The organism is Streptomyces sp. NPDC003032 (genome assembly GCF_053591415.1).
In genome coordinates this window covers 56,121-112,297 of record NZ_JBSFTT010000016.1, presented here as the reverse complement: position 1 = coordinate 112,297, position 56,177 = coordinate 56,121, and the positions used below count along the sequence as shown (strand labels likewise).

52 protein-coding genes and 1 pseudogene (2 of these 53 cut by a window edge) are annotated in these 56,177 nt (G+C 70.9%); 23 read left to right on the top strand and 30 right to left on the bottom strand.

Annotated elements, in window-relative coordinates; all coding sequences use genetic code 11:
• Positions 1–1,389, bottom strand: the 5' portion of a protein-coding gene (locus ACWDZ7_RS23125; protein ID WP_451799387.1) for a class I adenylate-forming enzyme family protein. It extends 252 nt beyond the left edge of the window; only the first 1,389 of its 1,641 coding nucleotides appear in the window; the start codon lies at positions 1,387–1,389; its stop codon lies off the left edge, out of view.
• Positions 1,390–1,425: 36 nt separating this feature from the next.
• Complete coding sequence (locus ACWDZ7_RS23120; RefSeq protein WP_451799386.1) at positions 1,426–2,400, bottom strand: LysR family transcriptional regulator; 975 nt, start codon at positions 2,398–2,400, stop codon at positions 1,426–1,428.
• A gap of 150 nt (positions 2,401–2,550) precedes the next feature.
• Between ACWDZ7_RS23120 and ACWDZ7_RS23115 the strand changes: the two genes are divergently transcribed.
• The 6 genes from ACWDZ7_RS23115 to ACWDZ7_RS23090 are packed head-to-tail and all read left to right on the top strand — an operon-like array spanning position 2,551 to position 8,600.
• Positions 2,551–3,546, top strand: a complete 996-nt coding sequence (locus ACWDZ7_RS23115) for a fumarylacetoacetate hydrolase family protein (protein ID WP_451799384.1) — start codon at positions 2,551–2,553, stop codon at positions 3,544–3,546.
• Positions 3,543–4,505 carry a cyclase family protein gene (locus ACWDZ7_RS23110; RefSeq protein ID WP_451799383.1) on the top strand — a complete coding sequence of 321 codons (963 nt, stop codon included), beginning with the start codon at positions 3,543–3,545 and terminating at the stop codon, positions 4,503–4,505. Before ACWDZ7_RS23115 ends, ACWDZ7_RS23110 begins: the two co-directional genes overlap by 4 nt.
• Positions 4,506–4,535: 30 nt before the next feature.
• Positions 4,536–5,666 carry an FAD-dependent oxidoreductase gene (locus tag ACWDZ7_RS23105; protein ID WP_451799381.1) on the top strand — a complete coding sequence of 377 codons (1,131 nt, stop codon included), beginning with the start codon at positions 4,536–4,538 and terminating at the stop codon, positions 5,664–5,666.
• Entirely contained in the window at positions 5,663–6,658 is a 996-nt protein-coding gene (locus ACWDZ7_RS23100; protein ID WP_451799380.1) for an amidohydrolase family protein, read from the top strand. Before ACWDZ7_RS23105 ends, ACWDZ7_RS23100 begins: the two co-directional genes overlap by 4 nt.
• A gap of 4 nt (positions 6,659–6,662) precedes the next feature.
• A complete protein-coding gene (locus tag ACWDZ7_RS23095; protein WP_451799379.1) occupies positions 6,663–7,598 on the top strand; it encodes a VOC family protein in 936 nt (311 codons plus the stop codon).
• A gap of 30 nt (positions 7,599–7,628) precedes the next feature.
• On the top strand, positions 7,629–8,600 hold the full coding sequence (locus tag ACWDZ7_RS23090) for a fumarylacetoacetate hydrolase family protein (protein WP_451799377.1): 972 nt from the start codon (positions 7,629–7,631) through the stop codon (positions 8,598–8,600).
• A gap of 74 nt (positions 8,601–8,674) precedes the next feature.
• Here ACWDZ7_RS23090 and ACWDZ7_RS23085 read toward each other — a convergent pair whose 3' ends face one another.
• Positions 8,675–9,271 (bottom strand): hemerythrin domain-containing protein, encoded by a 597-nt coding sequence (locus ACWDZ7_RS23085; protein ID WP_451799375.1) that lies wholly within the window; start codon positions 9,269–9,271, stop codon positions 8,675–8,677.
• Positions 9,272–9,282: 11 nt separating this feature from the next.
• The gene (locus ACWDZ7_RS23080; RefSeq protein ID WP_451519560.1) at positions 9,283–10,482 is read right to left on the bottom strand and encodes a hypothetical protein; all 1,200 of its coding nucleotides are present in this window, start codon (positions 10,480–10,482) and stop codon (positions 9,283–9,285) included.
• A gap of 361 nt (positions 10,483–10,843) precedes the next feature.
• Between ACWDZ7_RS23080 and ACWDZ7_RS23075 the strand changes: the two genes are divergently transcribed.
• From ACWDZ7_RS23075 to ACWDZ7_RS23065, 3 genes are all read left to right on the top strand, one after another.
• Positions 10,844–11,986: a baeRF2 domain-containing protein gene (locus ACWDZ7_RS23075; RefSeq protein ID WP_451799374.1), complete on the top strand. Its 1,143-nt coding sequence runs from the start codon at positions 10,844–10,846 to the stop codon at positions 11,984–11,986.
• 45 nt (positions 11,987–12,031) lie between these two features.
• Positions 12,032–12,448 carry a DUF2795 domain-containing protein gene (locus tag ACWDZ7_RS23070; protein ID WP_451799372.1) on the top strand — a complete coding sequence of 139 codons (417 nt, stop codon included), beginning with the start codon at positions 12,032–12,034 and terminating at the stop codon, positions 12,446–12,448.
• Positions 12,449–12,544: 96 nt separating this feature from the next.
• Complete coding sequence (locus ACWDZ7_RS23065) at positions 12,545–13,039, top strand: SPW repeat protein (RefSeq protein ID WP_451799370.1); 495 nt, start codon at positions 12,545–12,547, stop codon at positions 13,037–13,039.
• 94 nt (positions 13,040–13,133) lie between these two features.
• On the opposite strand, the gene ACWDZ7_RS23060 is transcribed toward ACWDZ7_RS23065, so the two are convergent.
• Both ACWDZ7_RS23060 and ACWDZ7_RS23055 read right to left on the bottom strand, forming a co-directional pair.
• Entirely contained in the window at positions 13,134–13,595 is a 462-nt protein-coding gene (locus tag ACWDZ7_RS23060) for a DUF6098 family protein (RefSeq protein WP_451799368.1), read from the bottom strand.
• Between the two features lie 48 nt (positions 13,596–13,643).
• Positions 13,644–14,660, bottom strand: a complete 1,017-nt coding sequence (locus ACWDZ7_RS23055; RefSeq protein ID WP_451799494.1) for a DNA topoisomerase IB — start codon at positions 14,658–14,660, stop codon at positions 13,644–13,646.
• A 151-nt stretch (positions 14,661–14,811) separates the two neighbouring features.
• Between ACWDZ7_RS23055 and ACWDZ7_RS23050 the strand changes: the two genes are divergently transcribed.
• Positions 14,812–15,321 (top strand): DUF5709 domain-containing protein, encoded by a 510-nt coding sequence (locus ACWDZ7_RS23050; protein ID WP_451799366.1) that lies wholly within the window; start codon positions 14,812–14,814, stop codon positions 15,319–15,321.
• Positions 15,322–15,377: 56 nt separating this feature from the next.
• Here ACWDZ7_RS23050 and ACWDZ7_RS23045 read toward each other — a convergent pair whose 3' ends face one another.
• Positions 15,378–15,755 carry a DUF3140 domain-containing protein gene (locus tag ACWDZ7_RS23045; RefSeq protein ID WP_451799364.1) on the bottom strand — a complete coding sequence of 126 codons (378 nt, stop codon included), beginning with the start codon at positions 15,753–15,755 and terminating at the stop codon, positions 15,378–15,380.
• A gap of 95 nt (positions 15,756–15,850) precedes the next feature.
• Here ACWDZ7_RS23045 and ACWDZ7_RS23040 point away from each other — a divergent pair, with 95 nt between their 5' ends.
• The gene (locus ACWDZ7_RS23040; RefSeq protein WP_451799363.1) at positions 15,851–16,378 is read left to right on the top strand and encodes a DUF1360 domain-containing protein; all 528 of its coding nucleotides are present in this window, start codon (positions 15,851–15,853) and stop codon (positions 16,376–16,378) included.
• A gap of 90 nt (positions 16,379–16,468) precedes the next feature.
• Here ACWDZ7_RS23040 and ACWDZ7_RS23035 read toward each other — a convergent pair whose 3' ends face one another.
• The 3 genes from ACWDZ7_RS23035 to ACWDZ7_RS23025 all read right to left on the bottom strand — a co-directional run bounded on the left by ACWDZ7_RS23035 (position 16,469) and on the right by ACWDZ7_RS23025 (position 18,714).
• Positions 16,469–18,127, bottom strand: coding sequence for a catalase (locus ACWDZ7_RS23035; protein ID WP_451799362.1), 1,659 nt, complete (start codon positions 18,125–18,127; stop codon positions 16,469–16,471).
• Positions 18,128–18,243: 116 nt separating this feature from the next.
• Positions 18,244–18,393 carry a hypothetical protein gene (locus ACWDZ7_RS23030; protein WP_451799360.1) on the bottom strand — a complete coding sequence of 50 codons (150 nt, stop codon included), beginning with the start codon at positions 18,391–18,393 and terminating at the stop codon, positions 18,244–18,246.
• Between the two features lie 66 nt (positions 18,394–18,459).
• Positions 18,460–18,714, bottom strand: a complete 255-nt coding sequence (locus tag ACWDZ7_RS23025) for a DUF6480 family protein (RefSeq protein WP_451799358.1) — start codon at positions 18,712–18,714, stop codon at positions 18,460–18,462.
• Positions 18,715–18,872: 158 nt separating this feature from the next.
• Between ACWDZ7_RS23025 and ACWDZ7_RS23020 the strand changes: the two genes are divergently transcribed.
• From ACWDZ7_RS23020 to ACWDZ7_RS23005, 4 genes are all read left to right on the top strand, one after another.
• Positions 18,873–19,682, top strand: coding sequence for an SDR family oxidoreductase (locus ACWDZ7_RS23020; RefSeq protein ID WP_451799356.1), 810 nt, complete (start codon positions 18,873–18,875; stop codon positions 19,680–19,682).
• A 183-nt stretch (positions 19,683–19,865) separates the two neighbouring features.
• Complete coding sequence (locus tag ACWDZ7_RS23015) at positions 19,866–20,579, top strand: hypothetical protein (protein WP_451799354.1); 714 nt, start codon at positions 19,866–19,868, stop codon at positions 20,577–20,579.
• Complete coding sequence (locus tag ACWDZ7_RS23010; RefSeq protein ID WP_451799352.1) at positions 20,576–20,830, top strand: hypothetical protein; 255 nt, start codon at positions 20,576–20,578, stop codon at positions 20,828–20,830. The genes ACWDZ7_RS23015 and ACWDZ7_RS23010 overlap by 4 nt, the downstream gene beginning before the upstream one ends.
• The gene (locus tag ACWDZ7_RS23005; protein ID WP_451799350.1) at positions 20,827–21,588 is read left to right on the top strand and encodes a metallophosphoesterase family protein; all 762 of its coding nucleotides are present in this window, start codon (positions 20,827–20,829) and stop codon (positions 21,586–21,588) included. Before ACWDZ7_RS23010 ends, ACWDZ7_RS23005 begins: the two co-directional genes overlap by 4 nt.
• A gap of 47 nt (positions 21,589–21,635) precedes the next feature.
• Here ACWDZ7_RS23005 and ACWDZ7_RS23000 read toward each other — a convergent pair whose 3' ends face one another.
• Genes ACWDZ7_RS23000 through ACWDZ7_RS22990 form a run of 3 tightly spaced genes read right to left on the bottom strand, consistent with a single transcriptional unit; the run spans position 21,636 to position 24,439 of the window.
• Positions 21,636–22,643, bottom strand: coding sequence for a glycosyltransferase family 9 protein (locus ACWDZ7_RS23000; RefSeq protein WP_451799348.1), 1,008 nt, complete (start codon positions 22,641–22,643; stop codon positions 21,636–21,638).
• 55 nt (positions 22,644–22,698) lie between these two features.
• Positions 22,699–23,655, bottom strand: a complete 957-nt coding sequence (locus ACWDZ7_RS22995) for an NAD-dependent epimerase/dehydratase family protein (RefSeq protein ID WP_451799346.1) — start codon at positions 23,653–23,655, stop codon at positions 22,699–22,701.
• Between the two features lie 37 nt (positions 23,656–23,692).
• Positions 23,693–24,439, bottom strand: a complete 747-nt coding sequence (locus tag ACWDZ7_RS22990; protein WP_451799344.1) for an SDR family oxidoreductase — start codon at positions 24,437–24,439, stop codon at positions 23,693–23,695.
• Positions 24,440–25,037: 598 nt separating this feature from the next.
• Between ACWDZ7_RS22990 and ACWDZ7_RS22985 the strand changes: the two genes are divergently transcribed.
• Positions 25,038–26,324 (top strand): MFS transporter, encoded by a 1,287-nt coding sequence (locus ACWDZ7_RS22985; protein WP_451799342.1) that lies wholly within the window; start codon positions 25,038–25,040, stop codon positions 26,322–26,324.
• Positions 26,325–26,523: 199 nt separating this feature from the next.
• Here the strand turns inward: ACWDZ7_RS22985 and rfaE2 are convergent, their stop codons facing one another.
• The 13 genes from rfaE2 to ACWDZ7_RS22920 form a co-directional block, all read right to left on the bottom strand.
• Entirely contained in the window at positions 26,524–27,912 is a 1,389-nt protein-coding gene (rfaE2, locus tag ACWDZ7_RS22980; protein WP_451799340.1) for a D-glycero-beta-D-manno-heptose 1-phosphate adenylyltransferase, read from the bottom strand.
• Positions 27,909–28,562, bottom strand: a complete 654-nt coding sequence (locus tag ACWDZ7_RS22975; RefSeq protein ID WP_451799338.1) for a D-sedoheptulose-7-phosphate isomerase — start codon at positions 28,560–28,562, stop codon at positions 27,909–27,911. Before ACWDZ7_RS22975 ends, rfaE2 begins: the two co-directional genes overlap by 4 nt.
• A 210-nt stretch (positions 28,563–28,772) precedes the next feature.
• Positions 28,773–30,059, bottom strand: coding sequence for a glycosyltransferase (locus ACWDZ7_RS22970; protein WP_451799336.1), 1,287 nt, complete (start codon positions 30,057–30,059; stop codon positions 28,773–28,775).
• On the bottom strand, positions 30,056–31,021 hold the full coding sequence (locus tag ACWDZ7_RS22965) for a glycosyltransferase (protein WP_451799334.1): 966 nt from the start codon (positions 31,019–31,021) through the stop codon (positions 30,056–30,058). Before ACWDZ7_RS22965 ends, ACWDZ7_RS22970 begins: the two co-directional genes overlap by 4 nt.
• Positions 31,018–32,160, bottom strand: coding sequence for a glycosyltransferase family 9 protein (locus ACWDZ7_RS22960; protein WP_451799332.1), 1,143 nt, complete (start codon positions 32,158–32,160; stop codon positions 31,018–31,020). Before ACWDZ7_RS22960 ends, ACWDZ7_RS22965 begins: the two co-directional genes overlap by 4 nt.
• On the bottom strand, positions 32,157–33,260 hold the full coding sequence (locus tag ACWDZ7_RS22955) for a glycosyltransferase family 2 protein (RefSeq protein WP_451799330.1): 1,104 nt from the start codon (positions 33,258–33,260) through the stop codon (positions 32,157–32,159). Before ACWDZ7_RS22955 ends, ACWDZ7_RS22960 begins: the two co-directional genes overlap by 4 nt.
• Positions 33,257–34,921 (bottom strand): carbamoyltransferase family protein, encoded by a 1,665-nt coding sequence (locus ACWDZ7_RS22950; RefSeq protein WP_451799328.1) that lies wholly within the window; start codon positions 34,919–34,921, stop codon positions 33,257–33,259. The genes ACWDZ7_RS22955 and ACWDZ7_RS22950 overlap by 4 nt, the downstream gene beginning before the upstream one ends.
• A gap of 101 nt (positions 34,922–35,022) precedes the next feature.
• Positions 35,023–35,985 carry an NAD-dependent epimerase/dehydratase family protein gene (locus ACWDZ7_RS22945; protein ID WP_451799326.1) on the bottom strand — a complete coding sequence of 321 codons (963 nt, stop codon included), beginning with the start codon at positions 35,983–35,985 and terminating at the stop codon, positions 35,023–35,025.
• Positions 35,986–36,253: 268 nt separating this feature from the next.
• Entirely contained in the window at positions 36,254–36,670 is a 417-nt protein-coding gene (locus ACWDZ7_RS22940) for a CBS domain-containing protein (RefSeq protein WP_451799324.1), read from the bottom strand.
• 90 nt (positions 36,671–36,760) lie between these two features.
• A complete protein-coding gene (locus ACWDZ7_RS22935; protein WP_451513250.1) occupies positions 36,761–37,123 on the bottom strand; it encodes a DUF6479 family protein in 363 nt (120 codons plus the stop codon).
• A 130-nt stretch (positions 37,124–37,253) separates the two neighbouring features.
• Entirely contained in the window at positions 37,254–37,451 is a 198-nt protein-coding gene (locus tag ACWDZ7_RS22930; protein ID WP_451799322.1) for a hypothetical protein, read from the bottom strand.
• A 13-nt stretch (positions 37,452–37,464) separates the two neighbouring features.
• Positions 37,465–38,214 carry a UdgX family uracil-DNA binding protein gene (locus ACWDZ7_RS22925; protein ID WP_451799321.1) on the bottom strand — a complete coding sequence of 250 codons (750 nt, stop codon included), beginning with the start codon at positions 38,212–38,214 and terminating at the stop codon, positions 37,465–37,467.
• Between the two features lie 31 nt (positions 38,215–38,245).
• Positions 38,246–38,518, bottom strand: coding sequence for a hypothetical protein (locus tag ACWDZ7_RS22920; protein ID WP_451799319.1), 273 nt, complete (start codon positions 38,516–38,518; stop codon positions 38,246–38,248).
• Between the two features lie 357 nt (positions 38,519–38,875).
• Between ACWDZ7_RS22920 and ACWDZ7_RS22915 the strand changes: the two genes are divergently transcribed.
• The 4 genes from ACWDZ7_RS22915 to ACWDZ7_RS22900 all read left to right on the top strand — a co-directional run bounded on the left by ACWDZ7_RS22915 (position 38,876) and on the right by ACWDZ7_RS22900 (position 51,450).
• A complete protein-coding gene (locus ACWDZ7_RS22915) occupies positions 38,876–39,406 on the top strand; it encodes a TetR family transcriptional regulator C-terminal domain-containing protein (protein ID WP_451799493.1) in 531 nt (176 codons plus the stop codon).
• 187 nt (positions 39,407–39,593) lie between these two features.
• Entirely contained in the window at positions 39,594–43,874 is a 4,281-nt protein-coding gene (locus ACWDZ7_RS22910) for a LamG-like jellyroll fold domain-containing protein (RefSeq protein ID WP_451799492.1), read from the top strand.
• Between the two features lie 200 nt (positions 43,875–44,074).
• The gene (locus tag ACWDZ7_RS22905) at positions 44,075–50,818 is read left to right on the top strand and encodes a polymorphic toxin-type HINT domain-containing protein (RefSeq protein ID WP_451799317.1); all 6,744 of its coding nucleotides are present in this window, start codon (positions 44,075–44,077) and stop codon (positions 50,816–50,818) included.
• 23 nt (positions 50,819–50,841) lie between these two features.
• Positions 50,842–51,450, top strand: a complete 609-nt coding sequence (locus tag ACWDZ7_RS22900; RefSeq protein ID WP_451799491.1) for a hypothetical protein — start codon at positions 50,842–50,844, stop codon at positions 51,448–51,450.
• Between the two features lie 95 nt (positions 51,451–51,545).
• On the opposite strand, the pseudogene ACWDZ7_RS22895 reads toward ACWDZ7_RS22900, so the two are convergent.
• Both ACWDZ7_RS22895 and ACWDZ7_RS22890 read right to left on the bottom strand, forming a co-directional pair.
• Positions 51,546–52,216, bottom strand: a pseudogene (locus tag ACWDZ7_RS22895) (transposase family protein).
• Between the two features lie 271 nt (positions 52,217–52,487).
• Positions 52,488–52,619, bottom strand: coding sequence for a hypothetical protein (locus tag ACWDZ7_RS22890; protein WP_451799316.1), 132 nt, complete (start codon positions 52,617–52,619; stop codon positions 52,488–52,490).
• Between the two features lie 3 nt (positions 52,620–52,622).
• Between ACWDZ7_RS22890 and ACWDZ7_RS22885 the strand changes: the two genes are divergently transcribed.
• From ACWDZ7_RS22885 to ACWDZ7_RS22875, 3 genes are read left to right on the top strand one after another with little or no spacing between them, the layout of a single operon-like run.
• Entirely contained in the window at positions 52,623–52,991 is a 369-nt protein-coding gene (locus ACWDZ7_RS22885) for a hypothetical protein (RefSeq protein WP_451799315.1), read from the top strand.
• A 22-nt stretch (positions 52,992–53,013) separates the two neighbouring features.
• Positions 53,014–53,814: a polysaccharide deacetylase family protein gene (locus ACWDZ7_RS22880; RefSeq protein WP_451799489.1), complete on the top strand. Its 801-nt coding sequence runs from the start codon at positions 53,014–53,016 to the stop codon at positions 53,812–53,814.
• Between the two features lie 34 nt (positions 53,815–53,848).
• Positions 53,849–54,307 (top strand): SRPBCC family protein, encoded by a 459-nt coding sequence (locus ACWDZ7_RS22875; RefSeq protein ID WP_451799314.1) that lies wholly within the window; start codon positions 53,849–53,851, stop codon positions 54,305–54,307.
• Positions 54,308–54,463: 156 nt separating this feature from the next.
• On the opposite strand, the gene ACWDZ7_RS22870 is transcribed toward ACWDZ7_RS22875, so the two are convergent.
• Positions 54,464–55,615 (bottom strand): XdhC family protein, encoded by a 1,152-nt coding sequence (locus ACWDZ7_RS22870; RefSeq protein ID WP_451799312.1) that lies wholly within the window; start codon positions 55,613–55,615, stop codon positions 54,464–54,466.
• Positions 55,616–55,659: 44 nt separating this feature from the next.
• Positions 55,660–56,177: the end of an NCS2 family permease gene (locus ACWDZ7_RS22865; RefSeq protein ID WP_451799310.1), read on the bottom strand. Its footprint extends 940 nt past the window's final position; 518 of the gene's 1,458 nt are visible here — the last part of the coding sequence; its start codon lies beyond the right edge, outside the window — the gene reads right to left on this strand; it ends in the stop codon at positions 55,660–55,662.

The following is a 56,177-nucleotide window of genomic DNA, read 5'->3' as shown; positions in this document are numbered from 1 at the left end:
GCCGGGCAGCGTGAGCAGGAAGTCCTCCAGGACCCTGGAGTAGACGTTGTCGCTGGTGCTGCCGGTGACGATGATGTCCTTGGCCCGGTCGACGAGATAGAGGTACCCCTCGGCGTCGAGATACCCCATGTCCCCGGTCCGCAGCCAGCCGTCGCGCAGCGCCTCCGCGGTGCGCTCCGGGTCCTCGTAGTAGCCGAGCATCACCGTCTCGCCCCGGACGCACACCTCGCCGACCTGCCGGGCGGGCAGTGCCGCCGCGCCGCCTTCGCCGCGGATCTCGATCTCGGTGTCGGATATCGCGCGGCCGCAGCTGCGCCACAGCTCGGGCCGCCTGGCTCCCTCCGAGGCGAGGTCCTCCGCGCCGAACGCGGTGATGCCGAGCGCCTCCGACTGCCCGTAGCCCTGGCTGAGCACCGGCCCGAAGACCTCGACCGCCTGCCGCAGCCGGCTGGGCGAGGAGGCCGCGCCGCCGACGACGATCCGCCGCAGCGCGGGGAGGGCGCCCGGCACGCACTCCGGGTGGTCGAGAAGCGCGTACAGCATGGGCGGTACGAACATGGTGGCGGTGATCCGCTCCTCGCGCAGCACCTCCAGCGCCGCGCCCGCTTCGAACTCGGGCAGCACGACGAGGACGGACCCTGTCACCAGGGCCTGGACCGAGGTGAGGTGGCCGCTGCCGTGGGTGAGCAGCGTGGCGGCGAGCACCCTGTCCGTGCCCGGGTCCATGGTCGGGAAGACCGTGGGGCGGGAGTCCTGCGGGGCGTCCTCCACCAGGTCCACCAGCGCGTCGTAGAGCCGGTGGCTGTGCGCGGCGAGCTTGGGGCGGCCCAGGGTGCCGCCGGTGTAGAGGACGGTGACGGCCTCGTCCGCTCCCGGGGCGGGCACGCCGTCGGGGCGTACATCCGGGCATTCGGCCGCCAGCGCCAGCAGGTCCGTGCACTCCTGTTCGCACGGCCCGAGGCTGAGCAGCTCAGGGGCGTGGACGCTGCGGGCGGCGGCGTCGGCGGCGCGCTCCGCGAAGAGCGGGTCGGTGACCACGGCGCGCGCCCGGGACTGCTCGACCAGCGCGGCCAGCTCGCCGGGCCCCGGCTCGGGCGGCAGGAACACGACCCGGCAGCCGATGAGATGGACCGCGAGCTGCACCAGGACGGAGTCCACGCGGTTGGCCAGGAACAGCCCCACTCCGTCGCCGGGCGCGAGCCCCCGCCCGCGCAGCGCGTGCCCCAACCTGAACAGCCGCCGCCGAGCCTCTCCCCGGGTCAGCCGCCGGTCACCCTGGACGAGCGCCTCGGCGTCCTCGTCCTTGTGCCAGTGCTCCAGGATGCGGTCCACGTACGTCCGCGGCTCGGATGTTTGCTGCGCGTTTGTTTGCTGCGCGTTAACGATCATGGGCATATGCAAACATGCCTCGCGGAGACCGTGACCTCACAGGGGGTGACTTCGGCCATCAGCCGACGGAGTACCATGCCCCGGCCCGGGAGCGATGTGATCCCCACCGGACGCCATCCGCCCGCCCACCCCGGCCGCCGTCTCCCGTAGCCAGATGTGGGCCGCGTCGTGCGTATGCACCGGGTGCCACCACAGGGCCTCGCGGAGGGGGACCGCCTCGTACGGCGGGTCCAGGAGGCGGACCGGAGCCAGCGGGGCGAGGAGGTGTGCCAGGCGGGACTGGATGAGGGCGATGCGGCCGGTGCCCGTCACCAGCAGCGGCAGCAGGTGGAAGCTGTCGACGGAGACCTCCACGCGCGGCTCGACGCCGAGCATGCCCAACTGCCGTACGGCGGGGGCGTCGTAGGTCCGCTGGTAGGTGACCCACGGCAGCCGCGCCAGGTCCTGCCGGGTGAGCCGTTCCCCGACGCTCGGGTGGTCCCGCGCCACGAGGAACACCCAGCGGTCCTCGTAGAGGTCGGTGGCCGGAAAGTCGCTGATCACACCGTGCGGCATGAGCAGCCCGTCGACGGCGCTCAGCAGCGCGCCCGTGTCGTCGACCACCGTGGTCGGCGTCTGCGCGAAACGCAGCCGGATGCCGGGTGCCTCCTCGTGCACGACGCGGGCGAGCTCCGCGCCGAAGACGGACACGGCGTAGTCGGACGCGAGCAGCTTGAACTCACGGGTCTCCTTGGCCGGGTCGAACTCCGCCTGGCTGGCGAAGAGACGCTCCAGCAGGTCGTACGCGGTGGAGGTGCGGTCCAGGAGCACCTGGCCGAGCGCGGTGAGTTCGTAGTGGCCGCCGACCCGGGCGAGCAGGTCGTCGTCGAAGTGGCGGCGCAGCCGGGCCAGGGCCGCGCTCATGGCGGGCTGGCTCAGCCCCACGCGCTGCCCGGCATGGGTGACGTTGCGCTCCTCCAGCAGGGCGCGCAGGGCTACGACGAGGTTGAGGTCCAGTCGGGCCAGGTTCACGGGCTTCCCTCTGCTTGCCTGCCGGTCCGCCTTCTGCGGCGCTGAACAGGAGTTATCCACGCCATCGATGGCTGTCATCCACGCAATCTATTTCCCTGATCATGGGTCGCGGGTCCAGATTAGTGCCACCGCAACCGGGAGGACCCGTCCGTGAAATCTCAGCCCGTGTCCGCGCTCTTCGCCGGACCCTTCGCCCTCGCGACCCTCTCCGTCCCGGACGGCTGCCCGTTCCCCGCCCTCGTGACCGCCGACGCCCAGGTGCTCGATCTACGACTCGCCCTGAACGACGAGCAGTTGAGCGTCCGGGGCCTCCTGGAGAACTGGCAGGCCGTCCTGCCGCGCCTGCGGGACCTCGGCGCCGACGGGACCGCCGGGCGCGAGCCACTGGTGGACTTCCGCGTGCACGCGCCCGTCGAGCCGCGCCAGGTGTTCCAGTCCGGCGCCAACTACCGGCAGCACGTCATCGACCTGCACGTGGCCCACCGGGCGCCCGGTGACGAGCGGCCCGAGGAGGAGCGGCGCGCCGAGGCCGCGGAGATCATGGACCGGCGGGCCGCCGAGGGCCTGCCGTACGTGTTCATCGGGCTGCCGAGCGCGATCACCGGTCCGTACGACGATGTCGTCCTGCCCTCGTGGGCCGAGAAGCCGGACTGGGAGCTGGAGTTGGCCGCCGTGATCGGCCGGCCGGCCCACCGGCTCTCCGTGGACGAGGCCCTTGAGTACGTCGCCGGGTACACCGTCGCCAACGACCTCACCGACCGCGCCACCGTCTTCCGCCGCGACATGCCGCGGATCGGCACCGACTGGCTGCGCGGCAAGAACGCCCCCGGGTTCACCCCGCTCGGCCCGTGGATCGTGCCCGCCGAGTCGGTCGCGGACCCCGGCGACCTGCGCCTCGTACTCAAGCTGAACGGTGAGACCATGCAGGACGAGTCCACCGAGGACATGATCTTCAATGTGGCCCGCGTGGTGGCGTACGCCTCGCAGACGGCCCAACTGCTCCCCGGCGACCTGGTGTTGACGGGCTCCCCGGCGGGCAACGGCATGCACTGGGGGCGGCTGCTGCGCGACGGCGACGTCATGGACGGCTCCATCACCGGGCTCGGCGCGCAGCGCACCCGCTGCGTCGCCGAGGTCGCGCCGTGACCCCCGACCGCGACGACCCGGAGCGCGCCATCGCCGAGGCCGCGAAGGCGTACTCGAACTGGGGACGCTGGGGCGAGGACGACCGGCTCGGCACGCTGAACTTCCTCGACGCGGCCAAGCGGCGCGAGGGCGCCGCGCTCGTCAGGACCGGCGTCAGCTTCTCGCTCGCCCAGCGCTTCGACATGGACGGCCCGCAGAAGGGCTGGCGCCGCCGCACCAACCCCGTGCACACCATGCTCGACACCGGCACCGACGCCGCGCTCGGCAACCAGGGGTTCCCGCACGGCCTCGGCGGCGCCGACGACGTGATCGCCATGCCGTTGCAGTGCTCGACCCAGTGGGACGGGCTCGGCCACATATTCGACCACGGCAAGGCGTGGAACGGCCGGGACGCGGCGACGACCGTGACGTCCGACGGCGACCTCGTCACCGGCATCGAGCACATGGCCCCGTACGTCGCCGGGCGCGGCGTCCTGCTCGACGTCGGTCAAGTCCTGGGTGATGGAGGCGAGTTGGATGACGGGTTCGCCGTCACCGAGGCGCATCTGGCCGCGACCGCCGCCGCGCACGGCGTGACCGTGGGGCGCGGCGACATGGTGCTGGTGCGGACGGGGCGGCTCGCGCGGGCGCGGCGGGAGGGCTGGGGCGAGTACGCCGGAGGTCCCTCCCCGGGGCTGTCGTTCACGACGGCGGGCTGGCTGCACCGTACCGAGATCGCGGCGATCGCCACCGACACCTGGGGCTTCGAGGTCCGGCCGAACGAGTTCGAGCACGCCTTCCAGCCGCTGCACCAGGTCGTCATCCCCCACATCGGCCTGCTCATCGGCGAGATGTGGGACCTGGACGCGCTGGCCGCCGACTGCGCGGCCGACGGCGTGTACGCGTTCTGGCTCACCGCCGCTCCCCTGCCCATCACCGGCGCCGTCGGCTCACCCGTCAACCCCGTCGCCGTCAAGTAGGCGGAGATTCAAGGAAATTGAAGGTAACCTATGAGGCAATCCCGCACTGTCCTCGTCGTCGGTGGTGGCGCGGCCGGCAACGCCGTCACGATCCTGCTGCGCCGCGCCGGGATCGCGGTCGACCTGATCGAGGCGAAGGACGACTGGAACGCCACCGCCGGCTCCGGCATCACCCTCCAGGGCAACGCCCTGCGCGTCCTGCGCGAGCTGGGCGTGTGGGAGCGGGTGCGGGCGTCCGGCTTCGGCTTCGATGCCGTCGGTATCACCGCCCCCGACGGCACCGTGCTGCATGTCGCCGAGGACCTGCGCACCGGCGGCGACGACCTGCCCGCCACCGTCGGCATGCGGCGCCCCCAGTTGCAGCGCGTCCTCATCGACGCCGTCCGCGCGAGCGGAGCCCGGGTACGGCTCGGCACCCGGGCCACCTCCCTGGACCAGGACAGCGGGGGCGTCACCGTACGGTTCACCGACGGCACCGAAGGCCGCTACGACCTCGTCATCGCCGCCGACGGCCTGGGCTCCGCCACCCGCGCCGCCATCGGCATCACCGCCGTGCCCGAACCCACCGGCATGGCCATCTGGCGCGTCGCCGCCCCTCGCCCGGCCGGCGTCACCCGCGCCGGCCTGACCTACGGCGGCCCCGCCTACATCGCCGGCTACTGCCCCACCGGCGAGAGCACCCTGTACGCCTTCGTCGTCGAGGCCAACCGCGACCGCGCCTGCCTGCCGTCCGAGTCGTACGCGGACGAGATGCGCCGGCTGGCCTCGGCCTACGGCGGCTTCTGGCCCGAGATCAGCGAGCACATCACCGACCCGGCGCAGGTGAACTACACGTGGTTCGACCGGATGCTCGTCGAGGGCTCCTGGCACCGCGGCCGGGTCGTCCTCGCCGGTGATGCCGCGCACTGCTGCCCGCCCACCCTCGCGCAGGGCGCCGCCCTGTCCCTGGAGGACGCCTGGGTGCTCGCGCAGCTGCTGACCTCCGCCGCGACCTGGGACGACGCGCTGCTCCAGACCTATTACGGGCGGCGGATGCAGCGCGTACGGCCGGTCGTCGAGGCGTCCGTGCGGATCGGGCAGTGGCAGCTCGACGGCGTGCGCGACGCCGACGTGCCCGGCCTGATGGGCCGCACCATGACCATGCTCCGGGAGCTGCCGTGAGCGGGCCCACCGTGGACGTGCACGCCCACGTCCTGCTGCCCGGGATCGAGGCGCTGGTCGAGGGGCAGCCGGGGCTCGCCGAGGCGCGCGACCTGGACGCCCGCCGCAACGGCCCGGCCGCGCTCGCGGTCAACGGCCCCATGGTCCGCGAGCGCTTCACGCGACTGACCGACCCGGCCGTGCGCCTGGCCGCGATGGACGCCCAGGGCGTGGACGTACAGCTGGTCAGCCCCTCGCCCTCCCACTATCACTACTGGGCGGACCAGGACACGGCCGAGAAGGTGTACCGGCTGGCCAACGAGGCGACCGCCGCGCACTGTTCGGCCGCGCCCGACCGGCTGCGCGGCCTCGGACTCGTACCGCTCCAGCACCCCGGGCACGCCCCGCGCGCGCTCGACCACGCCCTGCGGCAAGGGCTGGCCGGAGTGGAGATATCCAGTCACGCCCCGGGGCGTGAGCTGTCCGATCCCGCCTACGAGCCCTTCTGGTCCCGTGCGGAGGAGACCGGCGCCATCGTCTTCCTGCACCCCTTCGGGTGCACGCTCGACGAACGCCTCGACCAGTGGTACCTGTCGAACTCCGTCGGCCAGCCCGCCGAGAACGCCGTCGCGCTCTCGCACCTCATCTTCTCCGGCGTACTCGACCGCCACCCCGGCCTGAAGCTGATCGCGGCGCACGGCGGTGGCTATCTGCCCACCCACATCGGCCGCGCCGACCACGCCTGGCGCGCACGCCCCGACGCGCGGGGCTGCCGCGAGACACCGAGCAGCTACGTCAAGCGCCTCTACTTCGACTCGCTGGTCCACGACCCGTGCGCGCTCCGAGAGTTGGTGCGGGTGGCGGGAGCGGACCGGGTGCTGCTCGGGTCCGACTTCCCGTTCGACATGGGCACCGAGGACCCGGTCGGCGCGCTGCGTTCCGCGCACCTGGCCGACGCCGACTTCCACTCCGTGCGCGGCGCCAACGCCGTCGCCCTCCTCCGGAAGGACTGACCTCATGCACCGCCTTCTCACCCATCTGCGGCACGTCGACCTCGCCGTGCCCGACTACGACAAGCAGCTCGACTTCTACGCGGGCGTCTGGGGCCTGACCAAGGTCGCCGAGGACTCCGGCATCTCCTTCCTGGCGGCCGAGGGCTCCCCCGAGCAGTACGTCGTGCGGCTGCGGAAGGCCGACGAGAAGCGCCTCGACCTCGTCTCGTACGGAGCCGCGAGCCCGGCCGGCGTCGACGCGCTCGCCGAGGAACTCCTCGCCGGAGGCGTGGAGTTGATCAGCCGGCCGGGCCGGGTCGACACCCCGGGCGGCGGGTACGGCTTCCGTTTCTTCGACGTCGACGGCCGCACCATCGAGGTCTCCGCCGACGTCGAGGCGAGGCGGCACCGCAAGATCGAGGAGAAGGAGTCGATCCCGGTCAAGCTCTCCCACGTCGTCCTCAACTCCCCCGATCTCGACCGGACTCGGCGGTGGTACGAGCGTCATCTCGGGTTCCGGCTCTCCGACACCCTCAGCTCGCCGCACATGGGCGAGGTCATGCACTTCATGCGCATCAGCGACCAGCACCACTCCATGGCGATCGCGCGAGGGCCGCACACCGCGCTGCACCACATCTCCTTCGAGATGCGCGGCATCGACGAGTACATGCGCGGCTCCGGGCGTGTCATGCGCGCCGGGTTCAGGAAGATCTGGGGGCCAGGCCGCCACATGGCCGGGGACAACACCTTCACGTACTTCCTCGATCCGCACGGCAACACGGTGGAGTACACCACCGAGTTGGAGAACCTCGACGAGGACACCTGGCACCCCCACGTCTACGACTTCTCCCGCCCCGAGGTCACCGACCAGTGGGGCACCGCCAACCCCATGAACGAGCTGATCGCGAAGGAGTCCTTCAACGACCCCGACCGCGGCGTCTTCGTCGCCCCGCCCGTCTGAGCAACCCGTCTCTTCCGAGGGAGCCATACCTTGCGTTTCGCCGCTTACGAGCATCAAGGCCGCCGCCGGGTGGCCGTCGTCGGGGAGGACGGCGCGCTGTTCCCACTGCCCGGCGTCACCTCCCTCACCGCCCTGCTCACGGAGACGGACGGGCTGGCCGGGCTGCTCGCCGCGGGCGCCCCGGCCCTGGCCGCGCCACCCGGGCCCCATGTCGGCGAAGTACGGCTGCTCGCTCCCCTGCAACCGCCCTCCATACGGGACTTCGTGACGTTCGAGGAGCATGTGGAGGGCGTACGCCGGTCCGTGGACGGTGTCGCCGGGGTGCCCGAGCAGTGGTACGCGGCGCCGACGTTCTACTTCGCCAATCCGCACGCCGTCCTCGGTCCGCACGACGGCGTGCCGGTGCCGCCCGGCTCCACCGCCCTCGACTTCGAGCTGGAGGTCGGCGCGGTGATCGGCCGCGAGGGGCGCGACCTCACGCCGGAACGGGCCCGCGACCACATCGTCGGCTACACGGTCTTCAACGACTGGTCGGCCCGTGACCTCCAGTCCGCCGAGATGAAGGTCGGGCTCGGGCCCTGCAAGGGCAAGGACACCGCGACGACGCTCGGCCCCTGCCTCGTCACCGCCGACGAGGTGGACGCGTACCGCCGGGCCGACGGCTTCCTGCGGCTGGCCCTGACCGCCGAGGTCAACGGACGGGTGGTCGGCGAGGATCTGCTGTCCAACATGAGCTGGACCTTCGAGGAGATGGCCGCCTACGCCTCGCGCGGCACCCGGGTCGTGCCCGGCGACGTCCTCGGCTCCGGCACCTGCGGCAACGGCGGCTGCCTCGCCGAACTGTGGGGGCCGCGCGGCGAGCAGGACCCTCCGCCGCTGCGGCCCGGCGACACCGTGTCGCTCACCGTCGAGGGCATCGGCACGCTCACCAACACCGTCGTCCCCGGCCCGGCGCCGGTCCCGGTCCCGGCAGGGCGCCGGCGGCCCCGTGAGCGGCCCTGAGCGGCCTCGGCCCCGGGAGCGGAACGCCGCTCGCGGAGACCGGGCCGGTCAGGGCCGCGCCGCCCGGCCAGGTGTCACGCCTTGTCCTTGCCCATCGCCTTGCGCACGGCGTCCTTCGTGCGGTCCATCAGCGCGGCGACCGGGCCGAGCGCCATGTTGGCCGCGCCGGACTCCACCCCCGGGTGGGGGCGGGTCGGGGCCATGGCCTCCGCCGCCTTGACGGCCTTGGCCATGGCGGCGAGGTTCGCCTCGTCCGTCCGGCGCCGGATGTGGGTGAACTCGTAGCGCTCCTCGGCTCGGGCGTGCTCCTGGACGTCCTTGCGCAGCTTCATCAGCTGCGGCAGGAACTTCGGATCGTCCGTGTCGGCGTCGTCGAGCGCGGCGAGCATCTCCTTGGCGGCCCGTTCCTCGGCGAGACGGTCCTCGACGACCTGCTCGCCGCCCGGCAGACCACGCCGCGCGAAGGGGTGGACGACCTCTTCCTCGGCGGTCTCGTGCACCGCGAGCAGACGCACCAGCCGACGGAACGCGTCACGCCGTTCCTGGCCCGTGCACGCCTCCACCTCGTCGAAGAGGTTGCGGATGTCGCCGTGCTGGCGCATCAGCAGCGAGACCACGTCGGTGTCCGCCGCGCGGTCGTCCCCGGCCTGGGGTGTGTGAAGCTCGGACATCTGCGGGCCCCTCACTTCTCGCGCATCGCGGGGTCGGGGTGCTCGCCCTCGGTCTCGGACCGGTACTCGCGCCCGAACATCTCGTCGTGCTGGGCCATCACCCGCTCGCTCGGCGGCTTCTCGCCGCCGTGGATCCGCTCCTGCATCGCCTCGAACCGCTCGTGCGCCTCACGGACGTAACCGGCGCCGAGCGTGGTCAGGTCCATCTGCGTGTCGAGCAGCTCGCGCAGGTACGCCTTGTTCGGCTCGAAGGTGAGCACGTTCGGCAGCTGCGGCGCGAGCACCGACTCCGGGTCGCGTCCGTCGTGGCGCCGCATCAGGTCGCAGGCGGCGTGCAGATGCTCCAGCTCCATGTTCAGGTGCAGCTCCCAGATCGCCTTGACCTTGGGGTCGCTCTCCTGCTCCATGAAGGAGTAGTACAGGTAGCACTCGTTGTACTCGTGGTTGACCAGTTGCTCCCACCACGTCTCGCCGGGGTCGACGAGCGACTCGTAGTGGGTGACGTGCTCCTCCTCGATGAGCCCGATCTCCTGGTAGAGCTGGCGGGCGATCGGCTCCATGTAGGTGGGGCCGGTGTTCATGTAGAAGTTCATCGTCTGCTGCTCCGCCGACATCACGGTCAGCGCGTGCAGCTTGGACAGCGGGTCGGTGGTGTCCTTGTCGTACGGGTCGCGGACGTTGTCGAACGGGTCGCGGTGGTGGTACTTCGTCGGGCGGCCCGGCATGACCTCCGTCAGCCCGTCGACGATCGCGTCCGCCTTGCGGTGCTCGATCATCTCGTACAGGTTCGCGTACCGGTACAGGTGGTCGAAGTCCTCCAGGACGCCGAACTGGTACGCCTGCTTCAGATACGGGTCCGGCTCCATGCGGGCGATCCACGCGGTGAGGTCGACGGCCACCTGCTCGTAGGCGATCGTCGTCTCCAGGACGGACGAGACTCCGGGCAGCAGCCAGTTCACCGCCTTCTGCTGCTGCGCCTCGATGTACCGCACCCGCGCCAGCTTCCGCTTCACCTCCGGGTCCACGGTGTTGCGGGCCAGTTGATGGCTGAACAGGATCGCCTCGACCTCGATGCCGTTCATCGTGATGATCCGGCACCGGGTGTACGGGTCACAGTGGTCCGGGTCGATCGGCTGGACGTTCAGCTCACGCCAGCTGCGGAGCTGACGGTCCAGCGGGATGCCCCGCTGCTCCAATGGGTTGAAGGTCATCGCTTGCTCTCCTCGGTGAGAGATGTAGGGGGCGGGGTACCCGTGCGTCGGCGATCCACCCCCCGGGATCGGCGGAACGCCCGCGCGGTCGATGCCTTCCCCTCGCGTGGCGGACCGGGTCGACCGAGCGCGACAATTGACTCGTCCGGTGCGGCCGTGTGGGCCGCTTGCGCCGGTTGCGTCGCTCGCGCCGTAACTCAGTACCCGTACCGGCGCCGGGCCGAGGTTTCGCCTCCGGCCATCCAGTAATATGAGGTAGTTTGCACCCCTTTGCGGGGGGTACCGGCTATGAGGAGGCGATCGCCGTGCCTGGCCCGGAGGCCAGGAGAAACGACACCACCGACTGGAACCCGGAGCCACCATGCGCCTTTCATTTCTGCAACCGCTCCTGGACCGCCCCGGCCCCTGGGCGACCGTGTACTTCGATCCCGGGCAGCCGGACGAATCCGGCGCCAAGCGGCGTGAACTCTCCGTACGGGACATCTGCCGGACCCTGGAACAAGAGGGCGCCGACGAGGCCACCACGGAAGCCGTCCGCGCCAACCTGACGGGGCTGTCCCCCGCCGAGGAACCGGCGGGCCGGGTCGTCTTCGCCACCGGCGGTGAGGTCGTGCTCAGCCACCGCCTGTCCCGGCGGCCACAGTCCGAATCGGCCTGCTGGGCCCCGCTCCCCCGGCTGGCGCCCCTGCTGGAACTGTGCGGCCAGGACCCGGTCTGCCTCGTCGCCTACATCGACCGCACCGGCGCCGACTTCCGGCTACGGGAAGGCGGCAGGCGCCCACAGGACTCCGGGCATGTGGAGGGCGACCAGTGGCCGGTGCACCGCACGGCGACGTCCGACTGGTCCGAACGGCACTTCCAGCTCAAGGTGGAGAACACCTGGGAGCACAACGCCGGGGAGATCGCCGAAGCGCTGGCCGCAGCCCACGAGGAGTCCGGCGCGGATCTCGTGGTGCTCGTGGGCGACCCGCGCGAGCGGCGCTCCGTGCACGACAAACTCCCGGACCAGGTCAAGGACGTCACGGTCGAGACCGAGCACGGCGGCCGAGCCGCCGGTTCCGAGTCGCCCGCGCTGGAAGAGGCCATCGAACAGGCCCGCCAGGACCATCTGCACCGGCGCGTCGAGCAGGCGCTCGACCGTTTCCGCGCGGGACGCGTGGGTACCGACCGGCCGACCGACGCCGTGGAGGGGGTGCCCGCCGTGGCGGACGCCGCCCGGCAGCACCGCATCGACACGCTCCTGGTGCGGCCCGACGGGCCCGATCTGCACCAGGAGATGTGGGCGGGCCCCGACCCGGACCAGGTGGCGGTGCGGCGCACCGACGCGGAGGCCCTGGGCGAGAGCCACCCCGTCCCCGTACGCGCCGACGACGCGCTGCTGCGTTCCGCCGCGGCCACGTCCGCCGACGTACTGATCATCCCCTTCGAGGAGGTGAGCGACGACATCCCGGCCGGCGGACTCGGCGCCCTGTTGCGCTGGACGTACGAGCCGAGTCCGGCCTAGGGGCCACCCCGGTCCCTGGGCCCACGAGAAAGGGAGGTGCTTGCCGTGGACCGAGGCAGCAACCCGGTGAGTCCGCGCAAGGACGACGAGATGAAGCACGAGCTGGAGGGCTATATGCGCTCCGGTCAGCACACACACGTCGAGGAGGCGAACGACCCCGAGCCGCCGGCTGACGACGACGTGGCCGTGGACCCGAGCGGTCCCGTACCGCCGCCGGGCGAGGCCCGGGAGCGGGCGCGCTCCGCCGCCGAGGCCGATGCCACGCGCCTGGAACTCAGCCGCCACCTGGAACGCACCACGTTCCCCGCCGACCGGCAGACGCTGCTGAAGGCGCTGCAATCGCACCACGCGCCGGACTCCGCACTGCGAGCGGCCGAGCGGCTGCCCGAGGGGCGGACGTACAGCGACGTCACCGACGCCGTGCGCGCCCTCGGCACCGGCGCAGGACAGCCCCCGGACTGACGCGCTGCCCCGAGTACCCGTCCTGGTCCGGCCGCGCACGTCGGTACGCGTGGCCCCATCCGCACCCCGAACCATCACCAGCTGGAGGTGGACGTCATGACAACGTCCCCCAGGACCTCGTCGTCCATGGAAACGCACCCCGACATCGCCGACATCCGCGCCCGCCACGAGATGGCCGAGCGTGCGGCGAGCACGCCCAAAGTGCAGGCCGTCGAGACGATGGCCTTCCTCACCGGTCTCTACCTGGCAGCCTCGCCGTGGATCGTGGGCTTCAACGGCCTGACGCGCCTCGCGGTCGCCAACCTGATCGTCGGCATCGCCTACGCCCTTCTGATGAGCGGCGGCTTCGGCCGGGCGTACGAGCGCACCCACAGCATGGCGTGGGCCGCCTGCGCCCTGGGCGTGTGGACGATCGTCGCCCCGTGGGTCGTGGCGGGTGACGTCAGCACCACCAGGTCCGTGGTCAGCAACGTCATCACCGGCGCCCTGGCGCTCCTGCTCGGCCTCGCGGCGAGCGCGGCGGCCCGCTCGGGAGGCGGCTCGAACACCGGGCGCGGCAAGGCGAAGGCCTACCGGGCCGGACCCAGCTGACCGACCGGCCGCATCACGAGTACGGCGCGCCCCACGGCATCTCCGGTGCCATGGGGCGCGCCCTTGTCATCGAGTCGTACTGGTTCGTACGGTGTCACTCGTCCGTACGCCGCAGCGGCCCCCACTCGCCCGCCTCGCGGGCCACCTTCTCGCGGGCCTCGTCGATCATCCTGGCGTCGATCCAGGCCATCGGCTCCACGTCCTTGACCAGCGGCTCGTTGTCGGGGCCGCGGCCGTTCTCGTGGCCGAGCAGCACCCAGGGACGTACGCCGTCGCCCTTCTCGCGCGGCAGGTGCGAGTAGTCGTGCAGACGGCGCGCCACCCACAGCTCGATGGGCCGGTCCTGCCACCACGGCTCGATGTCGAGGGGGTTGGCCGAGAGCCCGGACATGTCCACGCCCGTCAGATCGTCCCTGCTCATCGTCCTCGTCCTGCCGTTGCCGAGGTCCGTCCCCGGCCCGCGGGACCAGCGCACGTACAGGCTCCTGTGCCGTTCCACGAGGTGGGCCAGCTCCCGCAGGGTGCGCAGGACCGGCAGGTCGTCCGAACTGCTCATGCGAGGGGTCACTTCCTTCGTCCCGATACGTTCCGTCGTTCCGCCATCTCACGTCAGCAGCCGCAGTACCGCCTCTTCGACGGCTCCCTGGGTGGCGGGCCGGCCGAAGGCGGTGTCCTCGCCGAGCCGGTCGAGGGCGGCGGCGATCGTGCGGCCCTCCTCGAAGAGTTCGATGACCCGGGGATTGATGTACGAGGCGCGGCACACGGCGGGGGTGTTGCCCAAATAGTGGCTGACCTCGCGGACGGCGCGGGCGACGGCGCGGCTGCGTGCCGCCTTCGATTCCTCGGCGCTCCGTGCCGAGACGGCGAGGGCGACCGCCGCGAGGACGGTGGCGTGCCAGGTCCGGAAGTCCTTGGCGGTGATGTCCGTGCCCGCGCGGTCCCGCAGATAGTCGTTGAGTTCCTCGGCGCGCAGTTCGTGCCAGTCCCGGCCCCGCCGGTACGCGAACAGCCGCGCGCCCGCGTCGCGGCGGCGCAGCAGGGAGCGCAGGACCTCGCAGGCGGCGGGGTCGACCAGGGCGCGGGTCTGCGTCTTCGCGTACTTCGCCGGATACGTGAGGCAGACCTCGCCGCTCCGGCAGGAGGCGTGTTCCTTGAGCAGGGTGGTCAGCCCGTACGTGCCGTTGTCCCGGCGGTAGGACTCGTTGCCGATGCGGAAGAAGCCGAGGTCGAGCAGGCGGACGGCGCAGGCGAGGACCCGCGCGCGGGTGAGCCCCCGCCCGGCGAGGTCCTCCGCGACGTGCGCGCGTACGTCGGGGAGCACGGCGGCGACCTCGAGGACGTGGTCGTGCTTGGCAGCCTCCTGCTGCTCGCGGAACCTCGGGTGGTACAGGTACTGGCGCCTGCCCGCGGCGTCGGTGCCGACGGCTTGGAGGTGCCCGTTGGGCCACGGGCAGATCCAGACGTCCTGCCAGGCGGGCGGGATGACCAGCCGCCGCAGGCGGTCCTTCTCCTCCGGGTCGGTGATGGGCGACCCGGAGGCGTCCACGTACCGGAATCCGCGGCCCGAACGGATGCGCCGGATTCCTGGCCGATGGACGTCACTCGTTCTCAGTCGCCGCATCTCGCGCATGTCCGAAGAGTGCCCCGATCAGGGGGTGGCAGACCTCGGATCAGATCGTTTGGCGGAGTGTGTCGCGGGCACTTCGAGAGACCGAGGCGCGACCATCAGTGGGCGAAGCGCGCCCCAAGGATCACAGAAGCGCGAGGTAGTCATGAGTGACCAGAACATGGCGGACGACGCCTACCAGCCCACCGGCGACAACGAGGAGCAGGAGGACGCGGCACCCCTGGACCTCCAGGACGCGCTCGACGAGCGCACCTACGACGACATGCTCGACGAGGGCTACTCGCCGCCGGAGAAGCCGCTGGGCGTCACCAAGACCGGCACCACGGCGGCGGAGCAGCACGAGGGCGAGACGCTCGACGAGCGGCTCCGGCAGGAGGTGCCCGACACGCAGGAGCCCCTCGGCGACGGCGTCGGCGACCTGCCGGGAGGCGAGGGCGAACCCGTGGACCCGGAGGCCGGGGGCGCCCGCGCCGGGCGCCTGGTGGCCCCGGACGAAGGCGCCCACACGGACACCACGAAGGAAGTCGTCGCCAGGGACACGGGCATCGACGGCGGCGCGGCGGGCGCCGAGGAGGCCGCGATGCACGTGGTCGACGAGGAGGACCTGCCGCCCGCTCCCGCTCCCGCTCCCGCTCCCGGCGAGGACCGGTACTGACGGAGGGGCGGGGATCCATCTGCGCCACGCGGGCCGCGCGTCCGACGGCCCGCGGGTCAGCGCTGCTGGGTGCGGGAGGTGCCGGCGTCGGAGGCCAGTGGCTTCAGCGGGTCGTGGCCGAGCGTCATCAGCCGGTGGCGCCAGTGCGCCTCGCCCGCGGTGGGTTCCATGTCGACGCCCCGCTCGGCGGTGACGACGTCGATGACCTTGCGCATGACGCGGAGGTCGTCCGCGGTCAGGTCGGTGCGCCGTTTGCCGAGGATCTCCAGGACCCGGCGGCCGTTCTGGGTACCCGAGTGGTCCGGCACCTCCTCGGTCTCCTCGCCGGCGGAACGGGTCATGAGCCAGTCGCTCAGCTCACGCGAGGTCATGTTGACCACCGCGTGGAACTCGTTCCACAGATCGTCCAGCTCCGCTTCGGAAATATCCACCATGACAGTTTTCTTCCTTTCGTACGCAGGTGTCCCTGCTCTTGGCCGGGTGCCCAGGAGCACCACCCGAAACCGCTCACCGCACCTCTGGAGGCGCCATGACGGCCGACGAACTTCTGGGACAGGATGGCCAGGCCGGGCAGGACGGCCAGGCCTATGACGGGCGGGGGGCCGTTCCCCTCGTGGGGTACGCCACCCTCGCCGCGACGTTCACCGCCGCGACCGGCGCCCTCGTGCTGCTGGCGCGCCGCCGCGGTGTCGTCCTGCCGGAGCGCGTACCGCCGTGGGACGTGGCGCTGATCGGCGTGGCGACGTTCAAGACGGCGCGGCTGCTCACCAAGGACAAGATCACCGGCTTCCTCAGGGCGCCCTTCGCCCGCCGCAAGGAGGACACGACGGCCGGCGAGGTCATGGACGAGCCGCGCGGCACCGGCCTGAGGCTGGCCATGGGCGACCTGGTGACCTGCCCGTTCTGCGCCTCGGCCTGGACCGCCACGGGGTTCATGGGGGCCTACGTCTTCGCCCCGCGGAGCGCCCGCCTGGTCGGCGCGGGCCTCGGCGCCATGGCTCTCGCCGACTGGCTCCAGTACGCCTGGGCGTGGACCCAGGAGAACGCCGAGGGCTGACGCGACCACGTACCCCTCCGCGGCCGGCCTCGACACAAGCACGGCCGCGGAGGTCGCCCGCCTCGACGCGTCACGCTCCGGGCGTCATGCTCAGCGCGTCACGACATGCCGCTCGTCCGGGACGCAGTGCGTCATGGTCAGCCCGCTGACGTCACGCGGCGGGTTCTCCCCGAGGTTCGCGAGCCGCTTGCGGTCCTCCTCGGTCAGGTCCTGGCTGGCCAGCGGCTGAAGGCCGGCGACGTCCTTCGCGCCGATGCCGAGCCCTTCGCCGATCTTGAGGCCCAGCTCGTTCTCCGCGAGGAGGAAGTGCCAGACCATCCGCTCCTGGACCTCCCGGTCGCACTGGGAGAGCAGGTCGACGAGGTTGTGCACGAGGTCGTCCCGCTCCCACTGCTCCATGAGGCAGTAGCGCTGCCCGGCCTGGATGTAGTCGTTGGTGCGCGGGATGCGCTTGCGCGTGAGCCTGCCGTGGATCTCCGGTCCCTGCTCGTCGTGGGTCGGGTACTGCCCTTCCCGCAGGCCGCCGGTGATGGACGGCTCGTAGTTGACGATGGGGTTCTCGCCGCCGCCGTCGACGTGATAGGTCATCTGGCCGTCGCGCTGGTTGGTGCGCACGTGGGCGTTCTTGGCCTGGTTGACGGGGAGTTGCAGGTAGTTGGGGCCGACGCGGTGGCGCTGGGTGTCGCTGTAGGAGAAGGTGCGGCCGACGAGCATCTTGTCGTCGGAGAAGTCGAGGCCGTCCACCAGCACACCGGTGCCGAAGGAGATCTGCTCGTTCTCCGCGAAGTAGTTCTCCGGCATCCGGTCGAGCACCATCCGGCCCACGGCCTTCGGCGGGAAGTCCTGCTCGGGCCAGGTCTTCGTGTCGTCGAGGGGGTCGAAGTCCAGCTCGGGGTGGTCGTGGTCGTCCATCACCTGGACGAGCAGCTCCCACTCCGGGTGGTCGCCGCGCGCGACCGCCTCGTACAGGTCCTTGGTGGCGTGGCCGAGGCCATCGGCCTGTACGTTGGCCGCGTCCTCCTCGGTCATGCTGCGGACGCCCTGTTTGGGCATCCAGTGGTACTTCACCAGGAGGGTCTCCCCCTGGTCGTTGACCCACTTGTACGTGTTGACGCCGAAGCCCTGCATATGGCGGTAGTCCGCCGGGATGCCGCGCGGGCTGAAGAGGTTGACCAGCATGTGCATGGACTCGGGCGTCTGCGACATGAAGTCGAAGATCCGCCGGGGCTGCTGCTCGAAGGTCACGGGGTCCGGTTTGAGCGCGTGGATGACGTCGGGGAACTTGATCGCGTCCCGGATGAAGAACACACCCAGGTTGTTGCCGACCAGGTCCCAGTTGCCGTCCTCGGTGTAGAACTTCACCGCGAAGCCGCGGGGGTCGCGGGCCGCCTCCGAGGAGTCGCGGCCGCCGATCACCGTGGAGAAGCGCACGGCGACGTCCGTTCGCTTGCCGCGCTCCTGGAAGACCTTGGCGCGGGTGAAGCGGCCGATGGGCTCGTCACCGAAGGTTCCGTAGGCCTCGAAGTAGCCGTACGCGGTCACGCCGCGGGCGTGCACGACGCGCTCGGGGATGCGCTCGCGGTCGAAGTGGCTGATCTTCTCAAGGAACTGGTAGTTCTCCAGGGTCGCCGGGCCACGGGCGCCGACGGTGCGCTGGTTCTGGTTGTCGTAGACCTGGTGGCCCTGCCGGTTGGTGAGCGTCTCGCGGCCGTCGCCCGAGGCGGGGCCCTTGCTCGATACGTCCGTCACGTCCTGTCGACTCCTTCGGCCCCGAGGGGCCCGATATGCCTGATGTGCCTGGCGTGTCCTCTTGCTCTGGTTTACCTGCTGTCGAGCACCCGTGCCGTCGACTTGCCCGCCCGGGTTCAGCCGTCCGTGTCGTCCGCTGCCGGGCCGTCCGCTGTCGCGTCGTCGTCGCCCTCGGCCTGCGAGGGCATGGTGCGCGGCGGCGCGTCCGCCTCGTCGTCGGTGGTGTCGCGGTCGCCTTCCGCCTTGGACGGGGTGTCTTCGCTCATGCCGTCTCTCCAGTCCTCTCCGAGTCTTGGGGGGGTCGTCCTTCCCATCGTCACTGCCACCCCGCGTCACAGCAGCAGGACAAGGGCGTAGACCAGGAAGAACGCCGCGATCAGCACCGCGAAGCCGATGATCAGGGCCAGCGGTCCCTTCGCCCACCCTTTCGGCGGATTGTGGGTCTCCGCGGGCCCCGCTCCCGACATGCTGCTCTCGGCGGGCGGGGTCTCCCCCGGTGGCACGCCCCCGCCGGGTCCGAGTCCCGCGGTGCTCCGGGGGTCGGGATCCGGCTCCGGGTCCGGCTCCGGGTGCTGGGAAGCAGTCATGGGATTCAAGTTCCCACGACTTCGGCGGACTCACCTTTCCGCCGGGCCGAATGCGGGGCCGCGCGCCACGGTTGCGGCGCGCTCTCGGGGAGACCCGTGGGGCGTCATGGCCGAACCTGGACGCAGGGCCATGAATGATCCGTACCCAAGGAGGTTCCATGACCGTCCCGACCGACTCCACCGCCAAAGTGGCCGTCATCACCGGCTCGGACTCCGGCATCGGCCGGGCCACCGCCGTCCGTCTCGCCCAGGCCGGGATGGACATCGGGATCACCTGGCACAGCGACAAGGAAGGCGCCGAGCGGACGGCCGAGGAGGTGGGCCGGCACGGGCGGCGCGCGGCCGTCGCCCAGATGGACCTGACCCGGCTGCCGGATGCCGCGGACGTCGTCGACGACCTCGCCGAGCGGCTCGGCCGCATCGACGTCCTGGTCAACAACGCCGGTACGGGCACCGCGACCCCCTACCTCGAACTGGGTCTCGACGATGTGCGGCGCGTCGTCGACACCGACCTCGTCGGCCCGTTCCTGTGCGGCCAGCGCGCCGCGCGCCGGATGATCCAACAGGGTGACGGCGGCCGCATCGTCAACGTGACCTCGGTCCACGAGCACCAGCCCCGCGTGGGCGCGGCCCCCTACTGCGCCGCCAAGGGCGGGCTCGGGCTGCTGACCCAGGTGATGGCCCTGGAACTGGCGGAGCACGGCATCACCGTCAACTCCGTCGCACCCGGCGAGATCGCCACCCCCATGACCGGGCAGGAGAACACGGACGTCCACAGCGAGCCCCGCCCCGGCATCCCGCTGGGCCGGCCCGGTGACGCCCGGGAGATCGCCGCCGTCATCGCCTTCCTCGCCGGCCCCGACTCCTCGTACGTGACCGGCGCGTCCTGGGTCGCCGACGGCGGCATGGTGCGGATGGGCCCCCAGGCCGGATCCCATCTCCAGAGCGACGACTGGCGGCGCCCCTGAGCCGTGCGGCGCGAAGAGGTGGCGCAGTTGGCCCTGCGGTATAAGGGAAATCCACCTAAGCGACATCCATATAAGCGTCGAACCCGGCGGTCCGGGTACCGGAGCTGCCTGGAGCAGGGATCGTCGGAGACCGCCGACCTGCACGCTCAGTGCAGCAGCCGGCGTCCGGAAACGGAGCAGCAGGTGACGCCGAACGCAGAAGACACCACCCCCGGCACCACTCCCGACACGCGGAAGCCGGTCACCGAGCTGCGTCCGGCGGGCGGACAGGTCACGGGCGGACCGGCCGGGGGATCCTCGCACCACGAGGTGCGCGCGGAAGAGCTTCCGCCCGACCTCAACCAGGCCATCCTGGAGGCGACCAAGCAGGTCGCCGCCATCCTCAAGAGGCGCGAACACGACTTCGCGCTCGCCGGCAGCGTCGCCGTGTACGCGCACGGCGGCGCCGGAAACCTCCAGCACGACGCCGACTTCTGCATCAGGCCCGAGGACGCCGAAGCGGTCGCGGCCACCCTGGAGGAGGCCGGTCTGCCGGTGTACGCGCCGCCCGAGGACTGGCTGCTCAAGGCGAAGTGCCTCGGCCAGGACATCGACCTCATCTTCGAACTGGCCAACCAGCCGGTCACCACGGAGCTGTTGGGCCGCGCCACGCTGCTGCCGGTGGACTCGGTGCACATGCCGGTCCTGTCGCCGACCGACCTGATGCGGGCCCTGCTCGCCGCCTTCTCCGAGCACCACTGCGACTTCGGCGCCGTGCTGCCGATCGCACGGCAGCTGCGCGAGATGGTCGACTGGGAGGCGGTGCGCGGCGAGTGCGGGGACGCGCCGATGCCGGCCGCCTTCCTCTACCTGCTGGAACGCCTGGAAGTCATCGCCCCGCGAGGAGGAGACCGATGAACGGCCAAGCCAACGTCGAGTACCGCATCGCCCATCTGAAGGAGCGGCTCGCCGCGGAGGAGCTGGGCGAACTGGGCATCCGCGTGGAGCACCGCGGCTCGTCCGTGACCGTCGTCGGGGCCGTGCCGACCTCGCACTGCCGCGAGGAGCTGCTGCGCACGGTGAACGAGCAACTGGCCGGGCTCACGGTCCACTTCGACATCGTGGTGGCCGAAGCGGCGGCCCCGGACCACCCGGAGGAAGTCTCATGATCCGCATCGCCGCCGTGGGGGACATCCACATGGGCCTCGACAGCAAGGGAGTGTTCCGGCCCGCCTTCGAGACGCTCGACGACTGTGCGGACCTGCTGCTGCTCGCCGGGGACCTCACCCGCCACGGCACGGTGGAGGAGGCCCGGGTGGTCGCCGACGAAGTGGCGGGGCTGCCGGTGCCGGTGGTGGCCGTACTCGGCAACCACGACCACCACGACGAGCGGCCCGAGGAGGTCACCGCCGTCCTGCGCGAAGCGGGCGTACGGGTGCTGGAGAAGCAGGGCACGGTCGTCGAGGTCGACGGGGCGCGCGTGGGCATCGCGGGCACGAAGGGGTTCGGCGGCGGGTTCGTCGGCCGCAGCGGCAGCGAGTTCGGCGAGCCGCTGATGAAGGAGTTCATCCGCTACACCCGCCGCTGCGCCGAGGGCCTGCGGACCTCGCTGGACGAACTGGCCGGGCAGGGCTGCGACACCAGGGTGGCGCTCACGCACTTCGCGCCCGTGCCGGACACCCTCGCGGGGGAACCCCTGGAGATCTACCCGTTCCTCGGCAGCTACCTCCTCGCGGAGGCGGTCGACGCGGCGGGCGCGGACCTGGCCGTCCACGGCCACGCGCACGCGGGCACCGAGCACGGCATGACCAGCGGCGGCGTACCGGTGCGCAATGTCGCCCAGCCCGTGATCCGCAAGGCGTTCAACGTGTACCACTTGGGCCGTCGGCCCGCGGAGGCGGCGGCGACGGCCGCCCACAGCGGATAGTCAGGCGCCCTTCCCCGTCACGACCTTCCCCGTCACGACCTCCTCCGTCATGCACCGTCCTTCAGGAGTTTCTGCACACCGCGTACGACGTCCTGGGCGGTGACCTCGGTCAGGCAGGGGTGGCCGGGCACCGGGCAGTGACGGGCGCGGGTGCCCGCGCAGGGGCTGTGCTGGTCGCCGAGGAGGACGACGGGCACTCCGTAGGGACCCCGGCGTTCCACCGGGACGACCGGGGAGAAGACGGAGACGACGGGGGTGCCGGTGGCGGCGGCGAGGTGGGCCGGGCCGGTGTTCCCCGCGATGACGACATCGGCCGCGCGCAGCACGCCGGCCAGGCTCCGCAGGTCCGTGCGCCCGCCGAGGTCGACGGCCGTGTCGCCGCTCACATGGTGCGTCAGGGCCGCCTCGTCGGGCCCGCCGGTGACGATGACACGGTGTCCGGCGTCGGCGAGCAGGGCGACCGCCTCGGCCGCGCGGTCCGCGCCCCAGGAGCGTGCCGGTGTGCCGGCTCCCGGGTGCAGGACGACGTAGGGGCCGTTGCCGGTGAGGCCGGTCGTGTCGGGGGCCGGCAGGACGCGGAGGCGGCCGTCGTCGCCCGTTCTGGGCAGGAACCCGAGGGCCGCGGCCGCGTCGAGCGCCGCCTCGGCGTCGTGGCGGCCGGGAAGCCGCCGGTGGGGGGCGTCGATGAGGCTGCCGGAGTCGTCGGCGCTGTCGGCGCCGATATGACGTACGTACGCCATGCGCAGCAGGAGCGCGGCGGGCAGCGGGCTCTGCCCGAAGGAGGTGCAGACGAGCGCGACGTCGTACGCCGTGTCCCTCAGCCGGTGCAGGAGACCTTCGACGTCCGCCTCGTCCACCGTCGGCGGGCGCGGGCCCGCCCACGGCGCCTCCCACACGAGTACGTCGGCGACGTCGGGCAGCAGCCTCGCGGCGGGGGCACCGCGCGGCCCGCACATCAGCGTCACGTGATCGGCCCGGGTGGCGACCGCCCGGACGGCCGGTCCGGCCAGCAGGACGCCTGTCATACCGTCCAGGCAGACGACGAGTGCCTTCATCGGGCCCCTTTCCTCCGGCCACTGTCCCCCCGGTGTATACCTCCCTCGGCGCTGATCATGCCTCGGGGCTGATCCACTCGGGCCGGTCGAGGAAGTCGGCGACGGTGCGCTTGAGTCCGTCGTCCAGGGAGACCTTGGGCGTCCAGCCGAAGATCTCGTGGGCGAAACCGGTCTCGGGGCGGGGCGGCTCGGGGCCGTCGTCGGGTGTTCCGGCGAACTCTGCCCCCGTGAACTCCAGGCGGGCGTCCGAGCCGGTCAGGGCGATCACCCGGCGGGCGATCTCCTCGACGGTCGCCGCCGGCTCGCCGCCGATGTCGACCGGCCGCAGCGACCGGCTCGCGGCCACGAGGAGTACGCCGTCGACGATGTCGTCGACGTAGCAGAGCGAGGGCGCGTGGCTGCCGTCGCCGGGGACGGTCACCGACTCGGCGCTCAGGGCCTGCCGGATGAGCGTCGGGATCAGCGGGCCGTCGTCCGGTCCCATGCGGGGGCCGTACGTCGGAAAGAGGCGCACGATGCCCGCGTCGGCCTCCTTGGCGCTCACGAACGCGGTGGTCAGCGCCTCGGAGAAGCGCCGGGACCCGTCGTACGCCGTGGGGCGGGCGCCGGCGTGGCAGGTGGAGGCGAGCAGGAACCGCGCGCCGTCCCGGACGGCGACGGCGAGGGCGTTGCGGGTGCCCAGGCTGTCGGCGTCGGGCGCCGCCTCCACGGGACGCGGCCCGCGCCGCGCGGAGGCGGTCGGCGGGGTGAGGCACGCGAGGTGCACGACGAGGTCGTACGGCCCCGCGAGGGCCTCGCGGCAGTCGGGGTGCGCGATGTCCCGCTCCAGATAGCGGAAGCCGGGACGGTCCGCCAGATGCTCGATGTCGCGGGCCGAGGCGCGCGGCACGGCGTCGACGCAGTCCACACGCACCCCCGCGCCGAGCAGTCGTTCGCACAGATGCGAGCCGAGGAAGCCCGCGCCCGCGGTCACCGCGGCCCTCTCCCACGGGGGCGGGGGTATGGGTGCCATGGAGAACATCGTCGGCGTCATGGGACGGCCTCCCTTGTCACGGCCAGGACGGCTCCTTGCGCGGCACGACGACCAGCTCGCCCACGGCGCTGCCCGCCGGGACCGACAGCGCGTACAGCACCGTGTCGGCCACGATGTCCGGGCTCTGCAGCATGGACACGTCGGCGTCCGGGAAGCGCTCCAGGATGAACGGGGTCTCCATGCCACCGGCGATGATGCCGGTGACGCCGATTCCCACGCAGTCGCGCTGCGCCTCCTTGAACAGCGTGTGGGTGAACGCGCGCAGGCCCGACTTGCCCGCCGCGTAGGGGCCCGCCTCGGTCCAGGTGCGGTTCGCGGCGGTGGACAGGATGTTCACGATGTGGCCGCCACCGCGGGCGATCATGCGCCGGTAGGTCTCCAGGCACAGGTACATGGGCCCGAGCAGGTTGGTCTCGACGACCCGTGTCACCTCGGAGGCCGTGAGGTGCTCGATGGGCTTGGAGACGTCGACGGCGGCGTTGTTGACCAGGATGTCGACCGACTCCCCGGCCGCCTCCAGATCCCGGAAGACGGCGGCGACCGCGGCGGCGTCCCGTACGTCCATCTCCACGAAGCGGGCGTCGAGACCGTCGCGGCCGAGGTCGTCGCAGAGCTCCTGCGCGAGATCCTTCCGGACGTCGGCGACGAGGACCGAGGCCCCGGCCCGGGCCAGTCCCCTCGCGATCGAGGCGCCGAGGCCCCGGGCCGCCCCGGTCACCAGCGCCCGCTTGCCCTGGAGGTCGACCTGCGCTCCGCCACCCATGCCAGTCCCTTCCTTCGTGCGGTTGACCGCGGTCGCGCTCGGCGACCGCTCCGCTTCCCACTGTGACGCCGAGCGGCCTCTCCGGCACCTCGGGCCGCCCGCGCGGCGCCCCCGTCCGTGACTGTGGCCCGCGTCACCGCGCGGGACTTCACGGCCGCGTACGGACCCCACCCGCGAGCCGTGTGAGCAAGCACACCAGAACCGCCAAATCGCTCTGCGCGAGCCGCACTTGGACTCTTCTGACGCCGTATCCGACCGAACGGCACCGGGGCTCACGAACACCATCTGCCACCATGGTCAACGCCGCACTCCGGAGCGTCCGTACGCCTCAGCGCGCTCAGAAGACGTCTCTCCGGCTGCGCGGCCGCCCCACAGATCCGCTGGAGTGACCGCGCAGTGCCGCCGGTGTCCCGAGCTCCCGCCGATGCCCCCGCCTGAGTCCCTTCGGGCTGCCTCCGAGTCTCCGAGTGCCCCTGTGTCTTCTGTGTCTTCTGTGTCTTCCGTGTCCTCCGTGTCCTCCTCCCCTGCCCCTCCCCCTGCCTCCGCGCCGTCCGCGGACCCGTCCCATTCGCCGTGGCGGTCTCTGAAGTACCGCAGCATGCGCTGGTGGTCGGTCGCCAACTTCGTGTCGAACGCCGGTACGTGGATGCAGCTGACCGTGCAGAACCTGCTGGTCCTGCAGATCACCGGGTCCGCCGCCGCCACGGGCCTCTCCATGTCCGTGCAGGCCGCGCCCGCGCTGCTCATGAGCGTCGTGGGCGGTGCCGTCGTCGACCGGTGGCCCCGCAAGGTGACCGCCACGGTCAGCCAGGCCCTCCTCGGCGCCATCGCCTTCACGACGGCCGCCCTCGTGGCCTGCGGCCGGCTCGACCTGACCGTCCTGCTGGTGCTGGCCGCCGTCACCGGCGTCATCGCCACGGTCGACGGGCCCGCGTGCGCCCTGCTGGGCAATGACCTCGTGCCGCCGGAGGACGTGCCCTCCGCCATCGGCGTGGGCTCGCTCGTCCACAGTGCGGGTCGCCTCGCCGGTGCCGCCCTCGGCGGTGTCACGGTCAGCTTCCTCGGCACGGCCGCCGCGTACGCCGCCAACGGTGTGTCGTTCCTCTTCGTCGCCGCGGTCATCCCCTTCCTGCGTCCCGCGTACGGGGCGCTGCGCGGTGCGGTGGCCGACCGGCCTCTTGTCCCGGCGCAGCGCGGCTCCGCCCCTGCCCCCGAGCCCGAGCCCGTCGGCCAGGACATGACCGTGCGGCAGGGCCTGGCGTTCTTCATGCGGCGGCCCCGCCTCGTGGCCCTCGCGGGCATCACCGGCATCAGCGCGGTCTTCGGACGGAACTACACGCTGACCCTGGCCGTGCTCGTCACGGGGCCGCTCGCCGGGGGCGCCGGTTCGTTCGGCACGGTCTCCACCGTCCTGGCCGTCGGCGGCATCATCGGCGCGGTCCTCGGCGCCAGGCTGCGCCGGCCGTCTGTGCGGCTCGTGGGTCTGCTGGCCGCGGCGGGTGCCCTGCTCCAGGTGGTGGCGGGGTTCTCCCCCTCCTTCGCGGTACTGCTGGTCCTGGTCCTGCCCATGGCCGTCGTCGAGTCCGTCTCGGACACGGCGGGGACGACCGTCCTCCAGACGGACCCGCCCGCCCATCTGCGGGGCCGTGTGCTCGGCGTCTGGGGAAGCATCAGCACGGGCTGGGGCCTCGCGGGCCCGCCCGCGCTCGGCCTCCTCATGGAACTGGCCGGCGCCCGTGGCGCCCTGGTGTCGGGCGGCCTGATCATCGCGGGCTCCATCGGAGCAGGCCTGCTCCTCCGCAAGCGCCGCACCCCCAAGCCGGTCCTCCTCCACAAGGAGGAACTGGACACCCCCAGCCAGCCGGCGTTGAGCACGGCCGCCTAAGAAACGCGCCCGACCGACCGATCCCGCCCCGCACCCCAAGAGCGCCCCGCCAGGGGCGCGAGGAACTGCGCGAGCAACCAAGGACACACCGCACCCGCAAAGGGACTCCCGGCGGGCAGACGCGACCGCGCGAGAAGCCCGCCGCAGGCGAGAAAACGGCACTGGGGACACCCAGGGCGCCACTCAAAGAGGCCCCGGCTCAGCGCCGCGTCCCCGCGGCGACCGCGGCCCGCCGAGCCAGCAGCGTGGTGGAGCGGCCGTCCAGATACGGCAGAACGACCGCCTGCCCACCCCACGCCCGCAGCGTCTCCGCCTCCGGCAGGTCCTGGACGGAGTAGTCGCCGCCCTTGACCCACACGTCGGGCCGCAGCCTGCTCAGCAGCTCCCCCGGGGTGTCCTCCTCGAAGACGGCGACCGCGTCGACGCTGCCGAGCGCCTCGAGGACACGTACGCGGTCCGCCTCGTGGTTGAGCGGCCGGCCGGGGCCCTTGCGGCGGGCCAGTGACTCGTCGGAGTTGAGGCAGACGATCAGGCAGTCGCCGATGCGCCGGGCGCTCTCCAGCAGCCCGACGTGCCCGGCGTGGAGCAGGTCGAAGCAGCCGCCGGTCGCCACGACCGTGCCGCCACGCGCGCGTACCCGCTCCGCGAGGGCGAACGCGTCGGTGCCCGGCGTCTCCTCGCCGCCCGGGGCGGGCGTCGTCCGCCACAGGCCCGGATTCGTGGCGCCGCCCGCCGACACGAACGCGGCCGCTTCGGCGACCGCCCGTTGCAGGGCCTCTTCGGGGAGCGCCCCGTCCGCGAGCGCCGCGGCGGTCGTGGCGGCGAAGCAGTCTCCCGCGCCGCACGGGTCGCCGGTGGCGTGGTAGGGCGCCGGTACGAGCATCGGCGTACCGGATCCGGGCCTGGTCAGCAGGACGCCGCGCTCGCCGAGGGTGACGGCGACACCGGCGGCGCGCCAGCGGTCGGCGAGTTCCGTGCCCCGCTCGGCGTACGAACGCAGTGTCTCGCCGTCGCGCGGGCACAGGGCGCGGATCTCCGCCGCGTTGGGGGTGACGAGCCGCGCCCCGGGGACGGGGGTGTCGCCCTTGGGGTGTGGGTCCCAGACCAGGGGCGTACGTGGGGTGACGGCCGTCAGATGCTCTCGTACGGCGCTCGCCGTGTGCCGTCCGTAGTCGGCGACGAGGACGGCGTGGGCCTGCGCCAGCGCGTCGCGGACCGCCGCGTCGGGCTCGCCCGGTGTGCCGCCGCCGCGGTCGATGCGCACCAGGGGACGGCCGGACGCCAGGACGCGCGTCTTCACCGGCAGGGTGCCGTTCAGCGGCAGCTCCACCAGGCGCACGCGGCCCTTGAGTTCCCGGCGGACGGATTCACTCGCGGGGTCGTCGCCGAGCGCGGTCACGAGGACCACCTCGCGGCCGCCGCGGGCCGCGAGCGCCGCGGCGAGTCCGGCGCCGCCGGGATGGCGCCGGTCGCCGGTGACGTCGACGACCGGGGCGGGGGCGTCCGGGGAGAGCCGGGTGGCGACCCCTTCGATGTCCTCGTCGAGCAGGACGTCTCCGACGACGACGAGCGGCTTGGGTCCGGTCACGGGGTCCTCCCATGGACGGGGACCGCGGCGGGCTCGGCCCTGCCGATGGTGGCGGTGACGGGCCGGGGCCCGGCGAGCGCCGCGTCGAAGGCCTCGCAGAGCAGGTGGACGGCGACGAGATGGGCCTCCTGCACGGTCGCCGTGGTGTCTCCGTCCACGTACAGCCGCTCGTCGGCCGCTTCGCCCAGCGGATTGGGGCCCGGCCCGGTGAGCGCCCAGACGCGCAGCCCCGCGGCCCGGCCCGCCACCGCCGCGGTGATCAGGTTGGCGCTGCGGCCCGACGTGGACAACAGGATCAGGATGTCGCCGGGTCTGCCGTGCGCGGAGACCTGGCGGGCGAACACGTGGTCGAAGCCGTAGTCGTTTCCGATGGCGGTCATGCTTGAGGTCTCCGCGTGCAGGGAGATGGCCGAGTACGCGGGCCGCTCCTGCCGGTAGCGGCCCACCAGCTCGGCGGTCAGATGCTGGGCCTGGGCCGCGCTGCCACCGTTCCCGGCGGCCAGCAGACGGCTCCCGGCGGGCAACGCGGCGGCGAGCCGGCCGCCCCACTCCGCGATCGGGCCGAGGCTGTCCCGGCGCAGCCGGCGGAGCGCTTGCTCCAGGGACCGGCAGTGCAGATGCGCGGCATCGAGTGCAGGGGATTCGTTCATGCTGTTCGGGCGAGCCGCGTCACTGGGGCGGCGGCGGGCCCTACCTCCTTCGGATGTCGGTGCTCCGCGGTGGGTCGGGGGACGCGGGGGACGGCCGGGCGGGAGACCCGCCTGCGGTGATCGTGTGATCGTGGCCACGGGCGCCCTGCCGGCCGGGGCCCCGACCGCCACGCCCGTGGTCCGGCGCGGTGGGCGTGGGCCGTTCCCGGGTCACACCACCCCCGCCCCGGTAGCGACCGGGCGCGGGTCCAGGACCTCGCAGTACGCCGCCTCGGTGGCCGCCGCGACGCGGGCCCAGCCGAAGCGGCGCAGGGTGCGGCGGCGGCCCGCCTCGCCGCACGCCTCGCGCGTCGCGGGGTCCGCGAGGAGTTCGGCGACGGCGGCGGCGAGGGCCTCGGGGTCGCGGGGCGGCACCAGGCGACCGGTGGCCGGGTCGGCGACCGTGTCCAGCTGGCCGCCGACCGCGCTGGCGACGACCGGTCTGCCGCACGCCATCGCCTCCAGGGGGACGATGCCGAACGGTTCGTAGTCCGCGGGGCACAGCACCACGTCGGCCGCGCGCAGCAGCGCCGGCACATCGGTGCTCGGGACGCCGCCGGTGAAGCGGACCCGGTCGGCGACGCCCGCCTCGCGGGCGAGCGCGCGCAGCCGGCGGACCTCCGGGTCCTGGCCGAGGCGGTCGGCAGGGGGGCCGCCGACCACGACCAGCTCCGTCTCGGGCAGGAGGGCGAGCGCGGCGATGGAGACCGCCGCGCCCTTGCGCGGGACGAGGCGGCCCAGCTGGAGCACCTGGTGGCGCTCGGTGCCCCGCTCGGCGACCGGCCCGCGCGGGGTGAACAGTTCGGTGTCGACCCCGCACGGCACGACGCTCGCCTTGCCGGCGGGGATGCCCATCCTGCCGAGTTCGACGACCTCGTCCCGGCAGGTGGCGATGACCCGGTCGCAGCCGAAGCCCACCTCCGTCTCCAGGGCGATCCGCCTGGGCGGGCTGGGGTCGGCTTGCTGCTGGTGGCGGCGCTTCACGGTGCCGAGCGCGTGGTACGTGTGCAGCAGGGGCAGCCCCAGCTGCCGTGTCGCCCACAGCGAGGCGAGTCCCGACATCCAGAAGTGGGAGTGGACCAGGTCGGGCGGGCGGCCGCGCCAGGTGCGGGCCAGGTAGCGGCCGAAGTCGCCCATGTAGGGCAGCAGTTCGTCCTTGGGGATCTGCTCGGGCGGGCCCGCGGGCACGTGGTGCACGTCCACCCCGTCGCGCAGCGCCACCGTTTCGGGGAGGTCGGCCGCGTCGCGGCGGGTGTGGACGGTGACGCGGTGGCCGCGGTCGGCGAGGGCGCCCGCGAGACAGGCGACGTGCACGTTCTGGCCGCCCGCGTCGACGCCGCCCAGTGCGGCGAGCGGACTCGCGTGTTCGGAGACGAGCGCGATCGACAGCCTTCCGGCGCCGAAGACGGGCCCCGCGGAGAGGGTCGCGGGGTCGAAGGGGCCAAGTGATGAGGTCATGAGCACGCCTCCGTCAGCACGCGCTCCCAGTCGTGCAGGAAGCGCTTGAGTCCGTACCGTTCGAGAGCGGCCTGGCGGGCGCGGGCGCCGTCCTCCGCCGCGGCCCCCGGTTCCTCCAGATAGCGCCGGGCGGCCCGCGCGAGGACCTCGGGGCGGGTGGACAGCGTGCCCGCGCCAGGCGGTATCGCCTCGACCGCCTCCGTGGTGGCGAGCGCCACGACGGGCATGCCCAGGTGCATGGCCTCCAGGAGGGAGAGGCCGAGGGAGGTCCACCGCACCGGGTGGAGATAGAGGCGGCGCTCGGCGAGCGCGGCGTGCAGTTCGCTCTGCGGCAGGTCGGCGGTGCGGCACCGGTCCTCGGGGACGCCGAGGTGCGCGGCGAGTCCTTCGGTGCGCATGCCGAAGACGTCCAGCGGAGCGGCCTCGCTCAGGGCGGGGAGCAGGTCCGTGCCGGTGTGACGGCCGCGGCGCACCGGTTCGTTGACGACGACGGCGGCCCGCGCGAGGCGTCCGGTGTACTGGTGCCCGGGGTCGACGATGCCGTGCTCGATCACCTCGGTGCGGGTGCTGCCGCAGTCCCAGAAGAGCCGGTTGAAGTGGGTGACGTGTACGAGCGTCAGGTCGTCGCGGTCGGCGCACGGGTGCCGGGTGTCGGGGACGTCGCCGTCCGGCGCGTTGTGCTCCAGGTACACGGTGGGCACGTCCCGGCCGGGGCGCCGTCCGCCGAGCCAGCGTTCGGCCAGTTCCAGTTCGTGCGGACGCTGGAGGACGACCAGGTCCACCTCGGCGTCCCGCAGCTGCTCGGGGGTCAGCTCGCGTACGGAGGCGGGCCAGGGGAACGTACGGGCCCGGCCGCGCCCGTCGGGGCCGCGGTCCGGTGTCACGGGAACGAGGTAGGTGTGTGGGCCCTGGACGAACGCGGTCGTCCAGGAGCCGTGCACGTGCCACAGCAGGATGTTCATACGATCGCTCCTCGTTCCGTTTCGGGCGTGCCGCCTGGCGTGCTGCCTGGCGTGCCGCGCGGCGCGGTCGTCGGATCGGTGGGGGGTGTCGTCGGCTGCGCCCGGCCGGTGAGCGTCGTCACGGCGGCGAGCACCTCGGCGTCGTCGACTCCGTCGAGGCAGGGGTGGCCCGCCAGCGGGCACTGCCGCGCCCGGCTGCCCGCGCACTCCGCGCGCTGGTCGCCGAGCAGGACGTGCGGAACGCCGTACGGGGCCCAGCGCTCGGCCGGCACCACCGGGGCGAAGAGGGAGACGACGGGTGTGCCAACGGCGGCGGCGAGGTGCGCGGGCCCGGTGTTGCCGGCCACCACCACCCGCGCCCTGGACATGACGCCCGCCAGGCGCCGCAGATCGGTGGCTCCGCCGAGGTCGAGGGCGTGCCGTCCGGCGACCTTCGCGGTCAGGTCGCGTTCGCCGGGGCCTCCGGTGACCACGACCCGGTGGCCGGCCGCGCTGAGGGCCGCCGCGGCGCGCTCGGCCCGCTCGGGGCTCCAGGCGCGCGCGGGGACGGCGGCGCCCGGGTGGAGCACGACGTAGGGGTCGCCGCCGGTGAGGGGCGTGGTGTCGGGGCTCGCCTCCACGCGCAGCGCCCCGTCGTCGCTCGGCGGCAGGGCGAAACCGCAGGCCTCGGCGAGGTCCAGGGCGGCCTGCGCCTCGTGGCGGTGGGGCTGCCGATGGTGGCGCAGGTCGAGGAGGGTGCCCGGATAGTCCTCGCTGTCGGCGGCGGTCCAGCCGACTCCGGCGAGCTTCAGCAGCAGTGCGATGGGCAGCGGGCTCTGATGGTGGGAGACGAGCACCAGGGCCCGGTCGAAGCGGCCCTCCGTCAGCTCAATCAGCAGCTGCCGTGTCGCCGCGTGCGACACGGGCACCGGTTCGAAGCCCACCCACGGGGCGTCGTACACCCGTACGTCGTCGACGTCGGGCAGGAGCCGGCCCGCCTCGGCGCCCTGCGGACCGCACAGCAGCGCGGTGTAGGAGGAGCCGGCCGCCACGGCGCGCACGGCCGGGCCGGTCAGCAGCACGTCGCCCGTGCTGTCCAGGCGCACGACGAGGGTGCGCGGCCGGCTCCGGGGCGGGGGCGGGGCGGGGTGGCCGCTCATCGGCGGATCCGTTCGTCCCGGACCGACCGCGGCGGCACGCCCAGCGGACGCCCGCGCGCGGCCGCGTACGGGTCGAGGGGCGCCGCCCCGTGGTGCGCCACGTGGCCGCGCAGCCAGTGCCAGACGGCCGCGGGCGGGATGAGCACGCTGGTCAGGGCCATGGCGACCACTTCGTCGCGGTCCCGCGGGCCCGGCAGGATCCTCGCCACGGCGAGTTCGGCGGTGCCGGCCAGCCAGGCCGCCGCGCAGAGTCCTGCGGCGACGGGCTTGCGCAGCGCGGCGCAGGCCAGCGCCCCGGCGGCCGCTGCGGTGACCGCGAGGTGGCGGGGCAGCCGCCCCCGTGGCGCGGCCGCCCTGGTCCACCAGTCGCGGCCGTGCAGCCGCGTCATGAGGACGTCGTCGGCGTTGCCCGCCTGGAGGCGTACGGAGATCCAGCGGCCGGCCGGCCGCACCGGGTGGGCCGTGGTGCGCGTGCCCGCGGCGACCTCCCATCCGGCGGCCAGCACCCGCAGCGCGAGGTCGGCGTCCTCCCTGAAGGCGCGCCGGAACCGCTCGTCGAAGCCCCCGACGCCTTCCAGCGCCGCGCGCCGGTACGCCATGTCGGCGGTGATCCACCGCGCGGTGGCGAGCCCGGCGGTGTTGCGTTCCCAGTCCGTGGGCCTGCGGTCGGTGGGGAGCGGGACGTCGATGCGGGCGGTGACCGCGCCGTCGTCGCAGGCCGTCGCGGCGAGGTCGAGGGCCAGGTCGTCGCACCAGGCGGGACCGGGCACCACGTCGTCGTCGAGGAAGACGATCCACGGCACGCGACCGGCCGCCCGCCAGCCCGTGTTGCGCGCGGCGGCGGGTCCGCGGGCCTCGCCGCTCACCACGATGGTGACGGGGCTCAGGAGGGCCGGTATCCGGACGGGCAGCGGGGTGGTCGTGCCGTCCGTTCCGGGGCGGTCGTCGACGAGGACCACGCGGAGCGGCTTCGGCCCCTCGGCGTCGGCGAGCGCGCGCAGGGTCGTGTTGAGGCTGGGCCTGCCGAGCGTCGGTATCACCACCGCGTACGCGCCCTCGGTGCTGACGGTGTCGGCCAGGTCCATCAGGTACTCGGTCATCGGACTCCTCCTCCTTCGAACGCCTGGAAGAGGTCCTGGCGCCGGATCGCGTACGGGCCGATGGCCAGCAGGTCGACGGGTGAGGAACCGAAGCACTCCAGCGCGTCGCGCGGGTCGTCCACCATGGGGCGGCCCGCCGTGTTCAGGCTGGTGTTGACCACGACCGGCAGGCCGGTGAGCTTCTCGAACTCGCCGAGCATGCGGGCGACGAGGGGTTCGCGCGCCGGGTCCACGGTCTGGATGCGGGCCGTGCCGTCGACGTGGACGACGGCCGGGATGCGCTCCCGCCAGGGCTCGGCCACGTCGTGCACGAAGAGCATGTACGGGCTGGGCATCGGCCCGTCGAAGATCTCGGGGGCACGGTCGGCGAGCACCATCGGGGCGACGGGCCTGAACTGCTCGCGGCCCTTGACGTCGTTGAGCCGTTCGAGGTTGCCCGCGTGCCCGGGATGGGCCATCAGCGAGCGGTGTCCCAGAGCCCTCGGGCCGTACTCGGAACGGCCCTGGAACCACGCGACGATCCGGTTCTCCGCCAGCGCCCGCGCGACGGTCGCGGCGATGTCCGGCGGCCGTTCGAACGTCACGGCCGCCGTCTTCAGCCAGGCGCCGAGTTCCGCGTCCGACCAGTCGCGGCCCAGGTCGGCGCCGGTCATCGGCTCGGGCTCGTCGCCCTGTCCCGCGGAGAGCAGCAGCGCGCCGCCGAGGGCGGTGCCCGCGTCACCGGCGGCGGGCTGCACCCAGACCCGGGAGAAGGGTCCCTCGCGGGCTATTCGGGAGTTGGCGACGCAGTTCAGGGCGACACCGCCGGCGAGCGTGAGCACCCGGTGGTGGGTCTTGCCGTGCAGCCAGCGCGCCAGGTCGAGCAGCGTCTCCTCCAGTACGGCCTGGGCGCTCGCGGCGACGTCCGCGTGGTCCTGCGTCCACGGCTCGTCGGCGCCGCGCGGCGGACACAGCTCGTGCCAGGGCACCCCGGTGGCGCGGAAGCCGCCGTCGCCCGTCGGATACACGTGGCGGCGCAGCTCCGGGAGCATACGGGGAGTGCCGTGGGAGGCGAGGGCCATCACCTTGAACTCGTCGGAGGAGCGCAGGAATCCGAGGTGCCCGGTCAGCTCCTCGTAGACCAGCCCCAGGGAGTGCGGCAGGTCCTGTGCGTACAGCGGTTCGAGCTTGTCGCGCACGCGCCGCGCGGCGAGGTGCGAGGCGCGCTCGCCCCGGCCGTCCAGGACCAGGACGGAGGAGTCCTCGGCGTCGGGTGCGGCGAAGGCGCTCGACGCGGCGTGCGCCATGTGGTGCGGCACGAAGCGGACGATGCCGGGGTCGAGGCCGGGCAGCGCGGTCTTGAGGAAGCCGGGGGCCTCGCGGGCATACGTCTGCCGGAGGTGGTCCCAGGGATCGTCGAGTCCCATCTCACCGGCGGGCCGGGCCAGTTCGGGATCGTAGGAGTAGGTGACGGCGTCGAGGTCCTGGGGGCGCAGGCCGGCCCTGCGCAGGCACCAGGCGGCGGCCTGCTCGGGCAGTTCCCAGGCCGAGAACGGCACGGGCCGCTTCCCGTGCTTGCGCCGGGAGAACCGCTCCTCCTCCGCGGCGGCGACCGTCCGGCCGTCGATCACGAGGGCGGCGGCGGGGTCGTGGAAGAGTGCGTTGATTCCGAGGATGCGCATGAGGGATCCGAGGTTCTGTTGGCGGTACAGGGCACGGGGCCGGGCGCGGGCGGGCCGGATTCGGCGGGAGGGTGCCGGTCGGGGCGCCGTCGCGGTCCGGGTCAGTGGTCCGCCGTGGCGCGGAACCAGTCGATCGTGCGCCGCAGGCCTTCCTCGGCGTCCACGTGCGGTTCCCATCCGAGCTTGTCGCGCGCCAGCGTGACGTCGGGGCAGCGGACGGCGGGGTCGTCCGTGGGCCGGTCGATGAAGCGGATCTCCGAGCCGGATCCGGTGAGGGCGATGACCAGGCGCGCCAGTTCGAGCATGGTGATCTCGGTGGGGTTGCCGATGTTGACCGGGCCGCGCATTCCGTGGGCGGCCGCCGCGAGGATGCCGCGCACGGTGTCGTCGACGTAGCACAGCGAGCGGGTCTGCCGGCCGTCGCCGGTGACGGTCAGGGGCTCCCCGGCCAGGGCCTGTCGTACGAAGGTCGGCACGGCCCGGCCGTCGTGGCCGCGCATGCGGGGGCCGTAGGTGTTGAACAGCCGCACGATGGCGGTGTCGGTGCCCTCGGCGTCGGCGTGGGCCATGGTCAGGGCCTCGCCGAATCGTTTCGCCTCGTCGTAGACGCTCCGGGGGCCGACCGGGTTCACATGGCCCCAGTACCGCTCGTCCTGGGGGTTCTGCTGCGGGTCCCCGTAGACCTCCGAGGTCGAGGCGAGCAGGAAGCGGGCACCCGAACCGTGCGCGAGGCGCAGGGCGTTGCGGGTGCCCAGGCTGCCGGTCTCCAGGGTGTGCAGGGGCAGCCGCAGATAGTCGGCCGGGGATGCGGGGGAGGCGAAGTGCAGGACGAGATCGGGTGGCCGGTCGACGCCGAACCCTTCGGCCACGTTCGCCTGTATCAGCTTGAACCCGGGGCGGTCGAGCAGCGGCGACACGTTCTCCGGCCGCCCGGTGCTGAAGTCGTCCACGCAGGTCACCGCGGTCCCGGCGGCCAGCAGGGCGGTGCACAGATGGGAACCGACGAAGCCTGCGCCGCCGGTCACGACGGCGTGCTCCCAGGTGCGCGACAGAGCTGTGGTCATGCAGATCTCCTCCGTACGCGGTGACGGCGTGCGGCGCCGACCACCGGCCGCTCCGACGGCGCCGAGACACCGTCCAGTCCTGCAACAGCCTCTGTCAGTCACGCGGTGACGGCCCGGTGGTGTAGGGCATTCGGGTGAGTCGCGCGGGGTGAGGGGTGGGCGGTCATGGGCGGCGGGCCGTCGCTGGGGTGTGGGCGCACAGAGCGCGGGACCCGGCGGTCTCGCCGGGTCCCGTGCTCGCGGAGGGGGCTGGGGGGCTGGGGGCAGCTCAGTCGGTGGAGAGTGCCTGGACGAGGTCGCCCACCTGTGGGTCGGGGAGGCAACGGGCGACGTCCGCCTGGGCGACGACGCCGACGAGGTCGTGGCCGTCGATGACGGGCAGCCTGCGGACCTTGTGCGTGGTCATCGTGCGCATGATCTCGTCGGCGTCGTCGTCCGCGCCGATGGTGACGGCCTCGCCCTGGGCGAGTTCGCCCGCGTTCGTCTGCGCGGGGTCCTTGCCCTTGCCGAGGACTTTGACGACGATGTCGCGGTCGGTGAGCATGCCCTTGAGTCTGTTGTCCGTACCGCAGATCGGCAGCGCGCCGACGCCGAGTTCGGTCATCTTCCGGGCGGCGACCAGGACGCTTTCCTCGGCGCCGATGCACTCCGCGCCTCCGGTCATGATGTCTCTCGCGGTAGTCATGTCACTCCATTAGGTGTGCGCGGCCCGAAAGGGCCTCTTGTGGGGGGTTGAAGGAAGCCCGGAAAGGCGTCGGTCCCGAAAAGCGCCGGCTCAGCTTCCGAGGCCGCCGCTGCCGAAGCTGCCGCCGTCGCCTTTCCGGTGATCGGCCGGGTCCTGCGAGTCGCAGCGATGCGTGCTCGACTGGCCATACCCCTCTTTCAGCTCGTGCGGAAGGAGCCGGCCGCCGTCTTGAGGCACTTCATCCGGCTCGCGGTACTCCCGCTCTTCCCTGACGGGGCCGTCGTAAGGCCGTTTGGGCTGTTCTTCCGGACGCGGCGGGCTGGCCTCGCGCGCACGGACGCGCTGGCCCAGGAGAAAGGCGCCGAGAAGGACCGCGACCACTACGACACCGGCGACCCACATCAGCAGGGCGGCAGTGTGCGAGATAGCAAGTTCCCACTCCATGGATTCCATATGAGTGTTGTACCCGCCCCGCCCGAAAAATAGCTGAATATTACGCCTGCCGATTCACTCCGCCGGAAAACGGAGCAGTCCCCGGCGGCGCCGGGAAAGGGCACCGCCGGGAAAGCCGTCGCCATCTGCTTTACGGGTGGTCCGGCTGCTGTTCCGGCGGCGTACCGCCACCCTTTCCGCCGCCCTTGGCACCCCGGTCCGTGCCATGCGGCTCGCCGCCCTTGCCCCGCGAGGTTCCGGGTTGTGACGCCTTGGTGGAACCGCTCTCCTGCGGGGTGGCGCCACCTTTTCGGCTGCGCCGCAGTTCGGGCTGTTGTGGATTCGACATTCCAGCTCCTTTCCTAGGCAGTGCTGGCGGTGCTGTCCGTGCTGGGGGTGCCGGCCGTGCTGTCCGTACTGTCCGTGCTCAGAAAGCGGGAGGCCACCCGCAGGTCGGACACGAGTCCCCCGAACGCCTCGTCCCTGTCCTTCGCACGGAGGACCGCCGAAGGGTGCACGGTGGCGAGGAGGTGACGGCCGCCGCCGTCGCTCTCGTCCTCGGCGGCCAGCGGCAGGTCCGCGCCCGACGTCAGGGACAGAAGGGCGCCCCGCGACTCGGTCACCTTGAAGGAACTGCCCAGCAGGGACTTCCCGGCCGTCGCTCCCAGTGCCACGACCAGCTCGGGGTCCACGCGCCGCACCTCGGCCGCGAGCCAGGGGCGGCAGGCGGTCAGCTCCCGCAGGTTCGGCGCCTTGTGGATGCGGCGCTTGCGGCCCTCGGTGACGGGCGCGAACTTGAAGTGCTTGACCGCGTTGGTGAAGTACGTCTGTTCTTCCTCGATCCCGGCTTCGTGCAGCGCCGAGCGGAGCAGGCGCCCGGCCGGACCCACGAACGGCTCACCGGCCCGGTCCTCCTGGTCACCGGGCTGCTCCCCGACCAGCATGAGGCGGGCGCGGGCGGGACCGGCACCGAACACCACCCGGGTGGCGTTCGCGTACAACGGACAGCCGCGGCAGTCGGCGGCGGCACGGCGCAGGGACGGGATCCCACCTCGTGCGGGCACGTAGGGCAGGGCCCCGTCGTCGGCTGCGTTCTTGTCCGGGTCCGGCATGGCGCCTCCTACGAAAAGCGTCTCATCGTGCTCACTTCCCGGCCAACGGACGCTCACTTCCCGGCCGAGTGACGCCCGGCCCGGCCCCCTCCCTCTCACGCGCCACGGGCAGCGCCAGCGCCCCCACGACCACCGCGACGAGCATGGCCGCCATGACCGCCATGACCGCCATGGCCAGGAACGCGCGGCCGTAGTCGCCGGAGAGCGCGGCGGGCGTGCTCCCGGAGCCCGCGTCGACGTCGCCGACCCCGAAGGTCACCGTGGTGGTGATCGGGGTGATCAGCAGGCCCATCCCGGCGGACATGACGACGGCGGGGCCGAGCAGCCCGATGAGGTAGCCGCTGTCGGGCGTGGTGCGCCTCTGCCACAGAAGCCCGCCGCAGAGACAGCCGCGCTGAGCACGATGAGCCGCCGGGCGCCGATGCGCTCCATGACCCGGACCAGCCGCGGCCCTTGATCTGCGAGATGCCATACGTGAGCGAGCCGACGCCCGCCGTCGCCAGCGCGGCGCCCGGCACGTCGAGGCGCTGGCCTCGCCCATGCTCCCCGTCGGCGGCGAGGAACGGCAGGGCCGCGGTGATGGCCAGGGCGCCGATCGGGACGTTGATGAGCAGGATCCAGCACCAGGACATCGCCGACCCCGACGACCACACGCCGTTACATCGAGGCGCTGCTCGCCGAGTCGATGCCCACCACCGAGCAGAGCCGCGTCTTCCGCCTCGTGTGGACCTCGTACGCGGTGCTCGCGATGACCGATCCCGAGCTGGCCGAGAAGCCGTTCGTCGAAGGCCCCAACCGCTTCGAACAGCAGCTGGCCGACGTGCTGGGCCGCGCCCGGACCGAGGGCGAACTGGCCCCCGGCCTCGATGTCTCCGCCGAGGCGGCGCTGGCGGCGCTCAGGTACCACTTGGACAGCGTCTTCGGGGCCTCCGGGAAGGCCCGCGACTCCTCGACGAGCGCGACGGGGGTACGCACCAGGTCCGGTACCAGACCCAGCGAGCGCAAGCGCAAGAACCCATTTGCCGGGTGCGACTGCTGTACGGAGGCACTCGCCTGGCTGTTCACGCGGTACGCGGAGGTGAAGGCGGTCCTGCGCGACCCTCGGCTCAGCCGTGCGGCCACGGGTCTGCCCACTCCCCCACCTGCTCGGCGGTATCGGGTCTCTCTGACTCGTGGTCGGAGCTGCGGATAGCGCCATGGAGAGTTACGAAGTCGACACCCAGGCGGATACAACCATGGGCAACGCCACATTCACGGTGAGGCATTTGCGCACTTCAGAGGCGACTAGTCCCCTGTCTCCCTACTTATTTGCTGCATACAGTCACGTGTCAGTTCCCTTGTGAAGGGATCTTCATCTATGTGACATGGCTGGGTGGGATATGTGGAGGCGTACGCGTTCGCGCGGCAGGGGTGGGACCGGGGTACTTGCAGGTCTGGTCGGTGTGGCGGTGTTTGCGACCTTGGTCCCGGCGGCGCCCGCGGCCGTGGCGTCCGTACCTGAGCCGGCAGCGACGAAGACCCAGGACGAGGATGCCCCGGACGGGGAGGCCAGCGCTGAGGCCGCCTTGATCGAGGCGAAGCGCACGGGGAAGCCTGTCGAGGTGCTCTCTCAGCGCAGTGAGTCGAGCGACGTGTATGCGACTCCCGACGGCAACCTGGAGGGGCGGGAGTACTTGAGGCCGGTCCGGGCCCGCCTGGGAAAGGAGTGGAAGCCGGTCGACACCGATCTCGCCAAGTCTGCTGATGGAACCGTGGCGCCGAAGGTGACGACGGTGGGCCTGGAGTTCTCCGGGGGCGGCGATGCGCCGTTGGTGCGAATGACGAAGGCCGGCCGTGAGCTCGCACTGTCCTGGCCGGGCAAGTTGCCCGCACCGCAGCTCCAGGGCGCGACGGCCACCTATGCCGATGTGTTGCCGGGTGTGGATCTGCGGATGGGGGCTCAGGAGAACGGCTTCACGCAACTGCTGGTGGTGAAGTCGGCCAAGGCAGCCGAGAGCCCGGAGCTGACGCAGTTGCGGCTCAAGGTAGCTGCCGACGGTATGGAGGTGAAGGAGACCGCCCAAGGCGAACTCCAGGCCGTTGACAAGGGAGCCAAGGGCGTGGTCTTCGAGGCGCCCAAGCCGATGATGTGGGACTCCAGCACGGGTTCCGCCAGCTCGCCGAGCGCACGGGCGATGCCGCGGAAGGCAGTGGCGGCCACTGGGGGCGGTTCGGCAGTGGTCGGGGGAGAGCCTGCAGCGGGCGAGTCCGGAAAGCTCGCCCCAGTCGAGGTGGAAGTGCCCTCTGGCGGCAAGGAGTTGGTGCTGACGCCTGACGCTGATGTCCTTAAGGGGAAGGACACCACGTACCCGGTGTTCATCGACCCGCAGTGGGACGCTCCGCGGGCCACGGCTTGGACGATGGCGTCGAAGCACTGGGCAGGATCGCCGCAGTGGAAGTTCAACGGTGATCGCGATGCGGGCCTGGGATACTGCAACTGGTATTACTGCCAGCCGCACGACACCAAACGGCTCTTCTATCGCATGCCGATCTCCAAGTACACGGGCAAGTCGATCCTGAAGGCCGAGTTCGTCGTCCGCAACACATGGTCGGCCTCCTGCTCGGACCGCACTGTGGAGCTGTGGCGAACCGACGACATTTCGTCGTCCACGACGTGGAACTCACAGACACGGTCGGGTTTCTGGAACAAGAAGCTGTCATCGAAGTCGTTCGCCTACGGATTCAACGGGTGTTCTGCCAAGGATGCGGAGTTTTCGGTGAAGACGGCCGTCCAGGATGCCGTCGACAACCGGGACAAGACCATGACGTTCGGCCTTCAGGCGGCGGATGAAGGGGACGCGTACGGCTGGAAGCGGTTCTCGGACAAGGCGTTTCTTCGGGTGACATACAACCGTCCACCTCCGCAGCTCAAGGCCTCCCAGCTCACCATGCAGTACGGCGGCACCTGCAAGAGTTCCGGGAACGCCGCGCGCGTGCGCACGCGTGGCAATATCTCCGTCAATGAGGTACGCGACCCCGACCGCGACCCCGTCTCACTTCAGGTACAGGCCAAGTGGGACGGGGGCAGCTGGAAACCGGCTCGTACCACGGCAAAGTCTTCCGGCTCCGAGTTCACCATCAAGCTGCCCTCAACGATTCCCGAGAACAAGGAGATCAACTGGTACGCGCGCGTGCACGACGGTGCGCAGTATTCACCGTGGTCCTACGCGGGAAGCCCGACGGCCTGCTACTTCGTCTACGACACCAAGGTCCCCAAGGCTCCCGCCGTGTCCTCGGGCGAGTACCCGGAATCCGACCCGGAGAATCCGCAGGACCCGTGGCTTGATGGTGTGGGCAAGTACGGTTCGTTTGAGCTGAAGGCCGCCAACAGCGATGTGACGTCGTACTGGTACGGCATCAACACCGACCCGACGCCGGTACACAAGGTCACTACGTCCGGTGGCGCAGCGAAGATCGCCAAGGTGCTGCCCGGCAGGCCAGGGTTGAACTTCATCACCGCCCGTGCTTTCGACTCCGCCGGCAACGGCAGTGAGATCCGTACCTATCAGTACCGGGTCAAGGCCGGTCAGCCGGAGCGAGCGACCTGGCAGCTGGATGAGACCGCCGACGCGCCCGAGGCCAAGGGGTCGACGCCACCGCGCACGGCCCAACTGCATGGCGGGGCCGCTCCGGGCGCGGAAGGCGTGCAGGACAAAGCGGTGTCGTTCAACGGTACTGATGGTTATGCCTCCACCGACATTCCGGTGGTCGACACCAGCCGCGGGTTCGCGGTGTCGGCGTGGGTGAAGCTGTCGAAGATGCCGGAGGGTGCGGCGGTCATCGCTACCCAGCCGGGCAACCACAGTCCTGGTTTCGAGCTGTACTACTCCAAGACCTACGACCGTTGGGCGTTCAACCAGTACAAGTCCGATACTGCGGACGCGGGGATCGCTCGTGCGATGGCGGACAAGCCCGGCGGCGTAGCGGCCGGGAAGTGGACGCATCTGATCGGCTCCTATGACTCCTCGCGTGACGTGCTGGAGTTGTTTGTCGACGGCAAGCTGGTCGGCAAGATGGCCTATGACAAGCCGTGGGAGGCACGTCGGGGCCTGCAGCTCGGAGCTGCCTCCTACAGCGGTGCGCCCTCGGCCTTCTTCCCTGGTGCGATAGACGCTGTGCAGCTCTTCGACAAGCCGCTGGCGCAGGACGAGGTCGACAAGCTGCACGCCAGGGACACCATCGGCGATCCGGGCCGTCCGGCTCTGGCTGTCTTCGATCTGGACGAGGCGGCGAATGCCACCGAGATCACCGGTCACGGCGGCGTGCTGCCCGCCCAGTACAAGGGAGGCGTCACCACGGGCGTGCCCGGAGTGGCGGGCAAGGCTGTCGCGTTCAACGGCGCTGACGCCTACGCGAAGATCGGCCAGACCAGTGGCCCGCATGTGAACACCTCGCGCAGCTTCACTGTTTCCGCCTGGGCCAAGCTGGACAAGAAGCCGGACGGTGCGGCGGTCATCGCCTCACAGGCCGGCAAGGAGCGTCCCGGCTTCGAGTTGTACTACTCCTCCACCTATAACCGGTGGGCGGTCAACCAGTACTCCGCCGACGCGGCAGATGCGACTCCCATCCGTGCCATGCAGCCGGACGAAGACAAGGCATATGTGGGGGAATGGGCACATCTAGTAGGTGTGCATGACACCGTCGCCGACACGCTGACCCTGTATGTCAATGGGAGCAAGGCCGGATCGGTGCCGCTGTCCGGTGCGTTCTATGCCGATCAGTCCATGTATCTCGGTGCGGGCAGCTACAGCGGCCAGGTCAAGAACCACTTCCCGGGCAGCATCGACGACGTGCGCCTGCTGGACCGGCCGGTCTCGTCCGAAGAAGTCCGCCAGATGTTCCGCCGGCGTCCGCTGGTCAAGGGCCGCTGGAACTTCGAGGAGGCGAGCAGCACGACGCCCGCGACGACGCCGGACCTCTCGGCGGAGAAGCGCCCGATGAAGTTGAATGGTGGCGCCAAGCTCGGTGCCGCCTGGATCGACGCGCAGGGGCTGGAGCTGAACGGCACCGACGCGTATGCGGCCACGTCCACGATGCCCATGGACACCAAGACCAGCTTCACCGTCACGGCCTGGGCCAAGGCGGCTGCCGCCCCGGACCACGACATGGCCGTTATCAGCGCGGAGGGCATCACGCGGAGCGCCTTCGAGGTCCGCTTTGTGCCCGATGCCAAGGATCCCGAGGAAGGGCTGGGCCGCTGGGAGCTCACCCTCCCGGCCAAGGACAGCGCGGACGCTCCGGTCACCCGGGTGACGCATACCGAGTTCGAATCCGTCACTGATTGGAACCACCTTGCGGTGGTGTACGACGGCTTCGCCAAGGAAGTCCGCCTCTACGTCAACGGGAGACTGCAGGAATCCGCCTGTGGTGACGTGGACGGTGACGGCGATGCGGATGACACCGCCTGCCAGGACCTGATCTCTTGGGCCGACAACGCCCTGGCATTCTCGGCGACCAAGTCTCTGCAGGTCGGCAGAGCCAGGGGCGACGCTGCGGGGTCCTACTTCGCCGGCACGGTTGATGACGTCTGGACGCTGCAGGGCGCTCTGTCCGACGAGCAGGTCAACAAGCTGGCCACTTCCTCCTTCGGTCTGCCCACCGACGTACCGGGCGACAGCTGACCTGGGTGTGCCGGGGAGTGATCTCCTCCTTCCCGGCACACCTCCGCCATGTGTTCCTCACTGACCTGTCAACGCCCTGCCGCACAGCCGTGCGGGCCGGTGTTGCCGTAAAGGATTGATTGCTGAAGATGAACGGCATAACGAGAGCGCGCCGGTTCGCCGTACTGCGGCGAAGAGCGGCCCTGGCAGTGTCGGCTGCGATGGTGGGCACACTGCTGCAGGCCGCCGGCGCACCGATGGCGGCGGCGGATGGCGACGGCCTGCCAACCACGGCCTCGACAGAGAAGCCGGTCAAGGGCCGGGAAAGAGCAAAGGCCGTACCTCGCCTGGCGTCCAAGGGTCCGAAGACGCCCAAGGAGGCGCCGAAGGCTGCCTGGCCGAAGCCTGGTTCGGCCGTGATCGACATCCCCGGTGCAGCGGCCAAGACTGCCGGGGTGTCCGTCAGGGCCAAGGGACTGCCGCTGGCGGTGGGCACGCCGAAGGCTGCCGACACCAAGAGGGGCGGCCGCGGCGCCAAGGCGGCCACGCCACCGGTTGCGCGGGGCGATGTCACGGCGCGGGTGCTGGACCGCAGGACGGCGGAGCGGGCCGGTGTGCGCGGCGTGCTGTTCTCGCTGGAGGCCGGAGATGCCAAGGGGGATGCGGCCGGCAAGGTGCGGGCCGCGGTTGACTACTCCAGCTTCGCGGAGGCGTTCGGAGGCGGCTACGGCTCCCGGCTGACCCTGGTCAGACTGCCGGCCTGCGTACTGAAGACCCCGCAGAAGCAGCATTGCCGTACCCCGCAACCAGTCGGCACCGTCAACAACACCGAAAAGCAGACGCTGACGGCGGACGCGGTGACGTTGCGGGCCATGGGTCCCACCGTTCTGGCCGCGGTCGCGGACGAGAAGAGCGCGGGCGGCGACTACAAGGCGACCTCGCTCTCGCCGTCTGCCACGTGGGACACCAATCTCAACACGGGTGACTTCTCGTGGTCGTATGACATGCCGGTTCCCAAGGTGCCAGGGGACCTGCAGCCGCAGGTGGGCCTGTCCTATTCTTCCGGGTCGATCGACGGGCGCACCGGCAGTACGAACAATCAGTCCTCCTGGGCCGGCGACGGCTTCGACCTGTGGCCCGGCTACATCGAGCGCCGCTACAAGCCGTGCTCGGACGACGGCGAGAAGGACGCGAACGGCAACAAGCCCGGTGACCAGTGCTGGGGCTACGACAACGCGTTCATCACGTTCAACGGCAAGGGCGGCGAACTGGTCCCTCTGCCCGGCGACGCCGACGGCAACAAGAAGACGGATCAGGAGTACAAGTTCAAACAGGACGACGGGTCCCGCATCGTCCGCATGTCCTCCACCGAACGCGGCAACGGGGACAACGACGGCGAGTACTGGCGCCTGACGGACCCGCACGGAGTGCGGTTCTACTTCGGATACAACCGGCTGCCGGGCTGGACGGACGGTAAGCCCGCCACCAACTCCGCGTGGACGACGCCGGTCTTCGGCAACAACACGGGTGAAGAGTGCCACAAGGACACCTTCGCTGACTCCTGGTGCCAGCAGGGCTGGCGGTGGAACCTCGACTACGTCGTCGATCCGCACGGCAACGCCATGGCCTACTACTACGACCAGGAGAAGAACTCCTACGGCCGTAACCTCAAGGCCAAGGACAACACCCGCTACGTGCGTGGCGGCGTGCTGGATCACATCGAGTACGGGCTGAAGTCATCCTCGATGTACGGCACGAAGCCCCTGGCGAAGGTCGACTTCACCACGTCCGAACGCTGCCTGCCGGACTCCAAGGCCGACTGCAGCGATATCGGCAAGGACGCCTTCTATTGGTACGACACACCCTGGGACTTGAACTGCACCGAGAGCGAGGACTGTGACAAGGGGCGCTTGTCCCCCTCGTTCTTCACCCGCAAGCGGCTGACCGGCGTCACCACCCAAGTCCTGAACGGTGACACCTACAGCAAGATCGACTCCTGGAAGCTGGCCCACAAATGGGGCACGGCAGACGTCGATTACCAGCTGCTGCTCGACTCCGTGCAGCGCACCGGGCACACGGCCGAGCCCGCGGTCACCGTGCCGAAGACCACCTTCGCCTACACCCAGCTCGCCAACCGGCTGGACAAGACGGGCGACGGGTACGCGCCATACATCAAGGCCCGCCTCTCCGGAGTCTCCGACGAAGCCGGCGGCCAGGTCTCCGTCAACTACTCCGCACCGGCCTGCGACTTCGACGCCCTCCCGACACCGGAAACGAACACCACCCGCTGCTTCCCGCAGTACATCGGCGGAGACGCCAGCGACGACCCGGACCGCCACTGGTTCAACAAGTACGTGGTCACCTCCACCACCACCACGGACCGGACCGGGGGAGCAGCCGACGGCAAGACCGCGTACGAGTACCTGGGCGGCGCGGCCTGGCACTACGACGATGACGACGGTCTGACCAGAAAGAAGTTCAAGAGCTGGTCCCAGTGGCGCGGCTACGGCCACGTCCGAGCGAAGACCGGCGGCCAGGGCGGCGATGATCAGTACAAGTCGCAGGAAGACACCTACTTCCTGAGAGGGATGGACGGTGACCGCAAGGACTCTTCCGGCGGCACAAAGAACGTCTCGGTCAGCCTCGACAGCGGCGAAGGCGACCCGATCACCGACCACGAATCGGCACAGGGCTTCTCCTACAAGACCGTCACCTATTCCGGGCCGGGCGGCAAGGTCCTCGCCAAGACGGTGAACCGGCCCTGGCACCACGAGACCGCGAAGAAGACCCGTGAATGGGGCACGGTGACCGCCAACTTCAGCGGCACCGCGCACACCAAGAAGTGGACCTCCCTGGACGACGGCGCGGGCACCGCCTGGCGCGTCACCTCCAGCGCGACGGACTACGACACCGTCGCCGGCCGCCCCACCCAGGTCGACGACCTCGGCGACAGCAGCACGGCCGATGACAACCAGTGCACCCGCACCACCTACGCCACCAACACCGCCGACAACATCCTTACGCTGCCCTCCCGGGAAGAGAGTGTCGCCGTCAAGTGCGCCGACACCCCCGACCGGGCGAAGGACGTCCTCTCTGATGTCCGCACCGCCTACGACGGCGGTGTCTACGGGGCCGCACCCACCAAGGGCGATGCCACCGCGTCCGCGACCCTGAAGAAGCACGACGGAACCAAGGCCGCCTACCTGGAAGCCGGCGCCACCTTCGACGGCTACGGCCGCAAGCTGACCACCACCGACCTCACGGCAGACGTCACCGTCACCGGCACCGCAGACCCCGTACGGACCCCGCGCAAGGACGGCCGCACCACCACCACCGCCTACAGCCCGGCCACCGGGACCGCCACAAAGGTCACCGAGACCAGCCCGCCGGCCAAGGCAGCCGACCCGGCCTCCGCACAGACCACGGTCACCGAGCTGGAACCCCTGCGCGGCCAGCCCATGACCAGGGTGGATACCAACAACAAGCGCATCGCGATGACGTACGACGCGCTGGGCCGCTCCGCGAAAGTCTGGCTGGCCGACCGCAAGACGAGCCAGACACCCACCTACGAATTCGCCTACCTCATGGAGGAGAACAAACCTGTCGCGGTCCGCGTCCAGACGCTGAACAACGAAGGCGGCCAGGTCGCCTCCTACACGATCTACGACGGTTTCCTGCGCGAGCGTCAGACACAGGCTCCCGGTCCCGACGGCGGCCGCATTCTCACTGACACCTTCTACGACGAACGCGGTCTGCCCGCCAAGGCCTTCGCCCCCTATTACGCGCTGAAGCCCGCCGAGCGCGAACTGTTCAAGCCGGACAACGCCTGGAGCGTGGAGTCCCAGACCCACATCACCTACGACGGACTGGAACGCCCCGTCGAAGAGCGACTGGTCGCCGGCAACGGTGACGGCGGCAAGGTCCTGGCCACCACCAAGACCATCTACGGCGGAGACCGTACGACCGTCATTCCGCCCGAAGGCGACACCGCCACCACCACCCTCACCAACGCCGAGGGCAAGGCGACCGAGCTGCGCCAGCACCACACCCGCAGCGCGAGCGCGGCCTACGACACCACTTCCTACGCCTACACGCCCACAGGCGAACTGAAGAAGGTCACCGACCCGGCGGGCAACAGCTGGGCATACAAGTACGACCAGTTGGGCCGCCAGACAGAGGCCAGCGACCCGGACAGGGGCACTACCAAGAGCTTCTATGACGACCGGGGCCAGCTGACCACCACCACCGACCAGCGCGGCACCACCCTGGCCAGCGTCTACGACAACCTGGGACGCAAGACCGAGCTACGCGAAGGCAGCGCCACGGGCGACCTGCGCGCCAAGTGGGTCTACGACACCATCTCCGGCGCCAAGGGCCAGCTGGCCGAGACCACCCGCTATGTGGGCGGCAACCCCTACACCTCAAAGGTCACCCAGTACGACTCCCAGTACCGGCCGACCAGGACCGCCGTAGTCATCCCGGACAGCGAGAAGGGGCTGGCCGGCACCTATCAGAGCGGCACCTCGTATCTGCCCTCCGGGCTGGTGGGTGGCGTGAGCTACTCCGCAGCAGGTTCCCTGCCCGCCGGCAGCTTCTCGACCACCTACGAGAAGCAGACACTCCGTCCCGTCTCGGTCCTGGGCGACGGCTTCAAAGCCGACACCGGTTACACCTTCACCGGCAAACCCCAATGGAATGAATTCGGCGGCACCAACGGCAAGAAGACCAAGGTCAGCTACAGCTACGAGTACGGATCCCAGCGCCTGGCCACGTCCCGGGTCGACCGCCAGGACCAAAGCGGAGTCGACCAGCACAACACCTACAGCTACGACGAAGCCGGCAACATTCTCTCGGTCTCGGACGTCTCCCGCACCGGCACCGACACCCAGTGCTTCACCTACGACTACCTGCGGCGGATGACTGAAGCCTGGACCCAGGGCGACAAGACATGCGCCACCGCCCCGGTCGCAGGCAAGACCGGCGGACCTGCCCCGTACTGGCACTCCTACACCTACGACAAGGCCGGCAACCGGCTCACGGAAACCCTCCATGACGTCGGCGGAGACAGCAACAAGAACACCGAACGCACCTACGACTACCCCAAGCCGGGCACCGCACAGCCGCACACCCTGACCTCGGTCACCACAGAGCTGCCCGGAGGCACCACCACCAAGGACTCCTACGGCTACGACCCCACCGGCAACACCACCAGCCGTACCCTGCGCGGTGACACCCAGGCCCTCACCTGGGACGCCGAAGGCCACCTGGCCAAGATCAGCGAACCCGTCCAGGGCGGCAAGGACAAGGTCACCGAGTACCTCTACGACACCGAGGGCAACCGCCTGATCGGCCGCACACCGACCGAGACCACTCTCTACCTCGGCCACACCGAAGTCACCCTGCCCAAGGGCGCCACGAAGGCCAAAGCCACCCGTTACGCCCCCCTGGGCGGCGGCCACCAGGCCGTCAAGGAGGACAACGGCACGATCAGCTTCACCACCGCGGACCACCAGGGCACCGGACAACTCTCCATTGCCGCAGCTGATCTGAAGCTGGCCCAACGCCGCGCCCTCCCCTTCGGCGGACCAAGAGGCGAAAGCCCGAAGACCTGGCCCGGGACCAAGGGCTTCGTCGGCGGCACCGACGACACAGCCTCCACCGGACTGACCCACCTCGGCGCCCGCGAATACGACCCGACCACCGGCCGCTTCCTGTCTGTCGACCCCGTCATGGACCTGACGGACCCCCAGCAGATGAACGGCTACACCTACAGCAACAGCAACCCGGCCACCTTCAGTGACCCGAGCGGGCGCCTCTACGGCGTCGGCGACTTTGTAAACATCATAAGAAAAGCCGCCAAGAACATCATCAACAAGGTGATCGCATCGAACCGCGTCGTCAACGACCGTGCGAACAACTCGGTGTACTACCGGACCAGCAGAGGCAGTCGCGCATCCCTAGCCGGTTTCAACAACCCGTTGGTCTTTCCTGATGCGTTTCCCACGCTAAGGAAATTCTTCACGGGCGGTGGTGCAGCGGAAGCGGCGAAGGAGACGATCCTCCCCGATGTGCAGTCATGGCAGGAATGTGGGCGCCATCGGGGAGTCAGCGTAGCTTGCGGCAGCACACTCCTGGATCTGCCGTTCTTCAAGTTTCTCAAGCCATTCAAGAAACAGATCAAGAAGGGCGTCAAAGAAGTTCTAGGGGAGGGCGGAGAAGCATCAAAGAAGACCAGGAGAGGAGCCCCCTCCGATTGCAACAAGTGCTTCCCCGCCGGCACAGACGTCCGCATGGCAGGTGGCGCAAAGAAGAACATTGAGGACATCAAAGTCGGCGATAAGGTCCTGGCAACTGACCCACGGACCGGGAAGACCGGTAAACGCGAAGTCACCGCGACCATCGTCACTGATAACGACAAGCAGTTCACCGAACTCACCATCGCTACACCCGACGGCGCCAAGAAGCTAACGGCCACACACGAGCACCCCTTCTGGTCGGCCAACAAGAAGGCGTGGGTAGAAGCCGGAAAGCTCAAGCCGGGCATGACTCTGCGCACGGATGACGGCCGCAGCGTCGTCGTGACGGCAGCTCGCCAGTACCAGGACCACCAGCGCACCTACAACCTCACCGTCGAGGGCATCCACACGTACTATGTGCTGGCGGGGAAAGCTCCGGTCCTCGTTCACAACAGCGACTGCCCGCCCGCATCGAAATACGAGGACGTCACGAGTCCCGGCGCCCGCATGCTGAACAAATCGACAGACGTGGGCCCCGTGGACTTCGGAAAGAATCTTGAGAACAATGGGTGGAGCCGCACCGAAAAGGGCCCGAACATCATGTACGAGAAGGATGGGGCAAGGTATTTCCTTCGAGGGAAGGCGAGCAGTTACAAGGGATGGACGGCCGACTACTACAATCCCGGATCCAAGAAGGCCGACATCAAGATCAGGCTGGGTGAGGACTAATGACAGAAGCTGGTTCGATAGTGATGGATCGCAACGGCTACCTGGACGTTCGCTCTCATAGCGCAGCCACTTTCGATCTTGACGCCAGGCTGCCCCACCGGGTCTTCAATGAGAGTGTGGGGGACTCGCTGTTCTGTGAGTTCGATGCGGTCCTCACCCCGGAATTCTGGCCGGCGCTCTGCACGATGGCTCGGTGGCATGGCGACAGTCACGTCGAACTGCTGGTTCTTGAGCCGGATTGCGATGCGTTCTACCTTCCGGAGTATCGGATGTATCCGGCGTTGTCGTTGTCTGTCGAGGCCGACGTGGACGACTACTGGGCGGCGATCGGTCACGAGCCGGACGGTGACATCATGGGGTCTATTGCGATCTCTGCGAACGTCATTGCTGCGACCGGGCCTTCCGGAAGATGGGGGTGTTGGGGTGAAAGAGATCCCGAGGTCGCAGTACTCGGGGGATTTCCCAACGTGGCCGCACGGGATGAATGGCGCGCACAGTTCGGGCCCTTCCTGGAGGTGTCAGGCGCTCTGGAGTCGTATCTTCCGCTGACCTTCACGGGTCGGACCGTCCCAGACGAGTACGCCGCAACCCTGACCGCCAACTACGGAAATCCGAGCGGTAGGCGACCGTAACGGCACGGAGCAATACGCTTATACACATATGAAGCCCCGTCAGGTGAGTCCTGGCGGGGCTTCTGTGCGGGGGAACGGGAGTAATTGAACCTCTTTCATCCTGAATAGTCGTAGGTCAGTAGTACGTGGATGGCTTGGACGGTGCGGCTGATGCGGCGGGTGGAGGAGCGTGTTCACTCAAGTCCTGGCGCATCATGCGCAGCGGGCTGTTCGCTGTGGTGGTAGTACGGGGTGCGGAAGGTGGCGCCGGCGCCCTGGTAGGCGCGGTCCGCCAGCACGAGGGTCTGCCGGGTCAGGCAGGCTTGGACGATGCCGTAGGCGCGGGCCGAGGTCAGGTCATGTGTGCGTCCGGGTGCCGCGCGGGAGAACCACAGGGGTGTGCCGTCCGGGCGGGCGATGACCTGCACGTTCATGCCGCGCTTCTTGTGCTTCTGCGAGTAGTACGGCTGATCGCGCGGACGCGGTCGGTGGGGACCAGTGTGCCGTCAACGATGACGTGGTCGCCCTCACCGAGGCCGGTGCGGGCTTCGTGCAGGGCTGGGGCCCAGGAAGCCAGTGCCTCCAGGGCCTCGTCCACGTAGCGCCAAGCGGTGGCCTGCGATATCGCGAACCCGGCGCCGAGCTGGGCGAACGTCTCGTTCTTGCGCAGGTGGACCAGCGTGAGCAGTGCCTGGTCGAAGCAGCCGAGCTTCCGCCAGCGGGTGTTGCGTGCGCGGCGGTGCTCGTACAGCAGCCAGGCAACATGCTCGACGAGACTGGACCACACATGACCTGCGGTGGGCGCGGCGGCTGGCCGCCGAGTACGCGTACGACGCCGACCTCGGCGCCCGGCTCCACGGTGCCGAGAACTCGGCCAGCTGGCCGGCTGGCCGGCGGCCGACTCGCCTGGAACGGGACAGCAGACGCCACTTCCTGGGGGCCTTCCAGGCGGCCCGGGCCGCGGGCGACAGCGAGCTGGTCGCGTACACCGTGTCCTGCATGAGCTACCGGGCCAGCGTCTTCGCGCTGCGCCGCTCCGCGCTGAGCGCCCCCGTCGCCTACCGCCAGGTCGCCGCCGAGCTCGACGTCCCGCTCGGCAGCAGCGTGCCGCCGCGGAGGCGGCCCGCGCCGTGCTCGCGGTCCGGCGCGGCAAGGGGATGGTCCTGGGGTGCCCGGGAAGCGACGAGCATTCCGTGGGCAGTGTCTTCCTCAGCCCCGAGATCAGCCCTGCGCAGGCCGAGCGTCTGCGCGCCCGCGACGCGCCGGTCAACTGCTTCCCTGACGGCTCGACCAGGGTGAGCGCCAGCTGGCTCATCAGGGAAGCGGGCTTCGGGCTGCGCTGCCCGGTCACCACCGGCGTCCGCGTCTCCCCCCTGCACTACACGCTGGTGGCGGAGAACCCCGCGGACGGCGCGAGCGCCGCTCGCTTCTCCACGGCGGTGGAGATCGTGCGCCGACGGGTCGAAGGGCGTACGGCTCTCCCCCGAGATCGACTACCTCGGCGACTGGCGCAGCCGACGGGGAACCTGTCTATAAACTCGCTGTATACGCGGCGTGTATAGTGATTGTATGCCCGCCGTGAACATGCCCACCGCTGCCCTGAAGACGACCCACGCGCCGAAGAGGTTGCCTGGTCGCACCGCATCCGTCCTCGCGGCAGGGGCGGCTCTCGTCCTCGCCCTGAGCGGGTGCACCAAGTTCGACACCACCTCGCCCAGCGCCGTCCGCAAGGCGGCCGCGGGGGCGAAGGCCGCGGATCAGGGCGAGTTCGGCACGGTCGACTGCCGCAAGGCCAAGTGCGTGGCGCTGACCTTCGACGCGGGACCCAGCGAGAACACGCCCAGGTTGCTGAGGATCCTCAAGAAGGAGAAGGTGCCCGCCACCTTCTTCACGCTCGGCAGGAACCACATCGAGAAGTACCCCGAGCTGGTGAAGCGGATGGACGCCGAGGGGCACGAGGTCGCCAGTCACACCTGGTCGCACAAGATCCTGACGAAGATCGACCCGGCCGAGGCGCGGCGGGAGCTGGAGCGGCCCAACGAGGCGATAGAGAAGCTCATAGGCAAGAAGCCGACGCTGATGCGCCCGCCGCAGGGCCGCACCAACGACGACGTCAACAAGATCTCCGAGGAGCTCGGCCTCTCGCAGGTCCTGTGGACCGTCACGGCCAAGGACTACACGACCAATGACTCCAAGCTGATCGAGAAGCGGGTCATCGACCAGACGGAGCGGGACGGCATCATCCTGCTGCACGACATCTACAAGGGCACGGTGCCCGCCGTGCCGGGCGTCATCGCCGAGCTGAAGAAGCGGGGATACGTCTTCGTGACGGTGTCCCAGCTGCTCGCGCCGGGCAAGGCCGAGCCCGGCAAGATCTACCGCTGAGCCCCTGGGCCGGACACGGCCTAGGCTCGGAGGCGTGGCCCACTTCGAATTCGCCGGGGAGACGTCCCTGCCCGCCGCCGAGACATGGCGGCGCCTGACCGCGTGGGAGCGGCACGGCGAGGTCGTCCCGCTGACCCGCGTCACGGTGCGTACCGACCCGCCCACGCGCGTGGGCACGGTCTTCGTGGCCCGCAGCGGGCTCGGTCCCCTCGGTTTCGACGACGTCATGGAGGTCGTCGACTGGCGGCCACCGGAGGGCACCGCCCCGGGGCGGTGCCGCCTGGAGAAGCGGGGGACGGCCATCGCCGGCTGGGCGGAGATCGAGGTGAGCCCCGGCCCCGCCGGTTCCGGGATCGTCTGGCGCGAGGAGTTGCGCCCGCGTCTGATGCCCACCCTGTTCGACGGCCTGCTCGCGGCGGCCGCCCGCCGGATGTTCTCCGGAGTCGTGAACCGGCTCCTCACCTCGACGCCGAAAACGCCGAAACCACACTGAGCGGCCCGCCCCACACCCCCGCCGAACGCCGTCCGCACCGGTGCCCGCCCCAGAGTCAGGCCGGACGACGCCCGCCCCGCACCCGCGCCGAACGTCAGGCGGCCGACCCGCACCCGCGCCGAACGTCAGGCGGCCGACCCGCACCCGCGCCGAACGTCAGGCGACCGACCCGAGCCGCCCAGAGGGGGCGCGTGTTCCGTCATGGTGGATCGGCGTGTGCGCCCCCGTGAGTGAGACCCCGCTGCCGCCCCGCCTGCCCGCGACGATCTCCGCGGCGATGGACAGGGCCGTCTCCTCGGGCGTACGAGCGCCCAGGTCGAGTCCGATGGGTGACCTGAGCCGCGCCAGCTCCAGCTCGGTGACGCCGACTTCGCGCAGGCGCTTGTTGCGGTCCTCGTGGGTGCGCCGCGAACCCATCGCGCCGACATAGGCGACGGGCAGCCGCAGCGCGAGGCGCAGCAGCGGCACGTCGAACTTGGCGTCGTGCGTCAGCACGCACAGCACGGTGCGGCCGTCGACGCCGGTGTTCTCCAAGTACTTGTGGGGCCACTCGACGACGATCTCGTCGGCGTCGGGGAAGCGGGCCGGCGTCGCGAAGACGGGCCTCGCGTCGCACACGGTCACGTGGTAGCCGAGGAACTTGCCCATCCGCACCAGCGCGGAGGCGAAGTCGATCGCCCCGAACACGATCATGCGGGGCGGCGGCACGCTCGACTCGACGAGCACCACCAGCGGCTGACCGCACCGCGAGCCGTCCTCGCCGATCTCCACGGTCGCGGTGCGCCCCGCGTCGAGCAGGGCGCGGGCCTCCCCCGCCACCGTGCGGTCCAGTTCGGGATGTCCGCCGAGCCCACCCTCGTACACGCCCGAAGGACGTACGAGCAGGGCGCGGCCGACGAGTTCGGCGGGCCCGGAGGTGATGCGGGCCACCGCCGCGGCCTCTCCCGAGGAGGCGGCGGCGAGCGCGGCGGCGAGCACCGGCCGGGACGCGGAGTCCGCGCGGACCGGGGTGACGAGGATGTCGATGACGCCGCCGCAGGTCAGGCCCACGGCGAAGGCGTCCTCGTCGCTGTAGCCGAAGCGTTCGAGGACGGTCTCGCCGTCGTCCAGTGCCTGTTGGCACAGTTCGTAGACGGCGCCCTCCACACATCCGCCGGAGACCGAGCCGATGGCCGTGCCGGCCGCGTCGACCGCGAGCGCGGCGCCGGGTTGCCGGGGCGCGCTCCCGCCGACCGCCACCACGGTGGCGACGGCGAAGTCACGTCCCTGCCCGACCCACCGGTTCAGCTCGTCGGCGATGTCCAGCATGTCGGCCTCCTCAGGCTCTACGGGTGTGCGGAGGGCTCAGCGCCTCAGTGGACGCCCAGCCATCCTTCGATGGGGTTGAGGGCGAAGTAGACGATGAAGATCACCGTCAGGCCCCACATGAAGGCGCCGATCTCGCGCGCCTTGCCCTGCGCGATCTTGATGGCGACCCAGGAGATGACGCCCGCCGCGACACCGGTGGTGATGGTGTACGTGAAGGGCATGAGCACGACGGTCAGGAAGACCGGGATGGCGGTGGCGCGGTCGGCCCAGTCGACGTGCCGGGCGTTCATCATCATCATCGCTCCGATGACGACGAGCGCGGCGGAGGCGACCTCCTGCGGCACGATCGCGGTGAGCGGCGTGAAGAAGAGGCAGGCCGCGAAGAACAGGCCGGTGACGACCGAGGCGAGGCCGGTGCGGGCGCCTTCGCCGACGCCGGTCGCGGACTCGACGAAGACGGTCTGGCCGGAGCCGCCCGCCACGCCGCCGATGGCGCCGCCCGCGCCGTCGATGAACAGCGCCTTGGACAGGCCCGGCATGCGGCCCTTGTCGTCGGCGAGGT

Bases quoted from the DNA above. Each gene is read 5' to 3' on its own strand.
- ACWDZ7_RS22975 (WP_451799338.1), bottom strand. From the start codon at position 28,562: ATGAACGAATCCCCTGCACTCGATGCCGCGCATCTGCACTGCCGGTCC.
- ACWDZ7_RS22870 (WP_451799312.1), bottom strand. From the start codon at position 55,615: ATGCTGGACATCGCCGACGAGCTGAACCGGTGGGTCGGGCAGGGACGT.
- ACWDZ7_RS23050 (WP_451799366.1), top strand. From the start codon at position 14,812: ATGAGTGACCAGAACATGGCGGACGACGCCTACCAGCCCACCGGCGAC.
- ACWDZ7_RS22925 (WP_451799321.1), bottom strand. From the start codon at position 38,214: ATGCCGGACCCGGACAAGAACGCAGCCGACGACGGGGCCCTGCCCTAC.
- ACWDZ7_RS23010 (WP_451799352.1), top strand. From the start codon at position 20,576: ATGAACGGCCAAGCCAACGTCGAGTACCGCATCGCCCATCTGAAGGAG.
- ACWDZ7_RS23105 (WP_451799381.1), top strand. From the start codon at position 4,536: ATGAGGCAATCCCGCACTGTCCTCGTCGTCGGTGGTGGCGCGGCCGGC.
- ACWDZ7_RS23065 (WP_451799370.1), top strand. From the start codon at position 12,545: ATGACAACGTCCCCCAGGACCTCGTCGTCCATGGAAACGCACCCCGAC.
- ACWDZ7_RS22900 (WP_451799491.1), top strand. From the start codon at position 50,842: ATGGATCGCAACGGCTACCTGGACGTTCGCTCTCATAGCGCAGCCACT.
- ACWDZ7_RS22940 (WP_451799324.1), bottom strand. From the start codon at position 36,670: ATGACTACCGCGAGAGACATCATGACCGGAGGCGCGGAGTGCATCGGC.
- ACWDZ7_RS23055 (WP_451799494.1), bottom strand. From the start codon at position 14,660: ATGCGGCGACTGAGAACGAGTGACGTCCATCGGCCAGGAATCCGGCGC.
- ACWDZ7_RS22945 (WP_451799326.1), bottom strand. From the start codon at position 35,985: ATGACCACAGCTCTGTCGCGCACCTGGGAGCACGCCGTCGTGACCGGC.
- ACWDZ7_RS22960 (WP_451799332.1), bottom strand. From the start codon at position 32,160: ATGAGCGGCCACCCCGCCCCGCCCCCGCCCCGGAGCCGGCCGCGCACC.
- ACWDZ7_RS22930 (WP_451799322.1), bottom strand. From the start codon at position 37,451: ATGTCGAATCCACAACAGCCCGAACTGCGGCGCAGCCGAAAAGGTGGC.
- ACWDZ7_RS22965 (WP_451799334.1), bottom strand. From the start codon at position 31,021: ATGAACATCCTGCTGTGGCACGTGCACGGCTCCTGGACGACCGCGTTC.
- ACWDZ7_RS23060 (WP_451799368.1), bottom strand. From the start codon at position 13,595: ATGAGCAGTTCGGACGACCTGCCGGTCCTGCGCACCCTGCGGGAGCTG.
- ACWDZ7_RS22890 (WP_451799316.1), bottom strand. From the start codon at position 52,619: ATGCTCGTCGCTTCCCGGGCACCCCAGGACCATCCCCTTGCCGCGCCG.
- ACWDZ7_RS22910 (WP_451799492.1), top strand. From the start codon at position 39,594: ATGTGGAGGCGTACGCGTTCGCGCGGCAGGGGTGGGACCGGGGTACTT.
- ACWDZ7_RS23025 (WP_451799358.1), bottom strand. From the start codon at position 18,714: ATGACTGCTTCCCAGCACCCGGAGCCGGACCCGGAGCCGGATCCCGAC.
- ACWDZ7_RS23080 (WP_451519560.1), bottom strand. From the start codon at position 10,482: ATGACCTTCAACCCATTGGAGCAGCGGGGCATCCCGCTGGACCGTCAG.
- ACWDZ7_RS23040 (WP_451799363.1), top strand. From the start codon at position 15,851: ATGACGGCCGACGAACTTCTGGGACAGGATGGCCAGGCCGGGCAGGAC.
- ACWDZ7_RS22990 (WP_451799344.1), bottom strand. From the start codon at position 24,439: ATGGGTGGCGGAGCGCAGGTCGACCTCCAGGGCAAGCGGGCGCTGGTG.
- ACWDZ7_RS22880 (WP_451799489.1), top strand. From the start codon at position 53,014: ATGCCCACCGCTGCCCTGAAGACGACCCACGCGCCGAAGAGGTTGCCT.
- ACWDZ7_RS22970 (WP_451799336.1), bottom strand. From the start codon at position 30,059: ATGACCTCATCACTTGGCCCCTTCGACCCCGCGACCCTCTCCGCGGGG.
- ACWDZ7_RS22955 (WP_451799330.1), bottom strand. From the start codon at position 33,260: ATGACCGAGTACCTGATGGACCTGGCCGACACCGTCAGCACCGAGGGC.
- ACWDZ7_RS22950 (WP_451799328.1), bottom strand. From the start codon at position 34,921: ATGCGCATCCTCGGAATCAACGCACTCTTCCACGACCCCGCCGCCGCC.
- ACWDZ7_RS23030 (WP_451799360.1), bottom strand. From the start codon at position 18,393: ATGAGCGAAGACACCCCGTCCAAGGCGGAAGGCGACCGCGACACCACC.
- ACWDZ7_RS23000 (WP_451799348.1), bottom strand. From the start codon at position 22,643: ATGAAGGCACTCGTCGTCTGCCTGGACGGTATGACAGGCGTCCTGCTG.
- ACWDZ7_RS22995 (WP_451799346.1), bottom strand. From the start codon at position 23,655: ATGGCACCCATACCCCCGCCCCCGTGGGAGAGGGCCGCGGTGACCGCG.
- ACWDZ7_RS22905 (WP_451799317.1), top strand. From the start codon at position 44,075: ATGGTGGGCACACTGCTGCAGGCCGCCGGCGCACCGATGGCGGCGGCG.
- ACWDZ7_RS23095 (WP_451799379.1), top strand. From the start codon at position 6,663: ATGCACCGCCTTCTCACCCATCTGCGGCACGTCGACCTCGCCGTGCCC.
- ACWDZ7_RS22985 (WP_451799342.1), top strand. From the start codon at position 25,038: ATGCGCTGGTGGTCGGTCGCCAACTTCGTGTCGAACGCCGGTACGTGG.
- ACWDZ7_RS22920 (WP_451799319.1), bottom strand. From the start codon at position 38,518: ATGTCCGCCGGGATGGGCCTGCTGATCACCCCGATCACCACCACGGTG.
- ACWDZ7_RS23020 (WP_451799356.1), top strand. From the start codon at position 18,873: ATGACCGTCCCGACCGACTCCACCGCCAAAGTGGCCGTCATCACCGGC.
- ACWDZ7_RS23005 (WP_451799350.1), top strand. From the start codon at position 20,827: ATGATCCGCATCGCCGCCGTGGGGGACATCCACATGGGCCTCGACAGC.
- ACWDZ7_RS22935 (WP_451513250.1), bottom strand. From the start codon at position 37,123: ATGGAATCCATGGAGTGGGAACTTGCTATCTCGCACACTGCCGCCCTG.
- ACWDZ7_RS23085 (WP_451799375.1), bottom strand. From the start codon at position 9,271: ATGTCCGAGCTTCACACACCCCAGGCCGGGGACGACCGCGCGGCGGAC.
- ACWDZ7_RS23045 (WP_451799364.1), bottom strand. From the start codon at position 15,755: ATGGTGGATATTTCCGAAGCGGAGCTGGACGATCTGTGGAACGAGTTC.
- ACWDZ7_RS23075 (WP_451799374.1), top strand. From the start codon at position 10,844: ATGCGCCTTTCATTTCTGCAACCGCTCCTGGACCGCCCCGGCCCCTGG.